The sequence below is a fragment of the Streptomyces sp. NPDC017448 genome, assembly GCF_044330565.1.
Lineage (GTDB): Bacteria > Actinomycetota > Actinomycetes > Streptomycetales > Streptomycetaceae > Streptomyces.
This window is the reverse complement of sequence record NZ_JBIRLM010000010.1, coordinates 220,600-275,150: the sequence shown is the minus strand read 5'-3', so window position 1 is coordinate 275,150 and position 54,551 is coordinate 220,600. Positions and strand designations below refer to the sequence as shown.

Sequence of the window (54,551 nt, the reverse complement as noted above, 5' to 3'; positions counted from 1 at the left end):
TGTCATCCCTGGCCCTGCGCACCGAGGGACGGAGGTGACACGGTGAGCGAAGTGGCCCTGCTCCTCCTCGCCCTCGCGCTGACACTGGCCTGTGCGGTGTTCGTCGCGGCGGAGTTCTCGCTGACGACCATCGAGCGCGGCGAGCTCGAACGGGCCGCGCAGGCCGGAGAGCGCGGCGCCGAGAGCGCGCTCAGGGCCGCCAAGCGGCTCACGTTCCAGCTCTCCGGCGCGCAGCTCGGCATCACGGTGACCTCTCTGGTCATCGGCATGCTGGCCGAGCCGTCCCTCGCGGTGCTGCTGCGCGGTCCGCTGGAGGCCGTCGGGCTTCCGGCGGGCGCCGTGTCCACGGTCGCCACCCTCCTCGGGGTGGCCGTCTCCACCGTGGTCCTCATGGTCATCGGCGAGCTGGTCCCGAAGAACTGGGCGATCTCCAGTCCGCTGGCGGTCGCCAAGGTCGTCTCGACCCCGCAGCGGGCGTTCACGGCGGCTTTCGCCCCGCTCATCCGGCACCTCAACAACACCGCGAACCGCGCGGTGCGGCGGCTGGGCCTGGAACCCGCCGAGGAGCTGGCCTCCGCCCGTACGCCGCAGGAGCTGATCGCGCTCGCTCAGCACTCCGCCCGTGAGGGCGCCATCGAGCAGGACTCGGCCGAGCTGTTCGTCCGTACGCTGCACCTGGCGGAGCTGTCCGCGGAGAACGTGATGACGCCGCGCGTCGACGTCCGGGCGCTGGACGCGCACGCCACGGCCGCCGACGCCGCCAACCTCACGCTGGCCACCGGTCTCTCCCGCTTCCCGGTCTACCGCGACAGCCTGGACGAGGTCATCGGTACGGTCCACATCCGCGACGTCCTGGCCCTGGAGGAGTCCGAGCGGCCCCGGACCCCGGTCACGGCGCTGGCCACCGAGCCGCTGCTGGTGCCCGACTCGTTGCCCGTGGACCGGTTGCTTGCGCAGCTGCGCAAGCACCGGACGATGGCGGTGGTGATCGACGAGTACGGCGGTACGGCGGGCGTCGCCACCGTCGAGGACATCGTCGAGGAGGTGGTGGGCGAGGTCCGCGACGAGCACGACCCCCACGAGCGCCCCGACCTCGCACCGGCCGAGCCGCTCGGCGACGGGCGCCAGGTCTGGGAGGCGGAGGGCAGCATCCGGCTGGACCAGCTCGACCGGATCGGCTTCCGCGCGCCGGAAGGCCCGTACGAGACCCTCGCCGGCCTGCTCGCCACCCGGCTGGCCCGCATCCCGGTCCGCGCCGACCGGGTCGAGGCCGACGGCTGGCGGTTCGACGTGCTCGACATCGAGCACCACCGGGCCGACCGGGTCCGGATCACCGCGCCCGCCCCGGCGCTCGCCCTCGTGGAGGAGGACGCCCGATGACCGCCGTTCAGCTCGCCATAGGCGCGCTCACGCTTCTCACCAACGCGTTCTTCGTGGGCGCGGAGTTCGCGCTCATCTCCGTGCGCCGCAGCCAGATCGAGCCGCAGGCCAGGCAGGGCAGCCGGCGGGCCAGGAGCGCCCTGTGGGGCCTGGAGCACCTGTCGGCCGCCATGGCCACCGCCCAGCTGGGGATCACCATCTCGTCGCTGGTGCTGGGCGCCGTCGCGGAACCGGCCATCGCCCACCTGCTGGAGCCGCCGTTCGACGCGGTCGGCGTGCCCGACGCCCTGGTCCACCCGATCGCCTTCGTGATCGCGCTGACCCTGGCGACCTATCTGCACATGCTCATCGGCGAGATGATCCCGAAGAACATCGCGCTGGCCGCTCCGGTCGCCACCGCGCTGGCGCTCGGCCCGTCCCTGGTGGGCCTGACGCGGGCGCTGCGGCCGGTCATCTTCGGCGTCAACGCCTTCGCCAACACGCTGCTGCGGCTGCTCAAGGTGGAACCGAAGGACGAGGTCGCCTCGGTGTTCACCGACGACGAGCTCGTGCGGCTGGTGAAGGACTCCAGCGACGCGGGGCTGCTGGCCCCGGCCGACGGGGAGCGTCTGCGGGACGCTCTGGAGCTCGGGACCCGGCCGGTCGGCGAGGTGATGGTCCCGTTGAACCGGACCGTCACCGTCGATCTGGGCATCACCCCGCGGGAGCTGGAGCGGGCCGCGGTCTCCTCCGGCTTCTCCCGGCTGCCCGTCATCGGCCCCGACGACGGTCTGCTGGGCTACTTCCACATCAAGGACGCCCTCGGTGTCGCGGAGCGCACCGAGGCGCTGCCCAAGAGCGCGCTGCACCCCGTCATCCGGGTCGAGATCGACACCCCGCTCGACGACGCCCTCACGGCGATGCGGGCCGCCGGTACGCATCTCGCCGCGGTCGCCGGGGACAAGGGCACGGTCATCGGCTTCGTGACCATGGAGGACGTGCTGGACGAGCTGGTGGGGGCCGCCGCGGTCTGACCGGCCCCCCGGCGGTGCACGCCGGCGGCCGAAGCGGAACGGGAGGCGGCCGTCGCACGACGGCCGCCTCCCGCGCTTTCCCGCCGGGGGCTCTGCCGCCCGCTCCCGAGCGCGTAAGCTCGGCGAATGGCCAAGTACTTCGACGTGCACCCCGCGAATCCCCAGCCCCGCACCATCAGCACGGTGGTCGACAGCATCCGGTCCGGCGCGCTCGTGGCGTACCCGACGGACTCGTGCTACGCCTTGGGCTGCCAGTTGGGCAACCGTGACGCCATCGGCCGGATCAAGTCGATCCGGAACCTCGACGACCGCCACCACTTCACGCTGGTGTGCCACGACTTCGCGCAGCTGGCGCAGTTCGTCCGCGTGGACAACGACGTGTTCCGGGCGGTCAAGGCGGCGACGCCCGGCAGTTACACCTTCATCCTCCCGGCGACGAAGGAGGTGCCGCGCCAGTTGCTGCACCCGAAGAAGAAGACGGTCGGCGTGCGCATCCCCGACCACGTGGTGACCCAGGCGCTGGTGTCCGAGCTCGGCGAGCCGTTGCTGTCCAGCACCTTGCTGCTGCCGGACGAGGAGGAGCCGATGACCCAGGGCTGGGAGATCAAGGAGCGGCTCGACCACGAGGTGGACGCCGTCCTCGACTCGGGCGACTGCGGTACCGAGCCCACCACGGTCATCGACTTCTCCGGCGACGAGCCCGAGATCGTACGGCGCGGGGCCGGGGACACGTCCCGCTTCGAGTAGCCCGCCCGGCGCGCCGCGCCGCTCGTCGGGTCCGCCCCGGCGCGTGCGACGGGGGAGACTGGGGGCGTGACGGGTGAGCGACTGCGGTTCGACGGCTGGATCGCCGGTGTGGGCACCTCCTCGGGGGTCCGGCTGGTGGTGGGGCACTGGCCGCGTTCCCCGTTCGGGGCGTTCAGCGACGTGATGGTCGAGCATCCCGGGGGCCGGCGCGTCCTGCTGGCCCCGTCCCGACGGATCGCGGACTTCGTCGCCGCCACCTATCGCTTCGACCGCGTCGAGGTGGTCCCCGTGGCGGTCGCCGTCACCGGGGAGAGCTGGCTGGTCGAGGCGGGCCCCCTGCGTCTGCGGCTGCGGGCCGGCCGGCGGTCCGCCCTCGGTCTGCTGCTGTCCGCCGTACCGGCCCCGCTCGCCCGCAGCCCGCTCTGGGCCGCGCTGTGCGACGGGCCGGCCCGGTTGCTGATGCCGGGTGTACGCACCCTGGGTCGCGCGGGTCCGGGGCGGCGGGAGTGGTACGGGGCGCGGGGGCTGCGGCGGATCGTGGCGGCCGACGCCGCGCTGGACGGCGTGAGCCTGGGGCGGCTCGGCCCGCTCGATCCGCCGGTCGCCTTCGGTTTCGGTTCCGCTCCGCGGCGCCCCTCCCTGGTGCGCGTCACCACAACGGTGGAACTCGTCGCCTCCGGGCGGTGAGGGCCGCCGCGGCCCCTCCGGGAAGGGGTCGGAGCCTTTCACGGGCCCCCTCGGGGCCGCTCGCGGAGGGGGCCGGCCGGGGATGCGGGGGCGCGGGGTGCGGAGCAGGGTGGAGCCATGGCAACTCCCCCGATCGTCATCCACCGGCCGACCCCGTCGGGCGGCCGTCGGGTGACCGCGCACTACGAAGGCCGGGACGAGATACTCGGGCTGGCCCACAGCGACCACGACGTGATCGTGTTCCTGAGCGGGGCCGGCCTCGAAGAAGCGGGCCGGCTGCTCGACAACCCGGTCTGGGTGGAATGGCGGGGCGGGCGGGCCCACCACTACGAAGCGGCCTGACCTGCCGCCCGCCCTGCCGGGCAGCGGCCTCCCTTCCCGCCCCGCCCCCGGTCACACCTCCTGCGACCGCCCCGGGTCCCCGGCTCCCCCGCGCAGGCCGTCGAGGATGGCCGAAACCGTCTCCTCGGGCGTCTGCCCCGAGGTGTCCAGCCAGAGCCCGATGCGAGGCGTTCCCCTCCGCAGATACGCGTCGAACGCCTCGACCGTCCACTCCCCGTACCCCGTCTTGCCCCGGCCGGCCTCCCGCGTGCGCACGGCTTCGGGCGAGGGCGCGAGTACGACGACGTGCAGGGGCCGGGCGCGGACCCTCTCGACGTAGCGCGGCAGGTCGTCGCCGAGCACGATGTCCTGGACGACGGCCGTCCAGCCGTCGTCCGCGTAGGCGTCGGCCACCTGGGCCGAGAGCCGTTGGCGCAGGTCGAGCTGGCTGCGCGCCTCCTCCGCCTCGTCGGGCGTCATCTCCGCCCGGCCGGAGACGATCATGCGGCGGAAGGCGTCGCCGCGCACGTGGACCGCTCGCGGCAGGCTCTCCGCCAGGAGTTGGGCCACCGTGGACTTCCCCGCGGCCATCACTCCGGTGATCAGGACGACACAGGGACCGAGGTCGGCGTCCATCGGGATCTCCTCCTCCGTCTTCTTCTCCGACCGCGCGGTCGGCGTCACGCCGTGCCCGCCGGGGCGGAATCCGGGCTTCCGAACAACTCGCGGAGCTCGTCGGGGTCGGTCTCGCGCAGGGCGTCGTCCAGCAGGATCCACCGGGTGATGCCCACGGCCTCCAGGAACGGCAGGTCGTGGGCGGCGATGAGGAGCGCGCCCTCGTAGGACTCCAGGGCGCTCGTCAGCTGCCGCACGCTGGCCACGTCGAGGTTGTTCGTCGGTTCGTCCAGCAGGAGCAGCTGCGGGGCGGGGGCGGCGAGCATGGTGGCCGCGAGCGCGGCCCGGAAGCGTTCGCCGCCCGACAGGGTGCCGGCCGGCTGCTCGGCGCGGGCCCCCTTGAAGAGGAACCGGGCGAGCTGGGAGCGGATCTGGTTGTCGGTGGTGCCCGGGGCGGTGCGGGCGACGTTGTCGGCGACGCTCAGGGTGTCGTCGAGGATGTCCAGTCGCTGCGGCAGGAACTTCAGCGGTACCGCCGCCGTGGCCTCCCCGGCGGTCGGCGCGAGCTCCCCGGTGATGGCGCGCAGCAGGGTCGTCTTGCCGGCCCCGTTGCGGCCGACCAGGGCGATGCGTTCGGGGCCCTGCACCTGGAGGCTGCCTCCGCTCAGTCGGCCGTAGGGGAGGCTGAGGTCCCGTACGGTCAGGACGGTGCGGCCCGCGGGTACGGCGGTGCCGGGCAGGCTCACTCTGATCTCGGCGTCCCGGCGGACGGCCTCGGCGGCCTCCTCCCTCCGCTCGCGCGCCTCGTCGAGGCGGTCCTCGTGCAGTCCGCGCAGCCGGTCCCCGGACTCCTGGGCGGAGCGCTTGCGCTCCCCGGCGACGATGCGCGGGGCCTTGCGCTGGGAGTCCAGCTTCCTGTCGTGGCGCTGGCGGCGGGCCACCTTGATCCGGGCCTCCTCCAGTTCCCGCTGCTGACGGCGTACGTCGGCGTCGGCGGCCCGCAGCGTCCGCCCGGCCGCCTCCTGCTGGGTGGCGAGGGCTTCCTGGTACGCCGACCAGCCGCCCCCGTACCAACTCACGGAGCCGGCCCGCAGTTCGGCGATGCGGTCGACCCGCTCCAACAGGTCCCGGTCGTGGCTGACGACGACCAGGATGCCGGTGCGCCAGGAATCGACCGCGTCGTACAGCCGGCGGCGGGCGAACAGGTCGAGGTTGTTGGTGGGTTCGTCGAGGAGGAGCACGTCGGGGCGTTCCAGGAGCAGCGCTGCCAGGCGCAGCAGGACCGTCTCCCCGCCGGACAGCCGGCCGACGGTGCGGTCCAGGTCGACGGCGCCGAGGCCGAGGGCGCCGAGGGTGGCCAGGGCGCGTTCCTCGACGTCCCAGTCGTCGCCGACCGTCTCGAAGTGCTCCTCGCGGACGTCCCCGGCCTCGATGGCGCGCAGGGCTGCCCGCCGCTCGGCGATGCCGAGGGCCGCGTCCACCCGCAGGGAGGTGTCCAGGGTGATGTTCTGCGGCAGGTGGGCGAGGTTTCCGCCGACGGTGACGGACCCCGCCGAGGGGCGCAGGAGTCCGGCGAACAGGCGGAGCAGGGTGGACTTCCCGGCCCCGTTGGCCCCGGCCAGACCGGTGCGGCCGCGGGGGACGGTGAGGGAGAGTCCGTCGAAGAGGGTGGTGCCGTCCGGCCACTGGTAGGTGACGTTGGAGGCGGTGAGGGAGGCGCCGGGCGCGGTGGGACGGCTCATGGGGATTCTCGCAGTCGGAAGCGGAGGAACTGGGGGCTTCGTATGCGAACAGCACGCGGCGACCCGGCCGAGGAGGGCCGGAGGCGGTGGGGAGAACAGTCCTGCGGAGGAGGGACGGCTCAGCACCGAGGTCGCATCCACGCGGAAGTCACGGACGGCGGGCATGCCGACAACGTCGTGACCGTGTACGGGCCAGGGCCGTACCGCGCGATGATCGCGGACCTCAGATGCGCAACGTCCACCTCTATCGGAGACAACAGGACGGAGCCAGCCTAACCGACGGTCTTCGCGGGCGTCGAGGGAATTGCCTACGCGGTGTTCCGCGCGGTCGGGGCCGGCTCGGCGGAAGCGGCGGGACCGTCCTCGTCGGCCGGGGGGTTCGCGGGGCCGCGCCGGCCGGGCAGGAGGACGCCGGGCGGCGCGACGGGTGTCCTCCGGATCGCGAGGGTGCCGAGGAGAACGGTGAGGCCGGCGAGGACGAACCCGTAGGGCGGGGTCGCCCCCATGGGGTGGGTCTCGTAGACCAGGGCCGCCGAGAGGACGGTCAGGACGGCGGAGAGGCGGCCGTACTGCTCGGTCGCGGCGACCACGGCCATCCCCCACAGCAGGTACCAGGGCTGGACCATGGGCGACAGGGCGACCAGGAGCAACAGCGAGAGGCCCAGGGCGTGGGCCGCCGTGATGCCGCCCCGCATCGCGCGCCGGGCCAGCACGAGGATCAGGCCGATCGCGACCGCCAGCCCCAGCGTCTGGACGACGGACTTGACCGGGTCCGCGTCGACGTCCAGGAGCAGATGGGCCAGCTCACCGAGTCCGAGGCCGAGGTCGCTGGTGACGGAGAGGGCGGTGTGGATGTTGGCGGCGACTCCCTGGGTGTGGAGCCAGCCGAACCCGGTGCCGCTGATCAGCGTCGCCCCTCCGGCGACGGCGCAGGCGACCAGGCCGGGCCCGAGGAGCCCCTTGGCCCAGCGGCGCCACCGGGGACCGGTCGCGGCGGCGTGCACGAGGACTCCGATGAACAGGAGCGACACGGCCGCGGGCGACTTCACCATCACGGCGAGGCCGACCAGGGCGCTGCCGGTGATCCACCTGCCGCGCAGGGCGAGCACGAAACCGGCGAGCATCAGGCCGATCATCAACCCGTCGTTGTGGACGCCGCCGACCACGTGCATCAGCAGCAGCGGGTTGAGCGCGCCGAGCCACAGGGCCCTGCTCTCGCTGCGGCCGTGCTCGCGTGCCAGGCGGCGCAGGGACCAGACGATCAGGGCGAGGGAGAGGAGGGCGACGAGCCGCAGGGCGAGGACGGCGGGGACGATCGTGCCGCCGGTCGTCCGGGCGACGGCGGCGGACAGCAGCAGGAAGAGCGGGCCGTAGGGGGCCGGGGTGTCGCGCCAGTGGTTGCCGACGCTCGCGGCGGCGTCCCCGCCGATCCCCCCCGGGTCCAGGGCGGAGGGGCCCACCGTGTACACATCGTGCCCTTCGACGACCATCGAGCCCTGGGCGATGTAGCTGTACACGTCGGCGCTGTAGAGCGGGGGCGCGAGAAGGAACGGGGCGGTCCACCAGGCGAGGGTGACCAGGGTGTCCCGGGTGGTGGAGGCGCTCTTGCCGTACTGCCACCAGGCCACGACGAGCACCGTCAGCCCGACGTAGGCGAGGGCCGCACCGGCCGCCTTCACGGCGGATCCATGGTCGACCCACAGACCCCAGGGGTCGTGCACCGGCAGCTTCCCGGCGAACCAGCCGCCGCCGACGACCGCCAGCGATCCTGCCGCACCCAGCCGACGGTGCCCGACCGCGCTCAAAGCCCACATGACCGGTCAACCTATCGGACGGCCGGCTCCCACCCGCAGTCGCTCCCCCGGCTCCCGGGCCGGTCCGGACCGGCCCGCGTCAGCGCACGTCTCCGCGCCAGTCCCACTGATGGCTGCCCGGCGACCGGGGCCCGTACTCGGCGCGTCCGCCGGGGCCGTAGGCGCCGATCTCGGTGACCAGCCCGACGCCGTCGCGCAGATCGGCGTCGTCCCACCCCGTGACGTCGAGCAGCAGCCCGTCGAGCGGGCCGCCGACCAGTTCGCGGTAGTCGTGTCCCGGTCTCGGACCGGGGCGGGGATCGTCGTGGTCGGTGCCGTACACCCGCCGCTGCCTCATCAGCTCGTCCATGCGGGCAGCATCCCACCGGCCACTGACAACGGCTCGGTACGGGGGTCCATCCGGCCGGTGGCCGCCCCCCGGAGGGGGCGCGTCCGCCCGCGGTCTGTGGCACGCTCCCCCGATGACCTCTCCTCCGCGCCTGATCCCCCTGCTGGAGCAGTACGACTTCGCCTGCGAACGGCTCCTCGCCCGCCTTGCCGGACCTGTCATGGACAGCGGCAACGGCGTCGACATCGGTGTCACCCCGCTCGGCGACGAGGAGTACCTCTGGGAACCCGTGCCCGACTGCTGGTCCGTCCGCCGGCGCGGCGACGGCCCCGGGGCGCGGGCGACCGTGCTGGCGGGGGCCGGCGAGTGGGGGCGGGACTCGGCGGGTTCGCCGCATCCGTTCCCGCCGCCGTTCACCACGCTCGCGTGGCGGCTGAGCCACCTCTGCGAGATGCTCACCCTCCGGGCCGATCACACTCGGGGCAGCAGGTCGCTGACGCGTGACGGCTACCGTACGCCGGGGGACGCCGCCGGCGCGGTGGCCGCCTTCGAGTCCGCTTCCGCCGCCTGGCGCGAAGCTCTCCTGACCGTTGACGAAAGCGCTCTGGACACCGTCGGGTACAGCACGTATCCGAACGGCAGCGACGCCGAGGACCCGTTCGTCGAGGTCGTCTGGTGGGTCAACCAGGAGGTGTTGCACCACGGTGCGGAGATCGCCCTGCTCCGCGATCTGTACCGCGCCCGGCCGTCCTGAACGGTCGGGCGCCGCGTTCGGCCGACGGGGCGTTCCCACCGTCGTCACGGTCGCCGGTCGAGGGTGCCAACTATATGATTCAGGGACATAACGCACTGCGGAGCGGCACATGAACCGGCGTCGGACCCCCCGCTCGGCCAGTTCCGAAGATCTGCTCAACACCTTGCAGGACCTCACCGCCCGGGCCCGGCGCGAAGTGGAGTTCCACCAGGCCAGGGTGGAGCTGGCCCAAGCGCTCCAGCGCGACATGCTCCCGGCGGTGCTGCCCGCCCTCCCCGGTCTCCGGTCGGCGGCGGGCTACGTCCCCGCCCGCCACGGCCTGGACATCGGCGGCGACTGGTACGACGGCTTCCCCCTCGCGGACGGGGCCCTCGGCTTCGCCGTCGGCGACGTGCAGGGGCACGACGTCGAGGCGGCGGCCTTCATGGGGCAGGTGCGCATCGCGATGCGGGCCATCGCGGGCACCGCGTCCGACCCCGGCGAGATCCTGGGCCGGACGAACGACCTGCTGCTGTCCGTGGACTCGGGACTCTTCGCGACCTGCACCTTCCTGCGGCTCGACCCGGTGACCCGGGAGCTGCACAGCGCGCGGGCCGGCCATGTGGCGTGCGTGTGGGCCACCGCGGAGGGCAGGTCCGGCGTCACCGAGGACCCCGGCGGTCTGCCGCTGGGCATCGACCCCGGCGAGAGCTATCCCGTCACCCGGCGCACCCTCGACTCCGACGGGGCGATCGTGCTGCTCACCGACGGGGTGGTCGAGGGCCCCTCGCTGCTGATCGAGGACGGCCTCGAACGGGTACGGCGCCTGGTCGCCGCACACGTCGGGGCCGACGCGGCCCAGCTGGCCGAGCTGGTGCTGGGCGCGGCGGAGGAGACGGGTCACGAGGACGACGCCGCCGTACTGGTGCTGCGGCACGGGGCCGCCCGCGGCGGCCCCCGGTGACGACGGGGCCGTACCGCGCGTGTCACCGGCCGACTCCCGCCGCGGCCGGTGTCTGATGAGTGAGTGATCCTCAGCAGGGATACCAGACGTCGGGCCGTGTACGTGGCGCAGGTCCTGGGGGTGGCCGGCGTCTATTTCCTGGCCGGGCGGGTCGGGTTGATGCGCCAGGTCGTCCTGGACGGGGCGGTGGTCACGCCGCTGTGGCCCCCCACCGGGATCGCCCTGGCGGCACTGCTGTGCCTGGGTGTCCGGGTCTGGCCCGGCATCGCGCTGGGCGCCTTCCTCACCGTCTCCGGGATCGGCGACGCGTTCACCCTCAGCCGTCCGGCCATCGTGTTCGGCAACACGGTCGCCCCGCTGGCCTCGTACGCACTGCTGCGGAAAGTGGGCTTCCGTATCGAGCTGGCCCGGCTGCGGGACGGGGTCTGCCTGGTGTTCCTCGGCGCGTTCGCGGGGATGCTGCTCAGCTCCACCATCGGAAGCCTCACGCTGCTGTTCGACGGAAAGGTGCCGCCGGGCCGGTTCTGGCTGGTCTGGTCGTCCTGGTGGGCGGGGGACGCGATGGGGGTCCTGGTGGTCGCCCCCGCGCTGCTGGTCCTGCGAAGGGTCCGGTGGCCGCGTCCGAGTGAACGGTGGCTGGAGGCGTCGGTCCTCGCAGCCGTCATGGTCGTGACGTCGTTGATCGCCACACGCAGCACGCTGTCGATGATCTACCTGGTGTTCCCGGTGATCATCTGGGCGGCTCTGCGCTTCCAGCTGCCCGGCAGCGCTCCGTGCGCCCTGGTCGTCTCGGTGCTGGCCACCGTCGCCGGGACGGACGCCCTGGGGCCGTTCGCGGGACACAGCCTGATGGAGATCATGGTCAATCTCTCGCTGCTCAACGGGTGCGTCGCCCTCACCGCGCTGCTGCTCGGCGCCATCGTGGCGGAGCACAAGAACATGCGCCGCGAGACGGAGTACGCCGTCGAGGAGCTGGAGGCCCTGGTGGAGCAGCTCGCACCGCTGTCGGGGCCGGCCTCGGCGCGGCACAAGGACCGGCAGCGCCGCCACGGTCCGCCGGACGGCGGCGCCCGCCCGGAACGGCGATGACACGCACGGACGCCACCGGATCCCGCAGGGGCCGGTGGCGTCGGCGGTCAGTACGGAAGGGGGCGGCCGGAGGGAGTGCGCAGGTCGAGCGGCGGCGGCCCCGAGGGGGGCGGGGGACGACGGACGACGACTCGGATGCGGCCCAATGCCACCACCTCCTCCTGGTAATCCGGTATGTGCCCAGTCGGCGCGGGTTCACACCTGGCCTCCTGTCCGGTCGGCCCGCCGAAGCCCGGCGCGGATGCGGGCGGCGTCCTGGGCGGTGACCCTTGATGGTGGGGGGAGCAGCATCGACGAGGAGGACGCATGTCCGCACTGGACAAAATCAAGAAGATGCTCAAGGGCCACGAGGACCAGGCCGGCAAGGGGATCGACAAGGCCGGCGACATGGTCGACGACCGTACGCAGGGCAAGCACCGGAAGCACGTCGACACCGCGCAGGAGAAGCTCAAGCAGCAGTTCGGAACGGAGCGCGACCAGGACGGGCCGCCGCGCGGCTGAACCGCCCGTCCCGCGCACGGGTCCGGGCCACGGTGGGGGCGGGCCGTGGCCCGGACCCGTGCGCGGGAGCGCCCCCACCCGGTGTCGCGGAGCCCCTTCGCGAGGGCCTGCGGTGGAGAGGCCGGGGCCGGGGGCCCCGGGGAAAGGAGGAAAGATTTCCGGGGTTGCCGGCGGGATTCTTGTTATCGTCCCGCTCGGCCGCCGTCTCCCACGTGTGGGAAGTGACAGCACCGGACCCCGGAAGAGTGAGCACAGCATGGGCAAGGATCACCCGACGGTCTTGATCGCGGCGGCACGAAGCGGCGACCAGCGGGCCAAGGACCAGCTCGTCTCGGCGTACCTGCCGCTGCTCTACAACGTCGTCGGACGCGCGCTGGACGGACACGCGGACGTGGACGACGTGGTGCAGGAGACGGTGGTGCGCATGCTGCGGGGCCTGCCCGGCCTGCGCGCCCCGGAGAGTTTCCGTTCCTGGCTGGTGGCGATAGCCATGAACGAGATACGTACGCACTGGCGCGAGAAGCAGTCGGGGACGATAGCCGCGGACCGGCTGGACGCCGCGTACGACCTGCCCGACCCCCGGGCGGACTTCGTCGAGGCGACGATCCTGGAGCTCGGCCTGACCGGCCAGCGGAGGCAGGTGGCGGAGGCGACGCGGTGGCTGGACGAGGACGACCGCGCCCTGTTGTCCCTGTGGTGGCTGGAGACCGCCGGGCATCTGTCCCGGGCCGAGGTCGCCGCCGCGCTCGACCTCACCCCCCAGCACACCGCCGTACGGGTTCAGCGCATGAAGGCGCAGTTGGAGGCGGCTCGGGTCGTGGTGAGCGCGCTGACCGCCGAACCCTCCTGTGTGCTGCTGGACGACATCGCCGCCGGCTGGGACGGGCGCCCCTCCGCCCTGTGGCGCAAACGGCTGGCCCGCCACGCAGGCGAGTGCACGGTGTGCTCGGGACTCCGCTCGGGGCTGGTGCCCGCCGAGGGGCTGCTCGTGGGGCTCGCGCTGGTCCCGGTGGCCGCCGCGGCCGGGGCGGGGGCCGCTCCCGAACTGCTGGCCACCGCGGCGCACCTCCGGGCGCCCGCGCCGGGCGCGGACGGTTCCGGGGCAGGAACGGGACGGGCCGGGCGCAGACGGGTGCAGGCGCGGCGACGCCGCCGCAACTCGGCCGTGGCCGCTGTGGTGGCGGTCGCGGCGCTGGGCACGGGCGGCGCGGCGGTGCACCTCTACACCGACGGTGACGAGCGGGACGCGACGACCGTCACGGCGGACGCGCCGGCTCCCCCTTCCGAGGCGACGGCCTTCGCCTCCCCTCCGGCGGGCCCGTCCCCCTCGGCCTCCGTGTCGGCGTCGGCGTCGGCGTCGGCGTCGCCCAGCGCGTCGGCGTCGCCGAGCCCTTCACATACGCCCGGGGCGAAGCCGAGCAAGAGCACTCCGCCACCGCCCGCCCCCCGGTCCGCCGCCCCTGCCCCGAAGCCGCCCGCGCCCCGGCCTGCACCGCCCGCCCCGGCCGGTACGGCCGAGCAGGTCGCCGAGCTGGTCAACGCGGAGCGCGCCGAGGAGGGCTGCGGTCCGGTCTCCGTCAACGGTCTGCTCAACACCGCAGCAGAGCGGCACTCCGCCGACATGGCGGCCCAGGACTACTTCTCGCACACCTCGCAGGACGGCAGGGAGCCGGGCGACCGGATCGCGGCCGCCGGTTACCGGTGGTCCACCTACGGCGAGAACATCGCCAAGGGCCAGCGCACCCCGGCCGATGTGATGCGGGCGTGGATGGACAGCCCGGGGCACCGGGCCAACATCCTGAACTGCTCGTTCAAGGAGATCGGCGTGGGGAGACAGGACTCCGGGGGCGGCCCCGTGTGGACCCAGGTGTTCGGCGCACGCTGAGCCGGCCCTGTGCCCCTGACGCGCGGGCGAAGCGACAAGCAGCTCTCTGCAGGGGGCTGGGGGGGCGCTCGTCGGCGTTTTGATCTCCTGGGGCAGCAGGAGCCGTGGGCGGCGGGGCGGGTCCGGCCGTGACGCGGATCCGGGCCGCGTTCGGTGCCCCTGCCCGGCGCGAGGCGTACCCGAGGCCCTCGATCAGCCCCACGCCGCCCTCCAGGCCGCCGAAGTCCGGGTCCGCGCCTACGGTGCGGTCATGACCGCTGAACTGGAGTGCGCGGTCCTGGACTGTCGCGATCCGAGGGAACTGGCCTGCTTCTCCTCCTTGTCGCTCGGCGGGGAGGTCGGCCGTGCCGACCGGCGGTGGGCGTGCGACGCGGACTGGTCCACCCTGCACACGCCGGGCGGACTCGTCCTCGCGTTCCCGCGGGTGGCGGACCACCGGCCGCCGCCCTGACCCGGCCGTGATCCGCCACCACAGTTCCACCTGGACTTCGGCGTCACCGATCAGGAACGGGCGCACGACGAGGCCCTGGCGGCCGGGGCCTCCCCGCTCGACGCCGGGGAGGAGAGCCCCGGCCGGCGCGTCTACGCCGACCCCGCCGGGCGCCCCTTCCGCCTGGTGCGGCGCTGACCGCTCCGGCTCCGCTTCCCGGGACCGGGGCTCCCCGGCCCGGCCGCTGATCGGCCGCGCCGGGCCCGCCGGAGTCCGCCCAGCCCTTCCGCCCCTCCGGATCCGGGCCCCGCCCGAGGCCGGTCCGAGCCCTGGAAGCCGGCCCCCGGGTCAGCGCAGCACCAGCGCCAGCGCCGTGCCGAGGCAGGCCGCCGCGCCCACCGCACCGGCGGAGACGGCGACGCAGCGGGCCCGGAGCCGGGCGTAACGCCCGGTGTACTCCTCGCGGAGTTCGTCCGCGCGGTCACGGATGCGGGAGAGTGTTTCCCGGGCAGCGGTGACGCGTTCGACGATGAACACCCGTTCGACGTCTTCGCGCTGCGCGGTGGTCAGCCAGGGCAGTTGTTCGGTGAGCCGGCGTGCCTGGCGCCGGGCCTGCTCGACCTCGGCGCTCCACAGCAGGAACCCCTCCAGTTGGACCAGGCCCCGTGCGCTCTCCTTGTCGGGTTTCACCCGTCCTCCTCTCCGTCGCCTCCTCCGTACGGGACCGATCTCACGTGTGCTGGTCCCCCGGAGCGACGACCGCGGACTTGTCGGGACGGTTGGTGGCGTCGGCCAGGGCACGGACCGTGGGGTGGTGCAGGTCGAACGCCGGGGACTCGGAACGGATCCGCGGCAGGGTGACGAAGTTGTGCCGCGGCGGCGGGCAGGAGGTCGCCCACTCCAGCGAGCGGCCGAAACCCCACGGGTCGTCGACCTCGATCTTCTTGCCGTACTTGGCGGTCTTCCAGACGTTGTAGAAGAACGGCAGCATCGACAGGCCGAGCAGGAACGAGGAGATCGTCGAGGTCGTGTTCAGCGCGGTGAAGCCGTCCGCGTCGAGGTAGTCCGCGTAACGGCGCGGCATGCCCTCGGCGCCGAGCCAGTGCTGCACCAGGAACGTGCCGTGGAAGCCCACGAACAGCGTCCAGAACGTCATTTTCCCGAGCCGCTCGTCCAGCATCTTCCCGGTGAACTTCGGCCACCAGAAGTGGAAGCCGGCGAACATCGCGAACACCACCGTCCCGAACACGACGTAGTGGAAGTGGGCGACGACGAAGTACGAGTCGGAGACGTGGAAGTCCAAGGGCGGTGAGGCGAGGATGATCCCGGTCAGACCGCCGAACAGGAAGGTGACCAGGAATCCGACGGCCCACAGCATCGGTGTCTCCAGCGAGATCGACCCTTTCCACATCGTGCCGATCCAGTTGAAGAACTTCACACCGGTCGGTACCGCGATGAGGAAGGTCATGAACGAGAAGAACGGCAACAGCACGCCGCCCGTGACGAACATGTGGTGCGCCCACACCGTCGCGGAGAGACCGGCGATGGCGATGGTGGCCGCGACCAGGCCGATGTAGCCGAAGACCGGTTTACGGCTGAATACCGGGAAGATCTCGGTGACGATACCGAAGAACGGCAGGGCGATGATGTAGACCTCGGGATGGCCGAAGAACCAGAAGAGGTGCTGCCACAGCAGGGGGCCGCCGTTGGCCGCGTCGAAGATGTGCGCGCCGAATTTGCGGTCGGCCTCCAGCGCCAGCAGGGCCGCGGCGAGGACCGGGAAGGCCAGCAGGACCAGGACACCGGTCAGCAGGACGTTCCAGGTGAAGATCGGCATGCGGAACATCGTCATGCCGGGGGCGCGCATGCAGATGATCGTGGTGATGAAGTTGACCGAGCCGAGGATCGTGCCGAAGCCGGAGAAGGCCAGACCCATGATCCACATGTCGGCCCCGACGCCCGGGGTGCGGACGGCGTCGTTGAGGGGCGCGTAGGCGAACCAGCCGAAGTCGGCCGCACCCTGCGGGGTGAGAAAGCCGGCCACCGCGATGAGCGAGCCGAAGAGGTACAGCCAGTACGCGAACATGTTCAGCCGCGGGAACGCCACGTCGGGCGCGCCGATCTGCAGCGGCATGATCCAGTTGGCGAACCCGGCGAACAGCGGCGTCGCGAACATCAGCAGCATGACTGTGCCGTGCATCGTGAACGCCTGGTTGAACTGCTCGTTGGACAGCAGCTGGATTCCCGGCCGGGCCAGTTCGGCGCGCATCGCCAACGCCAGGAGCCCTCCCACGCAGAAGAACCCGAAGGAGGTGACGAGGTAGAGCGTGCCGATCGTCTTGTGGTCCGTCGTGGTCATCCACTTGACGATCACGTTGCCGGGTTCCCCGCTCCGTACCGGCAGTTCGTCCTCTTCGGCGGTATCGGTCTCCACCGATTGCGAGATGCCCCTCGTCGTCACTACGACGCTCCTTCGATCGACGGCCCGTATGGACTCGGCGACCAGAATGGACCCGCGACGACAGGTGCGGTGGGACATCCTTCCCCGTTCGGCGGAGGCGGCCGACAAGGACACCCGAACGGCCTACAGCGACCGGGGCCGTCCTCCCCGGTACGTCCGTCGGCGCGGCGGCCGAAAACGCACGTCAACGTCCCGGAGCCGTTCGGGTATTCCTTCATGGAGAACGGAATAGCCCCGGATGCGGCGGAGTTGGCGAAGGGGCAGAACCGCATCTCCCCTGGTTCATTCCCCATTCGACGAGCTTCGAAAGGCCGGACCCATGAAGATCGGCATCATCGGCGCGGGCAACATCGGCGGCAACCTGACACGGCGGCTGACCGCGCTCGGGCACGAGGTCGCGGTCGCCAACTCCCGCGGCCCCCACACGCTCACCGCCCTCGCCGAGGAGACGGGGGCGACGCCCGTGGCCGCGTCCGACGCCGCGAAGGGCGCCCGGGTGGTGGTGGTCACCGTGCCGCTCAAGGCCGTACCGGACCTGCCGGAGGGGTTCCTCGACGACGCGGCGGAGGGCGTCGCGGTCATCGACACGGGCAACTACTACCCGCAGCGTGACGGGCGCATCGCCGAGATCGAGGACGGGCTGCCCGAGAGCCGGTGGACGGAGCGGCAGATCGGCCACCCCGTGATCAAGGCGTTCAACGGCACGTACGCCCAGGACATCCTGGACCGGGGCCGCCCGCAGGGCACTCCGGGCCGGCAGGCGCTCCCGGTGGCCGGTGACGACCCCGCGGCCAAGCGCACCGTGCGCGACCTCATCGACGAGCTGGGCTTCGACACCGTCGACAGCGGCGGCCTGGACGATTCGTGGCGCCAGCAGCCCGGTACGCCGGTGTACGGCAACCGGGGCGACGTCGACGCCATCGTGAAGGCGCTGGCCGAGGCGCCGCCGGAGCGCACGGCGGAGTGGCGCGCCTGACCTCGGGCGGCACACAGGGGGGCGGCCGGGCGAGGGCTCCGGTCGGGCGGGAGACGGGGATGTCCGCCCGGCCGGTCCGCCGGCCGCCCACGGGCTGGCCGGCAGCGTGCTCACGGGGCGGAGCCAGCCGGGCCTACTCGCGAGTAAGGTGTGGGCTCCGAGTCGCCGTCCCCCAGGCCGTACGGCCTCGGGAAGTGGTCCGTCGACGGCCGTGGAAGAGGAGCCGCCCCATGCCCCGCACCCTGTCCGTAGCCGACAGCATCCTCATCGACGCCGCCCCGGCGCGGGTCTACCAGCAGCTCAGCGACCCCACGGCGATGGGGCGCTGGAGTCCGGAGAACCGGGGCGCGACCGTACGGGGCGATCGGCGCGAGGCCTACGTCGGCATGGTCTTCGAGGGGCGGAACAGGCGGGGCGCCGCGCGCTGGACGACGCGCTGCACGGTGACGGCGGCCGATCCCGGCGAGCGCTTCGCCTTCCGGGTGCACGCGATAGGGCTGCGGCGCCCGCTGGTCCCGGGGCCGATCGCCACGTGGGAGTACCGCTTCGAGGCGGTGGGCGGCGCGACGCGGGTCACCGAGACCTGGACCGACGACCGCCGCTGGCCGGACTTCCTCGCCGCCGCCTTCGACCGGGTGGCGACGGGCGGAAAGACCTTCGCGCAGTTCCAGGGCGGCAACATCCGCACGACGCTGAGGCGGCTCAAGGCGGCGCTGGAGGCGGATGCGGACTGACGGGCGGGCGACCCGGTCGGGGCGCCCCGGCGGGTCAGGGCCGAAGGGGCGCGGCCCCGGTCACGATCCGCCGGGCGCGCTGGGGGCGGTCCAGTGCGCAGGGCGGCTCAGGGACGGAGGGAGCACGGTCTTCGCGTCGCCCTTCGCGGCGTTCACCTGGGTCTGGGTGAGGAAGAGGCTTCCGGCCAGGTCGGCGCCCGAGAGGTCCGCGTCGCGGAAGTCCGCACCGATGAGGTCGGCCAGGCGGAGATCGGCGCCGGTGAGATCGGCGGCGATCAGATAGGCACCACGGAGATCGGCTCCCCGCAGGTCCGCCCCGCGCAACCGGGCCCCGATGAGGTCGGCGCCGGGGCGGTGGCGCTTCTTGGAGCGCGGCGCGGCGGCCCGGACGAGTTCGCTGGTGCGCTGGAGCAGCCCGGCGACCTGGTCCCGGTGGCCGGCGACGTCCAAACCGGCGAAGTCGACGGCGGGTCGCGCGGTGTGCCGCTCGGTCGCTTCCAGGGCCCGGCGGAGTTCGGCGCGCAGAGGCCGCGCCTCGGGCCGTGCGAGGGCTTCGGTGAGGTACCAGAGCAGTTCGTGGAGCTGCCGCATGACCGGGAACACCTGGAACATCTGCGCGGCGAGGTCGGGGGACGATCGCCAGTCGCGGCCCCCGTAGGTCTCCTGGGAGACCTTCTGGCCGGCGCCGAAGCAGTCGTACACCGTGCAGCCGGGGAAGCCCTTCGGGCGCAACCGTGTGTGGATGCCGCAACGGAAGTCGTCCCGCAGATGGGTGCAGGGGCGCCCGGCCGCCTTGTCGACGGCGAAGTCCGACGAGGCCGTCAGCGTGAGGGCCACACAGCAGAGAGCGAAGCAGTTCGCGCAGTCCCCGCGGAGGGCTTCCCGTCCGGTGTCGGCCATAGGGTTCGGTACGTCGTCGGGCACGGGTGGCGGATCCTCGCGTCGCTGCTGCGGAAAAGGTGGGACGGGGCGGGGTGGAGCCCGCGCAAGTCTACCGGGGGGCCGGGGGCACACTGGGCGCGTACGGATGACGAGGGGGGCGCATGGGCACCGAGGAGAACAGCGGGTTCGAGCCCGCGACCGGCGACGGGCCGCCCGTCCCCGTCGAGTCCGCGGCGGCGCGGGCCGCTTCGGTGCGGACCGCTTTCGAGGGGCTGCTGCAGATCCGTCGCCTCACCGGCTCCGGGGAGGCCGACCCTCTGGCCGTGCCCGCCCCGTGGGAACGGAACCGTCCGGTCAGGGCGGTCGCGTTGGCCTTGGAGCACGCGGGAGCGGCGCCTTCGGCCGTGGCCCCCTCGGGGCAGCGCGTGTCGGCCGGCTATCGGGTGAGCCGTGGGGAGACGCCGGGTGCGGTACGGGTCGAGTGGACCGGACCGCCGGGCAGTGGCGCCGTTCACGACGAGGAGGAGGCCCTGGCCGGCTGTGCCGCGGCCTTGCGGGAGCTGGGCTGGACGGTGCTGCTGTACCGGGGCCCCCGCAGGCGGCGCTACCTGGAGGTGGAGCCACCGGGAGAGCCCTCCGGTGGGCGCGGCCGGGCGTGAGGACGCGTTGTCAGACCCATGGGAGATGGTTGAGGGTCCGACGGCTCTGAGGAGGAGATGCTGAGATGGACCAGGTCGAACGCGCGGCGGCCCAAGCGTACGTCCGCCTGTTGGAGGCCACCCGGGCAGCGCTCGCGGACCCCGATGACGCTCCGGTCCACCTGCCCCTCCTCACCTCTCCGGTGAGGGAGGCCGACCATGCCCTGCGCAACGCGGGGCTGACGGGCAATGAGGACCGGTTGTTCGCTCTCGTCCGGGAGCTGCGGCCGAGCCTTTCCGGCAGCAGCTAGTCGTATCGACCCGCAGGGTTGTTCACGCGGCTGACCGGTGGGGGCCGCGGACGATGTCGGTCAGCTAGCTCTTGCCGGCGCACGCCTCCGCTTCCGCCAGGTACCGCGCCACCGGCCCCAGCGTCAGCATCCCGCTCGCCCCGCCCGCGTGTTCGGTGCGGGCGGGGTGCAGGGCCGTTGCCGCGCGGGCGGCGACCGGGCGCTCGCCGAGGCGGGCGGCGGCGTGGGCGGTCAGACACCAGAGCGCCTCCTGCATGTGGTCAAGGGGCGGTACGGGCGCCGTGGTCAGGGCGGTGCGGGCCTCCTCGGTCCGGTTTCGGGCGAGTAGCACCAAGGGGCGCGTCCAGGGGCGGTACGGGCCCCAGTCGAGGGCGGGATCGGTGGGCGGGGGACGGTCGTGCAGGAGACGGAGGCCCAGAAGGGCGAGGGCGAACAGGCCCAGGTGCAGCCCCGGCATGCCTCCTGCCTCCGCGAGGGCGTTCTCGGCGGCGCGGTAGTGCGCCGCGGCCGTGGCGGCGGTCGGCCCGCCCGGTTCGGTACTGCGGGCGGCCGAAGCCCGGGCCCGGAACCAGCCGGTGAGGACGGGGACGAGAGATGCCTCGGTGCTGACGGCGAGCTGCTCGGCGGCCTCGGCGTGGGCGGTCGCGGCGTCGAGGTCGCCGAGAGCGGAAGCGGATTGCAGGCGGACGAGGCGGCCGAGCACGACGAAGTCCGGCAGTTCGTGCCGAGTGGCCAGGTCCAGGATCTCGGAGCCGATCACGTCCCGTTCCGCCGCGAGGCCGGGCCGGGCGAAGGACTGGAGGAAGACGCCGTTGAGGGCGAACGCCAGCAGGGCGGGATCGCCCAGCTCCCGGGCCAGCGCCTCGGCTTCGCGCGCCGCCCGTTCGGCGCGTCCCCGTTCGGTGGCGGACAGATCGGCGCTGCGGCTCTCGACCGCGACGGTGGCCAGCAGTCGGGCACGCGCTCCGGCGGGGCCGTCCGTGCCGAGTGCGGTGAGCGTACGCTCGGCCGCCGCGACGACGGCGCGGGACTGCTCGGGGTCGTCGGCCCGGCTCCAGAGGGCGGGCACGTCGTAGGCGCCGATGACCCGGGCGGTCAGGGCGATGTCTCCGGTGCGCTCCGCCGCCCGGACGGCGGCGAGGCGGTCGCGCCGCGAGTGGACGAGGGCGTCACCACCCGCCAAGGCCAGGGTGCGGGCCAGTCCCACGGTGGTGCGCGGGCCGAGTCGTGCGCCGGAGGTCCAGACGGTACGTGGGGGCTGGAGCGTGGTGGCTCCGCGGAGAATGTCCGTCTCCAGGCGCCGGAGGTCGGCGCCCGGGTCGAGCCCGAGCTGGTCCGCGAGCATCGTGCGGGCGCGGCGCAGGGTGGCCAGTGCGTCCGTCTGACGGCCCGCCCGGTGCAGTGCGCGGGCCAGTAGTCCCCAGCCCGTCTCCCGCCAGGGGTGTTCGGTGACGTGGGCGCCGAGTTCGGCGACCAGCTCGGCTCCGGAACCGGAGTCGAGGAGGAGGCGGGCCCGCAGTTCCACCGCCTCCAGCCTCAGTTCCTCCAGCCGGGTCCGTTCGCGCTGGGCCCACGCGGAGCCGGTCACGTCGGCGTAGGCGGGGCCGCGCCAGGCCGCGAGGGCGGCGTCGAGGTCGGTCAGCGCATCAGGGGTACGCCGGGCACGGGCCAGGGCGTCCTCGAAGCGGTGGACGTCCACGGTGTCGCGCGGCAGGCGCAGCGCGTAGCCGGGTCCTTCGGTGACGAGGAGGCGCGGCGGGGTGCGGGGCGGCCGGCCGGGTTCGATGGCTCGGCGCAGGGCGGCGACGAACGTACGCAACGCCCCCACGGCGCGCACCGGCGGCTCGGCCCACAGGTCGTCCACGAGGGTGTCGGTGGTGACCAGCCGCCCCTCGGCGGCGACAAGCCGGGCGAGCACCTCGCGGTGGCGGGGTCCTCCCAGGTCGACGGGGGCGCCGTCGTCGTGAAGGGCCCGCACGGCCCCGAGTACGTCGATTCGCATGCCCTCCATCTTCCGTTCCGCGGGCCGCTCGCGCCGACGCGTACTGATCGGCTGCTGATCGCCGTCGCCCACGCTGAACCCGTCAGTCACCGGACCCAAGGCTTTCGCCGGTCCACCGACCCCAGGAAAGGGCTCTTCATGACTCTCACCATCCCCGGTTTCGACCACGTCCGTCTGCCCGGGGCCGACGGAGTGGAGCTGGCCGCCGCCGTCGGCGGCAGCGGCAGCCCGGTCGTGCTGCTGCACGGCTTCCCCCAGACCCACCTGATGTGGCGGCACGTCGCCGAGCGGCTCGCCGGCGAGCACACGGTGATCTGTCCCGACCTGCGCGGCTACGGCGCCAGCGAAAAGCCGGCTGCCGCCGGCCCCGACGTGTACTCCAAGCGCACCATGGCCGCCGATGCCGTCGCCCTGGCGGCGGCGCTCGGCCATGAACGCTTCGCGCTGGTCGGCCACGACAGGGGCGCCCTGGTCGCCTTCCGGGCGGGGCTGGACCACCCCGAGACCCTCACGCACCTGGGCATACTCGACGTCGTGCCGACCCTGGACATGTGGAACGTCCTGCACGGTGTCCCGGCAGCGGTCGGCTACCACCTGTTCCTCATGGCGCAGCCGCCGGGACTGCCGGAGACGATGATCGGCAACAGCGCCGACGCCTTCTTCGGCTCCTTCCTCGACGCCTGGGCCAGGAACCCGGCCGCCATACCGGAACCGGTCCGGGCCGCGTACCTGCGGGCGAGCGCCGCGGCCGTGCCGTCGATCGTCGCGGACTACCGTGCCTCGGCGGGCATCGATGTCACACACGACCAGGCGGACCAGGACGCCGGCTCCCAGTTGGCCATGCCCGTGACGGTCGTCCAGCAGGACTGGGGCGCGCGTCTGGGCTACGACGCCGCCGCGCTCTGGCACGCGTGGGCGCCGGACCTGGACCACCGGCTGACCGGCGCGGGGCACTTCATGGCCGAGGAGGCGCCCGACGAGATCACGGAGGCGATCCGCGAGCTGCTGCTCCGCTGAGCCCGCCGGCCGGGCCACGGGAGGCGGGCGGGCCTGACGGTCCCGGCCTCGGCGCCCGAGCGATCCGGCGACCGCTGCCCGGTCCGCCTCCCTGCGGCCGCTGCCCGGGGAACACCGAGCGACGCTCACCAGAGCGCGGCAGCACCTCACGGATGTACAACCGTCCTCTTCCGCTCCGCGGGCGGGGCGGGCCGGGGCGGGGGGGGCGGCACCGTTGCGGGGCGGACCGATCGACACCGAGCTGCGCACGGCCGTGGAGGAGCGGTGGGTGACGACACGGACCGGATGAACGTGTGAAGGGGGGCGGCCGGTGAGCGCAGGGGGAAGGGGCCGTTCCCGCCCCGCGCGGTCAGGCCATTTCGACGTAGCGGTGGACCCGGTCGAAACGCCGGGCCGCCACGTCCCGGCGGCGGATCACCCAGTGGGCCACGCCGGAGTCCAGTTCCGTGACGTCATCGCCGCACCTCCAGGTGGCCAGAAGAGCCCAGTCGTCGGGGCGCTCTCCGTGGGCCGTACCGCCTTGCTCGGAGGGGCCTGTCTCCTCCGAGCCACGGGCGTAGTGAACGGGGTCGTTCTGGGGCGAGACCGGGTGGCCGCCGATCTGCAAGGCCCAGGGCGGGCGGTAGCCGCCCACGTGTGCCCAGGCGTCGCTGATTTCGTCGGCGAGTTCGAAATGCTCGTCCTCGGGAAAGTCGCCCCATCGGTCGAGGGCGAAGCTCTCCGGCATCTGCCCGCTCGACCGGTGCCAGACCGTGCGCAGTTCACGCGGCCGGTACGGCTCGCGTCCGCTGTGTGCGAGAGGGCGCCGTCCACCACCGGCTCCACCGGACAACCGCCCGGGGCCGGTCCGGCCTGCCGGAGCCGGCTCACCGCGGCCCCACGCCCTCGCGGTGGCCTAGGGGAACGAGACCGACTGGGCGATGGGGGGCCAGGTGCTCGCCGACAACGGTTTCCCGTCATGGCCTACGACGTGCCTCTGGCGGTGCGTACGAGCGGGGCGCCCACCCGTTCTCCGTGTCCGTGCGTGGCGAGGACAGCGAAGAGACCAGCACCCCGTGGCAGCGTCCGGCGGCGGGCTCGAAGGGGTTGCGCCCGCTGGAGCCCGCGGCACGGGTGCCGCTGTACGGCAGGCTCACCGACCGCTTCGGCGCGGACGGGGTCCTTAAAGCCTCGTCAGCAGGGGGAAGCAGACAGTAAGATCCAACCCCAGGCGTGTAGCAGTCCGCCTCTGCTCAACTCCATTTCATCTCGTTTCGCGCCATTCCGCCCTCTCTGCGCGCGTATTGCCGTGCGTACACGGCGGGCCACATGAAGGGGCCACCCCAGTTGAAGACCAGTACCCGGCTGAGACCGGTGTCCGCAGCCGTCGTCCTCGCCACGGCGGGGGGTTTCCTCGCCGCCTCGCCCGCGTCGGCCGCCACTCCGTGCAAGACCAACCACTTCACCCGCAGTTTCTATCCGAACACCACCTTCTCCGGTGCCCCGAAGAAGACCGACTGCGACAAGGTGCTGGACCAGAACTGGGGCGTCGGGGCCCCGGCCTCCGGCATCCCGACGAACAACTTCGGTGTTCGCTACAGCCTGGTGCGCGACTTCGGCAACGGCGGCCCCTTCAGCTTCACCGCCGCCGCCCGTGACGGCGTCCGCATATACCTCGACGGCGTACGCAAGATCAACTTGTGGAAGAACGTCTCCACCACCCAGAAGAAGACCGTCAACGTCACGATCCCCAGCGGCAAGCACACGCTACGCATCGACTACGTGAACTGGACCGGCGCCGCCAACGTCTCCTTCGCGTACGCGCCCCGCACCTCGGCGGCCGTCGACAAGACCAAGCCCCGCACCCCCGCCGATATCACGGCGACGTACGACACGACCACCGGCAAGTCCACCGTTCGCTGGTCCTCGAACGTGGACATGGACCTCGCCGGATACCGCGTCTACCGCCGCCTCAAGGGCACGGCCGCCTACACCGAGATCGCCCGGACCACGGCCACTTCGTACGTGGACACCCCGCACGCCACCGGCCAGGTCTTCTACTACGAGGCCCGCGCCTATGACAAGGCGGCCAACGAGTCCACCGGCACCGCCGACCTCCCCGTCGTCACCGCCGACAAAACCGCTCCGGCACGCGTCGTCCCCACCGTCACCATGGGGACCGATCAGACACGCGAGAGCTACCTCCTGACCTGGAAAGCCGTCCCGGACGCCGCCCGGTATCGCGTGCTGCGCCTGATCCTGCACTCCAGCACCCCCAGGGTCTGGACCGAGGTCGCACGGACCACCGACACCACCCACACCGACTACGTGCCGGCACTGGGCGCGAACATCGCCTACCGCGTCGAGGCGTACGACACCGCAGGTAACGCGGCCCCCGCCTCCACCGTCGACGAGGTGTACCCGAACGCCTCCTGGCACCCCCGGCTCAACGACATCACCCTCTCCTACCAGGGCAGCGACACCGCACTCCTGCAGTGGACCCAGCCACTGGACACCTTCGCCATCCGCTGGTCCGAGTACCGCCTGCACCGCACCCTGAGCACCGCCGGGTCGTCCGGCGAAGCGGCCGGTCCGGAACACTGCCTCTCCCTCAGCTACCGGCAGGAAGCCGGGCGCCTCAGCTTCCGCTGCACGGCCACCGTTACGCCGGGAGCGACGAACACCTTCGCCGTGGAGCCGTATCACGACGCCACGATGCGCGCTCTGCCCAGCGACCTCATATCCGTCACGGTCCCGGCCGCGCCCGCCCCCGCCACTGGTTTCCGGGCCCTCCTCGACGGCAACCTCGTCAACCTCAGTTGGAACCCCGCCGCTCCCGGAGCCGTGGATCACTACGAGATACACGACGGCTTCTGGTACCCGGCAACCACACCCGACACCAAAGACCGGTTCTACTCCCTCAACAGGATCAAGGTCCCCGGCGACGCGAGTTCGCTCAGATGGCCCTACCTTGCCTCCTCGAACCAGTGGTACGTCATCGTTGCCGTCGCCGCAGACGGTACGAAGAAGACTCTGGAGCAGTCGCCGCGCATCCCTTCCCCCGCACCCCCGGCAAACTGACGCCATAGAGGCCCGCCCAGATGGGCCCTCGTGATCCCGCCCGGTGCGGCAGAGCTGCCGACGGGCCGCCAGGCCCCTGCGGGGAAGGATCACCGGGGCGACAGGGAAGAGGGCTTCGAGAGCCCATCGCGCCGCAGGTCAGCCGCACGCGTGAGCGCCTCCGACAAGGAGTTGAGGGGATATCGAGCGGGGAGGAACTGGACAACCGGTCGGCCGGGGCTGCAGCAGCACACGGGGACACCGACGGATTGGTCGGCCCGGCACGCCCCGAGGGGCAGACTGCCCCCGACCAGGTCGCGGAGCGCACGCGGGAGCAGCTCGTCCTCGACCGGCTGGTCGCCGCCGCCCCGTGGCGACCGGGCGGGCCCCGGGAGAAGCCGACCGAGCCGACCAAGCTCACGCCCGCCCCGCCCCCAGAGGGTTCAGGAACCTGCACGCGGAGACCGGCTCTCCGGTCGGCGCACCGAAACCGTCCCGCCCCGGCCCAGGCCGGCCGCCCGGCTCGAAGGACCAGCGACCGGCCACTCAGCCACGACGGGGAAGAATGGGACTCTCACACGGCTTCCCCGAAACCGACGTCGACGTGGCCCGGGGCCCGCCCCGGGAACCCGGGTCCTGGACCGCTCAGGTCGCCGTTGCCGCGACTCCGCCGAACGCCTGTGGTCAAACGTCACGCTCAGTCCAGGTTCAACTCGGCGAGGAACGCTTCGGGGGTCACCGCATAGCCCATGGGGTTGATGACGGTGACGGGGCGGCCGTCGAAGAGCACGGTGGGTGTGCCCGTGACACCACTGGCCTCGAAGGCCGCCGAGACACGGCGGGCCCAGGGGAGGTAGAAGCCCTCGGTCACCTTGCGGTCGAAGTCGGGACCGCGCAGCCCGTCCACCTCCTCGGCCAGACGCAGCAGGACGCCGGTGTCGGCGAAGGCATCATCGTCCTCGGCGGGTTGAGAGGCGAACAGGGAGCGGATATAGCGCAGGGCGGTCGCCGCGCCCGCGTCGGACGCCGCTCCCACGGCGCTCAGCGCGCACAGCGACCCGGTGCCGCCGGCTCCGCCGTCGATGAACGTGGCGAACTGGTGCTCGAGGGTGACGTGACCCTCCTCGGCCAGCTTCTCCATGACCGGGCCGAGACCTCGCTCCATGCGTTTGCAGAAGGGGCACCGTAGATCGGCATAGACCCGCAGGGTGTGGCCGGGCTGTGCCCCGGCGCCCTTGCCGTAGACGAGGGTGGTGCCGCCGGGGCCGGCAGTGTTGGCCGGTGCAGAGGTGCTCGATGACGTCATGGTCGCCTTTCGGACGGCTGTGCGGACGCGCTTCCCTGACGAAGGCGGCGGCGCGCACCCCTTCTCGGTGAACTGCCCACGACCGACAGGTTCGCGTGATGCTCCCGGACGGGAATCGGCACCGATCGTGTCAGGAAGGCTCCCGGCACAGGAGCCCTGACGAGGCCGTACGCCCGCGAGCCACTCCCCCGGGTGACAGCGTGCGGCCCTCTGCTGAAATCCCGGCGGCAACGAGGTTCACCGGGCCGGTGGGGACACCGGACTCCGAGAACGCGGGCCGGTCCGCTGACGAGGACGGGGCTGCCCAGCCGGAGGTCGGACAGCCCCGCAGCAAGGTCTTCCACCGCCTTCTACCAGGAGGTACGTCTGCCAGGGCTCAGCGGCCGGAGAAGGGGAGGCGGGCCGGCGCCGTGGCGGGGCCCGGCGAGGCGGAACGGGAGTCTCCCGCCGGAAGCGGGTCAGCCGCGCAGGCGATGTCCCGGGCCGGAAGCCTGCCGGTGGTCAGATAGTGCGTGGCGACATCGTCGGCGCATGCGCTGATACCGAGCGAGTACACCCCGTGGCCCTGCCCCTCGTCCACCGTGACGAGCCGGGAGCCCTTCATCGCCCGACGCATGCCGAGTGCGGTGGCCAGAGGGGTCTGCGCATCCCATTCGTTCTGGACGATGAGTGCGGGCGCCTTGTTGTCGATCGTGGTGGCCGCTTCGATCGGGCGGTCCCAGTAGGCGCAGGGGAAGATGTTCGAGACGGAGTCGCCGTACAGGGGGTAGCGGACGCTGTCGCGCCGGGCGTCGGCTCGGTAGACGGCGGAGGCGGTGGGCCAGCGGGTGTCACCGCACACGATCGCGAGGTAACTCGCCAGCTCGTTGTCGGTCGGTACGAAGGTCGGAAAGGTCGGGACGGGCTTGCCCGCGGCGGCGTCCCGAAGCAGCCCCAGGGTTCTGGCGGCGACGGACGGGTGGGTGATCTCCCAGCGGATGTACTCGCGGACCTCGGCGCCGTCGAACCTGGTACCGCCGAGATCGAGCGGCTCCCGGTCGGCGCGCGCCACGATGTCCCAGAACAGCCTCTCGACCTCGGCGGGCGTGTCACCGAGTCCGTACCGTGCCGCATGACGAGCGGTCCAGTCCGTCCAGCGGTCGAACGCGGTCTCGGCCTGTTCCGCCCAGGCCTGCCCCATGCTCCTCCAGACCCGCTTGGGGTCGACCGCGCTGTCCAGGACGAACCGGTCGACCCGGCGGGGGTACAGCTGGGTGTACACAGAACCGAGATAGGTCCCGTACGAGAGCCCGAAGTAGGAGATTCTCCGTTCCCCGAGGGCCGCGCGGATGAGGTCCATGTCGCGGGCGGTGTTGCGGGTGGTGATGTGCCGGAGCGTTTCCTTGCTGCGGTTACGGCACCGGTCCGCGATGTCGCGCGCCCAGGCGACGTCCTTGGCGAACGTCGCGTCCTTGTAGGGCCGGTACGTCAGCCGTTCGTCGGCGGTGGTCGTGCCACAGGCGAGCGGAGTGCTGGCGCCGACCCCGCGCGGATCGAAACCGATCAGGTCGTACCGGTCCTTCACGGACTGCGGCAGAAAACCGCTGAGTGCCAGGGGATAGAAGAGCCCGGAACTGCTGGGGCCGCCCGGGTTGAAGAGGAGGACTCCGCGGCGTTCGGCCGGGTCGGCGGCTTTGATCCGCGACAGCGCCACAGCGATCTCCTTGCCGCCCGGCTTGCGGTGGTCGAGAGGCGCCTTGAGGGTCGCGCACTCGACGGTGGCGGGGGTGTCGCCGCCACACCCCTGCCAGGTCAAGGAGGAGGTGGCCGGGGCGGCCGCCGACGAACCGGGACCGGCCGCAGTCGCGGCCACGGCGGTGGTCGGGGTGCTGAGAAGCGTGGGGGCGAGTAACGCGGCGATACCCAGGGCGATCTTGGAGGTCGCTCTTCGTCTCAGGAGCAAGGGAGTGCCTTCGTTCGCTGGGATGGTGAAGGGCGCCCAACGGTCCGGAGGGACGGACCGCAGGGCCGGCGGACAGGCTAACGGGCCTACGGAACAGCCGAGTTCGGACCGCTCTCCCAGACGTCCTTCACGGCGGGCCCGCCGGCGCCGCTCCTCGGTGCGGCGCTCGGCGGGGACGTAGCGGTCACGGTCGCCTCCGTCGTGGTGACGGCGATGGGCGTCGCTTTCGAGAGGTCGCAGCTGTTCGCGTTCTCGACGCTTCCCGACGCCTTCGCGGCGGCATCGTCGGACGCGGCCGCGACGTCGAAGGCCGGCGCGTACACCGGGGTCCGGACGGCGACCGAGGCGACCGGCACGGCGACGGTCCCTCTGTCCGCTCCGCGGCCCTCGCCCCGGGCGGTTACGTCACCAACACCGCCGACGACCCCGTCGCCCGGCCCGACTCGGCGCCGACCGTCCCCCTCCTCGGCTTCACCGTCGTGCCGGCGGCCGTGATGGCCCTCGCCCTGAGCCACCGGCGCCGCTACACCCTGGACCGGCGCGACGGCTGACGCCCCGCCGCGGGCGCTTCACTGAAACGGCGCACCGGGGAAGCGGCGGGATCGCGGGGTGGGCCGGGCTCTGAGAGCGTGGGAGAGCACGCTGTCCATGAGGGACCTTCGACGTCTGTTCGTCGGCCGCGGCGTGCCAGGCAGGAAGGCCGGACCGTGAAGACTTTTGTGATGAAGGAGATCGGCAGCGTCGGCTTCATGGAGAAGCCGGAGCCGCAGCCGGGGCCGGGCGACGCGGTCGTGCGGACGACCAGGGCCCTGATCTGCACCTCGGACTCCCACACCGTCCAGGGCGGCATCGGCCCCCGGGAGAATCTCACGCTGGGCCACGAGGCGGTGGGGGTCGTGCACGCCGTCGGCGCCGAGGTGAAGGACTTCCGGCCCGGTGACCGGGTGCTGGTCGGCGCCATCACTCCCGACTGGGGCGACCCGGCCTCGCAGAACGGGTATCCGTCGCAGTCCGGCGGCCCGCTCGGCGGCTTCAAGTTCGCCAATTCCAAGGACGGCGTCTTCGCGGAGTACTTCCACGTCAATGACGCCGACGCCAACCTCGCGAAGATCCCCGACGGCATCTCCGACGAGGCGGCGGTCTACTGCGCCGACATGCTGTCGACCGGGTTCATGGGCGCCGAGAAGGGCAGCATCCCGATCGGCGGGACCGTGGCCGTGCTGGCGCAGGGGCCCGTGGGTCTGATGGCGACGGTGGGGGCCCGGCTGTGCGGGGCCGGACTGGTCATCGCGGTCGAGTCGGTCCCCGAGCGGAAGGCTCTCGCGCGCACCTACGGCGCCGACGAGATCGTGGACTTCACCAGCGAGGACGTCGTCGAGCGGATCGGCGAACTGACCGGGGGCCAGGGTGTCGACACCGCCATCGAGGCGCTCGGCGCCGACGCGACGTTCCAGACGGCGGTCAAGATCACCAAGCCCGGCGGCACGATCTCCAACATCGGCTACTTCGGCGACGGTGAGTTCGTCCGCATCCCCCGCGTCGAGTGGGGCGTGGGCATGGCCGACCAGACGATCGCCACGGGCCTGTGCCCCGGCGGCAGACTGCGCATGGAGCGCCTGCTGAGGATCCTGGAGGCCAAGCGCGTGGACCCGTCCCACATGACGACCCACGAGTTCCGCTTCGACGACATGGAGCGCGCCTTCGAGGTGGCGGACAAGAAGCTCGAGAACGTCGTCAAGGTCATGATCACCTTCTAGGCGCGGTCCCCGGGTGGAAGTGAGACGGCATGCACGATCCTGATCCCCCCTTCCGGCCTGTCCGACGGCACGCGGACTATCTCCCGCTGGAGGACTTCGGTCTCATCGGCGACGGTTCGACGGCCGCGCTGGTGGGCCTGGACGGTTCCATTCCCTGGATGTGTCTGCCCCGCTTCGACTCCGAGCCGCTGTTCTGCGGCCTGCTGGACCCCGCGCGCGGAGGAAGCTTCGCGCTGGCCCCGGAGGGGCTGACCGAGGCGCGGCAGCGGTACGAACCCGACACCGGCGTGCTGATCACCGAGCTGCGCGGTCCCACCGGCGTGGTCCGCGTCACCGACGCCCTCGTCCTGCGCCCGGGCACCGATCTCACCGACGACGCCCCCGCGCACCGGGGCGAACTCGTGCGCTCCGCCTTGGTCCTGGAGGGCGACGTCCGGCTGCGGATGGATCTGGAGCCCCGCGGCGGAGGGCAGGTGCGCCCGTTGTTCAGCGGGCTGGAACTGCGCCCGTCCCGGCGGCCCGACCTGCGGCTCCATCTGCGTTCCAACCGGCCGCTCGCCCATCTGAAGACCACCTATGACCTGCGGCAGGGGGAACGGCTCGATCTCGCGCTGTCCTGGGGCCGCTTCCATCGCCACCACCGGTTCGACACCGACGCGATGCTCCGGGCCACCACCGACGCCTGGCGCGGCTGGATGCGGCACTTCAGCTACGACGGTCCCGAGGAACCCCTCGTACGGCGTTCCGCGATCACGCTGAAGCTGTGCGACGACTGGGTCAACGGCTCGATGCTCGCGGCCCCCACCTCCTCGCTGCCCGCGCCGATCGGGGGGATCCGCAACTGGGACTACCGCTACGCCTGGATCCGGGACGCGGCCTACGGCGTCTTCGCCCTGCGCCGGATCGGGTTCGACGGCGAGGCCGGCGCCTTCCTCGGCTGGGTCCTGGACGCGTTCGAGTACAGCCGCAGCCCCCGGATCATGTACTCCCTGGACGGCAGCCCCGTACCGGACGAGATCGAGGACGGCGAACTGGCGGGCTACCGGCGTTCCGCCCCGGTGCGGTGGGGCAACGGCGCGGCCGACCAGCGCCAGCACGACGTCTACGGCGAGATCCTGGACTGCGCCGACCAGTGGCTGCGCTCCGGCGGCGAGATCCAGCCGGCGCTGTGGGCCAGTCTGGCCGGGCTGGCCGACAGCGCGTCGCAGGCATGGTCCCAGCCCGACCAGGGCATCTGGGAGGTCCGCAGCAAGGGCCGGGTGTTCACGTACTCGGCCGGAATGTGCCAGGTCGCCCTGGACCGGGCCGCGTCCATCGGCCGCCGGTTCAGCCTTCCCGGGGGTGTCGAGGGGTGGCAGTCCTCGGCCGACCGGCTGAGCCGGCTGATCCTGGAGGAGGCCTGGGACGAGAAGGCGCAGACCCTGAGCGCGCACCTCGACGGCGGCGGGGTCCTGGACGCCAGCCTGCTCGCGCTCCCGTTGCGGCGGGTCGTGCCGACCGATCACCCACGGATGGCGGCCACCACCGCGGCCATCGCCGGGCGTTTGTCGGCCGGTGACGGTCTGCTCCACCGCTATCTGCACGAGGAGTCGCCCGACGGCCTGGCCGGCGATGAGGGCGCCTTCCTCCTGTGCAGTTTCTGGCTGGTCGACAACCTCATCGGGCAGGGGCGCGTCGAGGCGGCGGAGGAGCTGTACGCCTCGCTGTGCGCCCGTGCGAGCCCGCTGGGGCTGCTGTCGGAACAGATCCATCCCTCCACCGGAGAGTTCATGGGCAACTTCCCCCAGGCCTTCAGTCACATCGGAGTCATCGCGAGTGGTGTGAACCTCGCCCGAGCGAGAGCGGACCTCAGCACATGATCAACCGGCTTGTCGTCCTCGGCGGGACGGGCGACCTCACCGCCCGCTACCTCCTGCCCGCCCTGGCCGCTCTGCGGGCGGCGGGACACCTCGGCGACCGCTTCCAACTGACCGGCGCCAGCCGTGAGGACTGGACCAGCGAGCGGTACCGGCAGTGGGTGACCACCCAGCTCGACCGCCATGGCGGAGACGCTCCGGCCGATGCCGCGAAGGCCGTAGCGGACGCCGTCCGCTACCGGCGGACCGATGTCACCGACCCCGCCGACGTCGCCTCGGCCATCGCCGGGGAGGGGCCCGTGGCCGTCTACCTCGCGCTCCCGCCGGTGCTCTTCCCCGTCGTGGTCACCGCACTGCACGAGGCGGGCCTGCCGGCGGGAAGCCGGGTCGTGCTGGAGAAGCCGTTCGGCGAAGACCTCGCCGGGGCGCAGGAGCTGAACCGTCTCCTCGCCGGTCTCGTGCCGGAGCAGGCCGTGTTCCGGGTCGATCACTTCCTGGCCATGACGACCGTGCAGAACGTGCTCGGCAGCCGGCTCGCCAACCGCGTCCTCGAAGCCACCTGGAACAGCAGCCACATCGCCCAGGTGGACATCGTGTGGGACGAGACGCTCGCGCTGGAGGGCAGGGCCGGTTATTACGACTCCGTCGGCGCGCTGAAGGACATGGTGCAGAACCATCTGCTGCAACTGCTCTGCCTGGTGGCCATGGAGCCGCCGATCACCCTCGGCGAGCGGGACCTGCGCGACCGGAAGGTCGATGTGCTCCGGTCCGTACGGCCCCTGACCGAGGAGGACGTCGTACGCCGCACCCGCCGCGCCCGCTACCTGCCCGGCCGGATCGGTGACCGGGACGTGCCCGCCTACGCCGACGAGGAGGGCGTGGACCCGGCACGCGGTACGGAGACCTACGCCGAGGTGGAACTGGAGCTGGACAGCTGGCGCTGGGCGGGGACCACCTTCCGGCTGCGCAGCGGCAAGGCGCTGGGCGCCGACCGCAAGGAGGTCGCCGTACACTTCCGGTCCGTTCCGCACCTGCCCATCGGCCAGGGCGGTGAGGCCCTGCCCAACGTGCTCCGTTTCGGACTCGAACCGGAGGGGCTGGCCCTGGACCTGACCAGTATCGGAGCCCGTGCCCACACCCTCTCTCCGCTCTCGCTGACCGCGCGCATGGAACCGCCCGAGCTGCCCGCGTACGGCCGACTCCTCCTGGACGTACTGACCGGGGATCCCGCCATGGCCATCCGCGGGGACGAGGCCGAGGAGGCCTGGCGGGTTCTGACACCCGTACTGACCGCGTGGGACAACGGCCTCGTTCCGCTGGAGGAGTACCCGGCGGGCTCGGACGGGCCGCCCGCGCGCTGATCGAGTGGAGGAAGTACCGGGATGTCTCACAACGCCCCCTCCCGTCCCCCGTGCATCGTGGTCGCCGGTGTCTCCGGGACCGGCAAGACGACCGTGGCCCTCCTGCTGGCGGAGCGGCTGGGCGTCCCCTTCGCCGAGGCGGACGACCTCCACACGCCGGCCAGCATCGCCAAGATGTCGGCCGGCGTCCCGCTCGACGACTCGGACCGGAGCCCGTGGCTGGAGTCCATCGGTTCCTGGCTGCACGAGCGCGAAGCGGCCGGCACCGGCGGTGTGATCGCCTGCTCCGCGCTGAAGAGGAAGTACCGGGATGCGCTGCGGGTGGACTGTCCGAGCGTCTACTTCCTGCACCTGACCGCCGACCCCGGCCTCCTGGCACGGCGCCTCAGCCGCCGCACCCGGCACTTCATGCCGGAATCGCTCCTCGACTCGCAACTGGCCGCGCTCGAACCCGTCGCACCGGACGAGCCCGGAGCCACGCTGGACGCGGCGCCGCCCCCGGGCGACATCGCCGACACCGCCCTGGGGCTGCTGCCCGGGCAGGCCGGCGAACACCGCGGCTGACCGGCGTCGGCGTACACGACCGGCGCATCGCTGACCCGGCGGCCCCCTCCACCACCTGGTGGAGGGGGCCCGCCCCTCTGTACCGGCCGACCGGGGTACGCGTCGCCCGGCCGGGGGTTCACTTGCCGTCGTCGCGGAACACGACGACCGGGCAGGACGCGTGCTGCGCACATGCCTGGGCCACCGATCCCAGCAGCAGCCCCGAGAAGCCTCCGAGACCACGGCTTCCGACGACCAGCAGGGACGCGCCGCGGGACGCGTCGATCAGCACGCCGGCGGGGGATCCGTAACGGGCCTCCGCACGCACCTCGACCGGCGGCTGCGGTCCCACGGTCTCCTCGACGGCGACCGCGAGGTCCCGGCGCGCCTGGTCCTCCAGGGCGGCTTCGTCGCCGCGGGTCGGGGGCATCCAGCCGAGCGCACCGTGGAACTGCGGAAAATCCCAGGCGGTCACCGCCTCCACCACGCCGTCGGTCGCCTTCGCATACCGCACGGCCCAGCGAAGGGCCTGCTTGGACGAGTCCGAACCGTCCACCCCGACCACGATGCGGCCCGTCTCCTCGCGCTGGTCAGCCATGGTCTCTCTCCTCTGCTCGACGACGGAGGGATACTCCACAGGCCCGTGTCCGCCACCACCGGCTCGGTCTCCAGCCTTACGCCTCCCGCACCGCTCGCGCAGTCCGGGAGGTCCGGATGGGGGGGCCGAAGGCGCCGGACAGGGGCGGCGGCTCCGTCCACCAGCCGGCCTTCACCGCGTGGCAGACCGTGCGGCAGTCGGCGTCGGCGGCCTCCGCGGCCGGCTTCTCCATGGGGCTGCTCCAGACCTTCTTGGCCGGCCTCGCCGGCTCACGGGTCTCGGCGGGCACGTTCGGGGCGTACTTCTTGAGCCTCGCCCGCGAGGACCGGGCGAATGTGTCGCACACGGGACCTGGCCATCGCGAGGCGCCGGTCGAACGCGCCCCCGGCGAAGGGGGCCGCCGAACACCTCCTCGTAGGTGGTCACTTCCGTGTGGTCGTCGCGCCGGGTGCGGTAGACGAGGGCCGGGACCTGGAGACGCCCGGCGGCCTGGAGTCAGCCGAATTCCTCCGCGTCCGCGCGGGGCCCGGCGGACAGGACCTTGTGGAAGTACGCGGAGGGGCTCACGGTGTTCCGGCTCCTTCGGACACGGTGGGCAGGGTGTTCGTCCACTGGCCGAGGACGAGATGGGCGAGCTGCTGGGCGGCTTCCCCGCCGGGGCGGGCTCCGTCCACCAGGCCATGAAGGGGATCCGGGCCGCTGTCGAGGGAGGGGGTGGAGGGCCTCGCTGCCGCCCGGCTGCTCGATGCCGTCGAACCGGAGAAGGACCTTGGCCGGCAGGGCGGTGACTTTGAACAGGACCCGCAGACCGGGGGCGCCTTCGCGGAACTGTCTGCGGACTTCGACGGCGGACTGGACACCTGCTTCCCGGCTCGCGGCGACGTCCTCGGCGAGCAGCGGAACGGGGACGGACACGCTGGGCCGGGCCCAGAACGGGAGATGGGCGCCGGTGCCGAGAAGGGTCAGGGCGTGCAGCAGGCGTGCGTGACGGTGTCGAGTGCGCAGGTACTCCCCCGCGGTGTTCTTGCCGCTCTCGGACATCCCGCCGAGCGCCAGAACACGCGCCTCGGGCGGGCACGGGGCCGGCGCCCACGGGACGTGTGGGCACCAGTCCGACGAGCAGCACGACCGGCCGGACAAGTCCTGGCCGGAGCGTGTGCCGGCCGGGCAGGACCGGCGCAGCACCGGTTCGTCCTACCCGGCCTCTGCCCCCGGGGTGCGAGCACCCCGCGCCGGGGCGTTCGCGGAGGGCCGGGCGAGACCGAGCTCCCGCTCGCCGGGGCCGAGCGGGGCGAAGAACCGGGCGACCTGCTCGTCGTCGACCTCGGCGAGGGTGCCGGGCTTCCACTGCGGATCGTTGTCCTTGTCGATGATCCGGGCGCGCACCCCCTCCACGAAGTCGGGCTGCTCGAAGGCCCGGCTGGAGACACGGAACTCCTGATCGAGTACGGCTTCCAGGCTGTCGAGCCGGGCTGCCCGGCGGACAGCGGCGAGGGTGACCTTGAGCGCGAGCGGGGACTTGGTCAGGAGCTCGTCGGCGGCCTCCCGCGCTGCGGGGACTCCGCTCGCCCGCAGCCGGTGGAGGATTTCCTCCACGCTCTCCGCCGCGTAGCAGTCGTCGATCCAGTCGCGCTGTGCGTCGAGGTCTCCGGTGGGCGGCTGCGTGGCGAACCGTTCGACGACTCCCGCGACGGACTCGCCGGGGAGGGCCGGATCGCCCAGCGCCTCGGCCAGGGCCGGCAGGAGGCGGGCCGGGACGTGGTGGTCGGCCAGACCGCAGAGGAGGGCGTCGGCCGCCCCGATCGAGCGGCCCGTGAGCGCCAGATGGGCACCCAACTCGCCCGGGGCCGCGGCCAGCAGGCGGGTGCCTCCGACATCGGGCACGAAGCCGATGGCCGTCTCGGGCATGGCGACACGTGAGCGTTCGGTGACGACCCGGACGTCGGCATGGGCCGACACCCCCACGCCGCCGCCCATCACGATGCCGTCCATCAGGGCGACGTAGGGCTTGGGGAATCGGGCGATGCGGGCGTTGAGACGGTACTCGTCCCGCCAGAACTCCAGCGACGCCCGCCCCGAGGCCCGGGCGTCGTCGTGCAGGGCCCGGATGTCGCCGCCGGCGCACAGGCCCCGGTCGCCCGCCCCGGACAGCAGCACGGAGGTGATCGCCTCATCCTGCTCGGCGCGGTCCAGGGCCTCGTGGAGGATCCGCACCATGGTGTGGCTGAGCGCGTTGAGGGCGCGGGGGCGGTTGAGGGTCAGGTGCAGGCATGCGCCCCGCGTCTCCAGCAGGACGGGCCGGTCGTCGTTCATGCGTGCGCTCCGCTCACTGGGTCGTGGACATGCTGATGGACCGCGGGGTTCCCCGCCATGATCGCTGATGGTCCCCGCCGCCCTTCCGCGGCCCCCGGTACGACAGGAAACGCGGGGGACGGGTGGGAACGCGACCGTACGGATCTCCTGGGGGCGGGGGCCGAAGGCGGGCGGATCGGCCGGGTGAGCCCTGTGGCACTCCGGTGGTCGCGGCTCGACAATTGAGGCCGACGGGGTGCACCGACGCACGGCCCGACCGGACGATCTCCGGAGCAGGAATGACCGACGACGAACGGCGGCAGGACGCCGAAGCCGCTCCGCTCCGCCCGCTCGGCCGGAAGAACAACGGAGAGATCCGGCCGCCGGAACGCCTCGCCATGAACCGGACCGGCAGTTTCGACTGGGACCTGGACACCGGGGTCGTTGACGTGGACGAGGCCGGGCTCATGGTGTTCGGCGTGGCCCCCGCGGCGTTCGACTCCCGGCCGGGCATCCTGCTGGAACGTCTGGAACCGGCGGAGCGGGCCAGGCTCGACGTCACGGTCGACGAGGCCATCACCGGCGGTGGCAACTCCTACAGCGTCCATTTCACCGTGCCGCTCGACGACGGGACCACGCAGTGGACGCATGTCCAGGCCCGCATTCTGCGGTCGAAGGACGGAAAGGCCCACCGGATCGTGGGGATCGTCCGGGACGCGACGGCGGAGGCCACCCATTCGGCCTTCGTCCTCAATCTGGAAAAGCGGCGGCAGCGCCAGACCGATATCGTTGAACGCACAACGAGCGCTATGTCCCGTGCGGTGACCGTGGACGACGTGACGGCCGCCCTCACCGGCCCCGGGGGGCTGGCCCGGCTCGGGGCGGACGGTCTCGCCCTGGGGCTCGTGGAGAACTCCACGCTGAACATCGTCGCGTTGAGCGGCGAGTCGCTGGAGGCCCTCGACGGCCTCGGTTCCGGTGATCTCGACCGCGACCTCCCGCTCACGGACACCATCCGAAGCGGACGCCCCCGGTTCATCACCTCGCCGGCCGCGCTCGCCCGTCGCTACCCGGAGTTGGAGCCCCGCCTCGGCGGGCTCGGGTTCCGGGCGGCGGCGTACCTCCCGCTGGTGGCGCAGGCCCGGTCGCTCGGCGGCCTGGCCCTCTTCTACCGCGAGCGCACGGTCTTCAACGCGGACGAACGCATCCTGTGTCTGGGGCTTGCCGCCATCGTGGCGCAGTCCCTGCAACGGGCGATGCTCTTCGACGAGGAGCGCGAGTTCGCCACCCAGCTCCAGTCCGCGATGCTCCCCTCCCGGATACAGGAGGTCGAGGGCGGTGAGATCGCGGTCCGGTACCACGCCGCCTGGAGCGGCCGTCAGGTCGGCGGCGACTGGTACGACGTGATCACCCTGCCCAAGAACCGGTACGGGCTGGTCGTGGGGGACGTCCAGGGGCACGACACCCACGCGGCCGCGATCATGGGCCAGTTGCGTATCGCCCTGCGCGCGTACGCCTCCGAGGGGCACCCGCCGGCCTCCGTGCTGGCCCGGGCCTCCCGCTTCCTCTCCGAACTGGACACCGACCGCTTCGCCACCTGCACGTACGCCCAGGTCGACCTGGCGTCCGGGGCGGTGCGGGTGGTACGGGCCGGGCACTTCGGTCCGATGATCCGGCACGTCGACGGGCGGGTCGGCAGCCCGCAGGTGCGGGGCGGGCTGCCGCTGGGCATCTCCACGGACCTCCTGGACGAGGAGTACCCGGAGACGCGGCTCGATCTGGTGCCCGGCGAGACGTTCGTGCTGTACACGGACGGGCTGGTGGAGGAGCCCGGGGCCGACCTCGACACCGGGATCGACGCGCTGCGCCATGAGGTGAGCGCCGGGCCCGCCGGGGCCGAGGCCCTGGCCGACCACCTGTCGGAACGGCTGTGGGAGCGCTGGGGCGCCGGGGACGACGTGGCCCTGCTGGTCCTGCGCCGGAGCCCGGATGTGGGGACATCGCAGGCGCCCCGGCTCCACCAGTACATCCACCAGGCGGACCCGGAAGGGCTCTCGGACGCCCGCGCGATCGTGCGCCAGGCCCTCGCCGACTGGGGCATGGACGAGTTCGCCGACGACGCCGAACTGGTCACGGGCGAGTTGCTGGTGAATGTGCTCCTGCACACCGAGGGCGGGGCCGTCCTGACCCTGGAAGTGCTTCCCGAGCCGGTGCGCCGGATCCGGCTGGCGGTCCAGGACCGGTCCAGCGCCTGGCCCCGTCGGCGTACGCCGGGCGAGACGTCCACCTCCGGCCGAGGGCTGCTCCTGCTCGACGCCGTCGCCACCCGCTGGGGGATCGAACCGCGGGGCGAGGGCAAGGCCGTCTGGTGCGAGATCGGCCCCGCTCCCCCGCCGGCCACCGCGCCGCCGGCCACGGTCACGGGCCCGGAGCGATGACGGGGTCGCGGGGTGGCGGGGAGCCGGGAGAAAGGTGCGGGGCGGCACGGCTGCGCCGCCCCGCACCCCCCTCGACTCAGCCGATCCGCTGAACGGAAGCGTCAGTTCTGGGCGGTACGGCGCTTGCGGACGGCCCACAGGATGCCGCCACCGGCCAGCAGCACCGCGACAGCGGCGCCACCGATGATCGGCGTCGACGAGGACGAGCCCGTCTCGGCCAGGTCCGGCGAGCTCGGGCTCGGCGCGGGCACGGCGGGCGCGGACTCCGAAGGCTGCTCACTGGGGGTGGCGCTCGGCTCGGGCGTCCCGGTGGACTGCGACGGGGCCGGCTCGCTCGGAGTCGGCTCGCTCGGAGTCGGCTGGGGCGGGGTGGGGCTGGGCTCCTCCTCGCACACCTCCGCCGTCTTCGTCCTGTCGATGGAGTGCTTGCCGTCGCCGTCGGCGTCCTTGACGACCAGTCGGACGGTCAGCGGCTGGTCGTGCTCGGGCAGCGTCAGCTTCTTGTGGAACTCACGGCCGAACGTCTCGGTGGGGAGCAGGTCCTTCCCGTCCACCGTGACGGTCACCGTGTTGGGGACGCCGTCCGTGTAGTCGATGAGGTCGACGGTCACCTCGGAGCAGGTCACGTCCCAGGTGGGGGTGTGAGCCGCGGCCGGACCGGCGGAGATGACGCCTCCGGTCAGACCGACGACCGCGGCGGCCACGAACGCTCCCGCGCCACGCCACGATCTCCTGGGTATGGTCATGGATTTTTCCTCCAGCTGTTTCTCATCGCCCCGATGGCGGTGAGGCGCACAGTACTGCCCTCGCCCCGCGGCGACTCACCCGCCCCATGAACAATCCGGCGTACCAACTCGGTTCGCTTCCCCGCCACTTCCCGCCCTGCGGGCGGCCGCTCCGCCCCGTCCCCTCCGGCAGTGGCCGAAAGTGCATGGTTCGCACAGGCGCCGCCCGTCATCGTGCGCGGACGTCCGCCCGCGAGGACGGCCATCGGGCGTGCCGTCACAGGGCCTTGTGCATGATGTGAAGCCCCACATAGCCCTGGGCCGGATGGTGGAAGCCCTCCGGCAGCGTTCCGATCACCTCGAACCCGAGCGACCGGTACAGCTTGACCGCATAGGTGTTGGTCTCGACCACCGCGTTGAACTGCATGGCCCGGTATCCTTCGGCGCGCGCCCAGTCGATGGAGTACGCGCACAGCGCGCGTCCCACGCCCCGGCCGGAGCAGGCGGGATCGACCAGGTAGGTGGCGCTGGCGATGTGGGAGCCGTTGCCCATGTGGTTGCGGTTCATCTTCGCCGTACCGAGCACCGTCCCGGCCTCGTCGACGGCGACGACCACGCGGCTCGGCGCCGGGACGAACCACCACCCCTCGGCTTCCTCCTGTCCGAGATCGAGCGGGTAGGTGAGTGTCTCGCCGGCGGAGACGATCGAGTGGAAGAAGGGCCAGATGGCGGGCCAGTCCTTCGCGGTGGCTTCTCTGATCAACATCCTGCCAGGATGGCCCATACGGTCGGTCGGCGCGAAAAGTTATCCCTCGCCCCGGCCGCGCCATCCCAGCCTGGTGAGGAGCCTCTTCGCCCTCGGACCACCGGGAACGGCGGAACGCGACGCCCTGACGCAGACCGGCGGTGTCGACTCGTCGACGGACGGCCGGGCCACTTCCGCAGATCGGCTCCCGGGAGCGGAGCGTGCCGCCACCGCCCCCCGCCTCCCGGCGCTCTCCTCGCTTTCCGCGCCCTTTCCGCTCCCGGCGACGGCCTCGGCAGCCGAAGCCCTGCGAGTCCCGGCGTCGCTCCCCGGCGTCGGGGCCGGCCGGTGCTCGCGCGCCCGGTCCAGTTCAAGCGCCAGGTTGACCCGCCGCCAGAGGATCTCGTCAGGGTCGTCGGCCGGCATCAGCTCCGCCAGGGCCTCCCTCGCCGCCATCGAGACCGGGCGTCCGAAGACCGGCGCCGGACGGACCCGTGCGAGATGAGCACGTTCATAGGGGTCGTCCACCACTTCCGCCAGTTGCACCGGGTCCAGCGCGGAAGCGTGGGCCGCCGCCCGCTCCCAGGGATCCCGCGAGCGGTTCACCAGCCGGTCGATCCGCTGCGAGCGCCAGTTGCGCGCCCGCAGGTCGGTACCCGCCTCCAGGGCGGCGCGCACCTCCCCGGCCATCCGCCCACCGAGCAACTGGGGCTCCCGGGCCGCGAACGCGACGAGTTCGTCCGCCAGATAGAGCCACACCACCGCGCGGTACCGGTTCAGATAGAACGTCACCGGGGAGACGCAACCTGCCCGGGCCAGCCGGGTGAACCTGGCCGGGGCGATACCCATCAGGGCCGCGCCCTCCGCCGTGCCGACGGTGCGGACCCTCTCCGTCAAGCTGCCGGGAAAACCCGGCAACCCCCGTAGACGCTCGATCTCCTCCTCGTGCACGCGTGGCCGTCCACCGTCCGGACCGGTGACGACGGCGATCAGCCCGAGGTGCACCGCGATCTCGAACTCCGCGCGCCGGAGGCCGAGTTCACGAACGGCTCGCCCGGCCGCGACCGTCGCCGTCCGGGCGGCGCCCCCGCCCCGTCCGCCGGTGCCCTCCGTACGCGTCACCGCCGCGGGGGCGTCCGCCCCCACCCGCGTGTCCTCGGCCCGCACGGCTCGTGCGTTCCGGCCGCCGACGTCCGCCCGCAGCGCTCCGCTGACTGTCATGGCTGTCTCCCCCGCCATCTCGACTACTCTCCGTGATCACGGTAGCCCAGAAGAGCCATCGCCCGTCAGTCCTGTGGACAACTCTGCGGGGAGCGGAGAAGAAGCAGGTCAGAAGGGTCCGAGATCGTCGGGGCCGCCCTGGCGGACGGAGACTCCGAGGTGTTCTCCGACCCGGTTGACGAGCAGGGTCATCTCGTAGGCGACCTGGCCGACGTCGGCTTCGGCCGCGGTCAGCACACAGAGGCAACTGCCGTCGCCGGCGGCCGTCACGAAGAGCAGCGCTTCGTCGAACTCCACCATCGTCTGGCGGGCCCGGCCCGCCCGGAAGTGGCGCCCCGATCCGCGCGCCAGACTCTGGAGACCGGAGGCGACCGCCGCCAGGTGTTCCGCGTCCTCGCGGGCCAGTCCGGTACTGGCCCCGGTGACCAGCCCGTCGTTCGAGAGGACCAAGGCGTGCCGTATGAACTGCACCCTTTTCGTGAGATCGTCGAGAAGCCAGTCGAGTCCCCGGTCAAGCGGCATGTGCTCGTCCTCCCCGTGCCTTCGTTCCCCGTGCCCCCGTTACGCCCGCCAGCCTCGCGCACCCGCCCCGTAGGAGCAAGCGCCCCTCCCGTCTCGGGGCGCCGCTTCGCGCCATCCGCGCAAGGGGCTCAGGATGGGGCCCATGGCACACCACATGACTGAAGACGCATGGCGGGCCTTCCTCTCGGAAGGCACGCGCACGGCGAAGGTTTCGACGGTGCGGGCCGACGGCAGTCCGCACGTCGCACCCGTCTGGTTCCTCCTCGACGGCGACTCGGTGGTCTTCAACACCGGCAAGGAGACCGTGAAAGGACGCAACCTCGCACGCGACGGACGGGTCGCCCTGTGCGTGGACGACGACCGGCCGCCGTACGCGTTCGCGGTGGTGAACGGACGCGCCGAGCTGAGCGAGGACCCGGACGAGCTCCTGCGGTGGGCGACGCTGATCGCCCGCCGCTACGTGGCGGCGGACGACGCCGAGGAGTTCGGACGCCGCAACGGCGTGCCGGGCGAACTGGTCGTGCGGGTACGGATCGACAAGGTGACCGCGATGGCCGACATGGCCGACTGACAGGGGCCCGGCTCCGGAGCGTCAGCCGAGGGAAGCGAGCAGCCGGGCGGTGTGCACCCGGCCGGCGTACTCGACCGCGCGGATCAGGACTTCTTTTCCGGAGGCCCGGTCCCGCGCGTCGCACAGCACGACCGGCGTGCCCCGGTCGAGGCCCAGCGCCCGCGCCACGTCGCACTCCGTACGGCCGGGGGCCTCGGGGAAGCGGTTGACGGCGACCACGAACGGCACCCGTGCGCGCTCGACCTGGTCGACGGCGGTGAAGCAGTCCTCCAGCCGCCGGGCGTCGGCGAGCACGACCGCCGCCAGCGCGCCCGCGCACAGCTCGTCCCACAGGAACCGGAAGCGGTCCTGGCCCGGCATGCCGAACAGGTACAGCGAGAGCCCCGCGTGGACGGTGATACGGCCGAAATCCATCGCTACGGTCGTCGTGGTCCCCCGTGTCCTCCCCCCGGCGCCGCTCCCCTCCCTCCCGCCCCCGTCCGCCGCCTCCTCCGAGCGCAGCGGGCGGATCTCGCTCACCGAGCCGACCAGGGTCGTCTTGCCCACGCCGCTGCCGCCCGCCACGACGAGCTTCACGTTGAGCGCGATGTCCTCCCCGAGCACGGTCCTGCCGATGTCCCCGAAGGCACGGTGGGCGGTGCGACGTTCCAGGCCGCTGTCGGCGCGCTCGGAGGGCATGCGTTCCCTCTCTCTCCTCAGGAATCGCTTCGGGACGACAGCATGGCGACCCGTCCGCTTCGTTCGCGCGGGTTGATCGTTGTTGACCGATGCGGCTTCGCCGCAGTCTCTCCTTGCCGCATCCTGCCCTCATCGCGCTTCTCTTGGACGGGCTCGGGGGTCCGGTGACACGCCCCGCCCGGCTGCGCGACCATGTCCTCATGGCCGACGACCACACCCATGTCCTGGATTTCTTCACCCCCCGGGCGGCCGGCTGGGACAGCCGGTTCCCCGACGACGGTCCCGCCTACGCCGCCGCGGCCGGCCTGCTCGGGCTGCGTCCCGGGGACGCCGTGCTCGACGCGGGCTGCGGCACGGGGCGCGCGCTGCCCGCGCTGCGGGCGGTGGTCGGGCCGCAGGGCACGGTGCTGGGCGCCGACCTCACCCCGGCCATGCTCGCGGAAGCCGTACGGGCGGGGCGGGGCGGCAGCGGGGCGCTCCTCCGGGCCGACGTCGCGCGGCTCCCGCTGCGCGACGGAGCTCTGGACGCGGTGTTCGGAGCCGGACTCCTCTCCCATCTGGCCCGGCCCGAGGCCGATGTGGCGGAACTCGCCCGCGTCGTACGGCCGGGCGGGACGCTCGCCCTGTTCCACCCGATCGGCCGGGCCGCCCTCGCCGCGCGCCAGGGCCGCACCACCACCGACGACGATCTGCGGGCCGAGCCGCGACTGCGGGTTCTCCTGGCCGGTGCGGGGTGGCGGCTGGAGTCCTACACCGACGAGGACGACCGTTTCCTCGCCCTCGCCGTCAAACAGGGCTGAAGGTCTCGCGAGGACACGAGGACGGGGACGGCACCCCGGCCCGCGGCGGCCGCGTCACCCGGCCGGCGTCCGGGGCTGCCGACGGCCGGGAACGGGGCAGCCCCGGACACCCGGTACGGGGAACGTACCGAGCTTCGCGATCTCGTACCCGTCCGGGTACCCCTTGATCTCGGGGTTCTGCCGCGCGTAGTGGGGCCGGCGGCGGGGCGGCATGAGCCGGACGGCACGGGCCCGCAGCCGGAGCGCGCCCCTGGTCGCTCCGCGCGCCACCGGCCCCGGGCGGGGGTAGCGGAACGCCGTGAGCAACGAGTCGTCCAGCAGGGCGCGGGCGGCGCCGCGCACCAGGGGGGCCAGCGGCGCCGGGTACCAGGAGCCCATCAGCGCCAAGGTGGCGTCGGAGACCCGGCGGGCCCCTTCGTCCCAGCCGAAGTGTTCGTCCTCGTAGGCGTCGAGGGTGCGCTCGAACTCCTCGTAGCTCTCCGGCACGTCCTTGATCCCCATCCGGGCGCCGAGAGTGCGGTAGTAGGCGGCGAAGGCGCGCCGTTCGTGGCAGCAGAGGCGCCGCCAGCCGAAATCGTCCAGCCAGCGCTTCGGGGTGACGACGAACGTGCACAGGACGTAGCGCATGTCGTCGTTGCCGATGTCGTAGCTGCGGTGCATCTGGTTGATCCGGCGGATGGCCGTGCGGCCTTCGGCGGCGTCGAAGCCGTGCTCCGCCACCGCGTCGAGGAGCAGGGCGGTGTCGTCGTAGCGCTTCTGGGAACGGTCCGTCAGCTCCGCCGTCTCGTCCAGGAGTCGGCCGATGCTGGGCACGGCGTAGGTACGGTACAGGGCCAGTTCGAGGGCGCGGGTGACGTCCCAGGGGAACTCGTGGGCGACGGTCAGCCGGTAGATCTCGTGGTAGTCCCGCTCCGGGTCCAGTGCCTGGATCTCTTTCAGCCGGTCGTACCGCTTCACCATGCTGTCCCCTCGTTCGGCCGGAAATTCAACCCTACGCACAGAGCCCGCGCGCGCCCAGACGCGCGGCCAGACCCACCCGGACGAGTGGCCCGGCCCCCGGATCACCGACGGTCGCCAGGGCCTCGACGAGGAGGTTACCGAGTAGTTAGGGTGCGCCCACGGGCCACGACGGCCAGACCGGAAGAGGGGCGGGTGCGCGATGAGCGAGGGGGAGGGCGCCGCGCCCGGTGCGGACGACGCGGCCGCCGAGGCCGCGGTCGACGACGACGCCCTGCTGGTGCTGACCGCGATGCTGCTGACGCCCGCGCGGTTCCCCGGCGTGCTCGGGGACGACTACCCGGCCGCGTGCGCCGCGCTCGCGCTCGCACCGTACGAGGAGGGCTACGGCCTGGTGCTCGGGCAGGACGGCCAAGGGGCCCGGTGGACCGTGGTCGTGGAGGACGCCTCCCAGGTGGCCGCCGCCATCGCCGCGTGGGACTGCGGCCTGGAGCACGACCTCTCCCCCGACGAGCGCTCCGTGGTGTGCGCGCTGCCGGGGTGGCCGATGGAGCTCGCCGTCTCGGCTCCGGGCGTCCCCGAACCGCATGATCCGGAGACGGACGCGGAGGGCCCCGCACCGCTGGCCCCGCCCGACCCGGAGGCGTGGGGCCCGCCGCAGCGACGGCTCGGGGCGGACGAGATCGCCGCGCAGTGGCCGGTGTGGCGCGGGCAGCTCGACGACGCGCAGGTGGTGCGGCCGGACGCCGGTCCGGAGGGCGACGCCGGAAGAGAGCCGGCGGACGACGCCTCTGCCGCCGTACGCCATCCCGGCGTACGCAGGGCGCTGTCGGAGGCGGCCGCCTACACGACGGCTCCGCCGCCGCCCGGCCGGATCCGCTCCTCGTACGCCTCGGCCGAGGCCCGCACCCTGCGCGTCGACGGGCCGGGGTGGTCGATGGTGGCGCGGACCGACGACATCGCCCTGTTCCTGCTGGACGAGGAGCCGGGGACCGTCATTCCGGTGGGCCGGGGAGCAGCCCTTCCCGGCCTGCTCATGGCGCTGGACGGGCTGGCCGTCCGTCCAGCGTGACGCCCGCGCCGTCGGCGGTCAGCGGCCGATCCGCTTGCGGTTGATCCGGCGGAGCCGGCTCCGCTGGGACGGGTCCAGCAGCAGATAGCCCGCCGCGGGAACCCCGACCACGATCAGCAGCGCCCACCAGAATCCGAGCAGGGGCCACAGGATCGCTGCCGCGAGAACGCCCCCGATGGCGGCCTTCGCACCGTTCGACATGGTCCACGCCTCCTCCGCGGCCGGCGCCGCTCCTGCCCGGTGAACGCGCCCGGGCGCGCTCGCGTTCCCCATCAGCGCCACTTTCCAGGAGAGAGTGACGCATGCCACACGACCATGCGGCCCCCGGGCGCGCGAAAAGAGATACCCTCGGCGACTCCGCCCACTAGTCAAATTTGAGGAATCTGACATCGCTGTGCACAGACACCCTGCGGCAACACCCTCCGGGATCGCCCGACTGTCCCGCTGCTCCGCGGTCTTCATCCCCGCGGACCCGGCTCGCACCGGCTGCGTCGCGTTCTGGGACCTGGACGGTGGCGCCCCTCCCGAGGGTCCGGGGGCGTTGTCGGAGCTGACCGTGGTCGGGGACGATCTGCGACCCCGTACGGTTCCCGCGCTCCGGCTCCCCGTACGGGACGCCCTGCCGGTGCTGACCCGGGCGCGCGCCGTCGCCCACGCCTCCCCCGCCACCGCGTTCTGGGGCGCCGCCGCCCTCCTGGGCCTCCAGTTCGTCGCCCGCGGGCTGCTGCTGCCGGGGCTGAGCAGCACCGATCACGACGCCTGGCGGATCGGACCGTTGGGCCCCGACGACCTCGAACGTCTGCGGGAACTGGCGGCGTCGATGCCGCCGACCGCGCACGCGACGCCCCTCCCGGGCGACGACGAGCCGTCGCTGCCCGAGCCGGAACACCTGCTGCGGGCGTTCCTCGACGCGGTGGCCGACACCATGCCCCGTACGCCGGCCGCCGGCTTCGCCGTCGGCGGCCCCGCCTTCACCGCGCAGGAGCCGTGCCGTCTGCCCGAGGGGCGGGACTGGGCCGCCGATGTGGCGGCCGGTCACGACGCCGGTGTGCGGCTCTCGTTGCGTATCGAGGTCTCGGGGGTGGCGCTCGGGCGCGGCGAGGCGGGGGCGGCCGACCCCGCGGACAGCGCGGGTTCCCGTGCCGTCCCGGGAGCGGACGGGCGGGATTCCGGTGCGGAGGCGGTCGCGCCGTCGTTCCGGGCGGTGCTCCAGATCCACAGCGTCAGCGACCCCTCCCTCGTCGCCGACGCGGCCGAGGTGTGGGCGGGGGCCTCGCGGACGGCCGCGATGTTCGGGCCCCGCGCCCGGATGGACGCTCTCCTCACCCTGCGGCGCGCCGCCCGCGCGTGGCCCCCGCTGGCGCCGCTGCTCTCCGCCGCGGTGCCGGACTCGGTGGAACCGGCCGACGAGGAGATCGCCGAACTCCTCGGGTCCGCCTCCCGCGCCCTGGCCGCCGTCGGGGTGCAGGTCCACTGGCCCAAGGAGCTGGCCCGCAAGCTCACCGCGCGCGCCGTGATCGGCCCGGACGACCCGGACGCCGAGGGACGGGACCTCGCGGACGGGGCGGGCGCCGGGCGGCGGGGAGGAAGGTCCGCGGAGATGCCGTCGTTCCTCTCCGCGGACGCCCTGCTCTCGTTCGACTGGCGGTTCGCCCTGGGCGACCGGCGGCTGACCCGCGAGGAGGTGGAACGACTCGCCGAGTCCAGCAGGCCCATCGTGCGCCTGCGCGACCAGTGGGTGCTCGTCGACCCGCAGGAGGTACGCCGGGCGCGGGAGGCCCAAGGCCGCAAGGTCACCCCGATCGACGCTCTGGGCGCGGTGCTGACCGGTTCCACGGAGATGGACGGCCGCCGTGTCGAGGTGGCGGCGACCGGATGGCTCCAGCGGTTGCGCGACCGGCTGGCCGATCCGGAGTCCGCCGCCCAGCAGAGCGTCGGGCAGCCCGAAGCGCTCTCCGCGACCCTGCGCGACTACCAGCTGCGCGGACTGAACTGGCTGAACACCATGACCTCTCTCGGCCTGGGGGGCTGCCTCGCCGACGACATGGGGCTCGGTAAGACGATCACCCTCATCGCGCTGCATCTGCACCGGCAGACCGACCGCGAGGCGGCGGGGCCGACGCTGGTGGTGTGCCCGACGTCGCTGATGGGCAACTGGCAGCGGGAGATCGAGAAGTTCGCGCCGGGCGTCCCCGTCCGCCGCTTCCACGGCGCCTCCCGCTCCCTGGAAGGGCTGGCGGAGGGCGAGTTCGTCCTGACGACGTACGGCACGATGCGCCTCGACGCGCCGCGGCTCGCCGCCACACCCTGGGGCATGGTCGTCGTCGACGAGGCGCAGCACGTCAAGAACCCGCACTCGGCGACGGCCAAGCAGCTGCGCACGATCGGGGCGCGGGCCCGGGTCGCGCTCACCGGCACCCCCGTCGAGAACAACCTGACCGAGCTGTGGGCGATCCTGGACTGGACGACGCCCGGCCTCCTCGGCCGCCTGGGCACGTTCCGTACGCGCTACGCCGCGGCGGTGGAGGGCGGCGACGACCCGGCCGCCGCCGAGCGGCTCGCCGCACTGGTCCGGCCCTTCCTGCTGCGGCGGCGGAAGTCCGACCCGGGGATCGCGCCCGAGCTGCCGCCGAAGACCGAGACCGACCGGGCCGTGTCGCTGACGCCGGAGCAGACCGGTCTGTACGAGGCGGTGGTCCGCGAGACCCTGGCGGAGATCGCCGCCGCGGACGGCTTCGAGCGGCGGGGGCTCGTGATGAAGCTGCTGACGGCGCTGAAGCAGATCTGCAACCACCCGGCGCAGTACCTCAAGGAGGAGCGGCCGAGGATCGCGGACCGGTCGGGGAAGGTCGAACTGCTGGACGAACTCCTGGACACGATCCTCGCCGAGCGGGGTTCGGTGCTGGTCTTCACCCAGTACGTGCAGATGGCCAGGCTGCTGGAGGAGCACCTGGCCGCACGCGGCGTGGGAACCCAGTTCCTGCACGGCGGTACGCCGGTGGCCCGGCGCGAGGAGATGGTGGCCCGGTTCCAGGCGGGCGAGGCTCCGGTGTTCCTGCTGTCCCTCAAGGCGGCGGGGACCGGGCTCAACCTCACCCGGGCCGGCCACGTCGTGCACTTCGACCGCTGGTGGAATCCGGCGGTCGAGGCCCAGGCGACGGACCGTGCCTACCGGATCGGCCAGACGCAGCCGGTGCAGGTGCACCGGCTGATCGCCGAGGGCACGATCGAGGACCGGATCGCCGAGATGCTCGCCCGCAAGCAGGGCCTCGCGGACGCGGTGCTCGGCTCCGGCGAGGCGGCACTGACCGAACTGACCGATGCGGAACTGGCCGACCTGGTCGAGCTGCGAGGGGGCGCGCGATGAGCGACGGTTACGAGGACGACCGCCTGTACGGGGCGGGGTACGGAACCGGGTACGGGCGGGGCGGGGCGGACGCCCCGGACGGGGACGAGGAGGCTGCCGCGCGCGAGGGCCGTCGCGGGGTGGAGCGTACGTTCGCGGCGCTTCCGCCGGCGCCGGGCAGGGGTTTCGCCTCCTCCTGGTGGGGCAGGGCCTGGCTCCAGGCCCTGGAGGACACCGCGCTGGACGGCCAGCAGCTCAAGCAGGGCCGCCTGCTGGCCCGGAAGGGCGGGGTCGGGGCGGTCTCCGTACGGCCGGGGCGGATCACGGCGATGGTGCGGGACCGCGACGGCACGGCCCACCGCAGCGACGTCCTGCTCCAGCAGCTCGACGAGGGCGAGTGGGACCGGTTCCTGAACATGGCCGTGGAGCGGGCCGGGCACATCGCGGCGCTGCTGGACCGGGAGATGCCGCCCCACCTGGTGGAGGACGCGGCGGGCGCCGGGGTCGAACTGCTGCCCGGCATCGGGGACCTGGAGCCGGAGTGCACCTGCGGGGCCTGGGACCACTGCCCGCATTCCGGTGCTCTCTGCTATCAGGTGGCGCGCCTGCTGGACGAGGACCCGTTCGTCCTGCTGCTGATGCGGGGGCGTGACGAGCGGCGGCTGCTGGACGAGTTGCAGGTCCGCAGCGCCGCCCGTGCGGCCCGGGCGGACGACGGCGGGGAGCGGGAGTCCGCCGACGACGCGCGGCGGGAGGCGCGCGGAGTACCGGCCGGGGAAGCGTTCGCGGCGGCCGGGATCCTGCCGCCTCTGCCCCCGCCCCCGCCCGTCCCCGACGAGCCGGGACGCGGACCGTCGCTGGACACGGAGACCCGTCCGCCGGCCGGGATCGACCCGGCGGCCCTGGAGGTACTGGCGGCCGACAGCGCGGTGCGCGCCCGCCGGATGCTGCTGGACGCCCTGGCGCCGGGCCACGAGGAGCAGCCGGTCCCGCCGGAGCCGGCCCCGGCGCAGGACGCGGTGCGGCTGGCCGCGGACGCCCGGCCGGAACCGCGGATCGGGGCCCTGCTGGCCATCGGCTCCGGCCGGTCGGCGGCGGAGCTGGACACGGCGGTGCGCGCCTGGCGGTTCGGCGGGGCCGCGGCGCTCGCCGTACTGGACGAGGAGTGGACACCGGGCCAGGAGGACCTGGAGCGGGCCCGCGTCCGGCTCGGCGAGGCGTGGGAGGCGGGCGAGCGGCCGCCGCTGCGGGCGAGCGGGCGGGCCCGCTGGACCGTGGCGGGGGCCGGCCTCCAGCTCCGGCTCGACCGCGACGGGCGCTGGTGGCCGTACCGCAAGGAGGGCGGGCGCTGGATTCCGGCCGGACCGGCGGACGACGATCCGGCCGGAGCGCTGGCGGGGGCCGAGGGCGGGACGGCCGACGCGGCGGTCTGACCCGTTCGGGGTGGGGTCGGGCACGCATCGGGGTCGGGGCCCGGCGGTCCGGCGGAGCCGGCGACTCCCCTCCGGCGGCGCTTCGGCCGCGCGGGCGCCCGTGATACGCGTCAGGGGGCGGGGGCCGTGCGCGGGAGGCGCCCTGACGCGCGGCCGGGCGGGAACCGTGCGCGGCAGACCGGGGTACGCGTCCGGGTGGTGGCCGCGGGGAACCGGAGGCCCCGTACGGGCCGTCATCCGCCTCGACGGGTGATCTTCCCGCCGGGGCCCCGGCGGCCCCCTCCGTACGCCCCCCGCGGTCTCAGGCCCGCCCCCGGACTCAGGAGTGCTGTTGCATCGCAGAAGGATCCTCCAGAGCGTCGCCGCGACGGCAGCGGCGGCCTCCCTGCCGGCCTCCGCGCGGGCCGTGGCGGCGCCGGAGGGCGCCACCGACTACGCGACGGCGCTGTGGGCCCCGGCCGCCCCCGCCAACTACACCGTGCCGTCCCCTCCTTCCGAGCGGCGGGTGGACCGTGTGGTCATCCACGTCGCCCAGCAGTTGTTCACGCCGACCGCGGGCATTTTCCGCGACCCCGCCAAGCGGGTCTCCGCCCACTACGTGGTGCGTTCCGGCGACGGCCATGTCGCCCAGTGCGTACGGGAGAAGGACATCGCCTGGCACGCGGGCGACTGGGACTGGAACACCCGGAGCATCGGCATCGAGCACGAGGGGTGGGTGGACCGCCCGGAGTTCTTCACCGACATCATGTACCTGCGGTCCGCCGAACTCACCGCCGACATCTGCGCGCGTCACGGCATCCCCCGGGACCGCGCGCATATCGTCGGTCACCACGAGGTGCCGGGCAGCGACCACACCGACCCGGGCGTCCTCTGGGACTGGGACCGCTATCTCCGGCTCGTGGCCGGTGCCGGGTGAGGCCGAAGGGCCTCCCAGCGCCACGTACTCGCCGGATAGCCGCCTCCCCGGACGCATGAGATTCTGGAGGCCGTGAAGGATCGAGGCGTGCGACAGAGGGCCGGAGGTACGGACATGGCAAGCGCGTTCACCGTGGGCGACCATGTGCGCTGGAACTCCGAGGCCGGTCACGTCGAAGGCGTCGTCGTCAAGAAGCACACGCGCGACGTGGAGTTCAAGGGGCGTACCCGGCACTGCTCCGAGGACGACCCGCAGTACGAGGTCAAGAGCGACAAGACCGGCCACATCGCCATGCACAAGGGCGGCGCGCTGACGAAGGCGTAGCGGCCGATGTCCACCCGGGTCCACACCATCGGCCATTCCACGCGTTCGTTCGAGGACGTTCTGGAGATGCTGCGCGCACACGACGTCACCTGCCTGGTGGACGTCCGCTCCTTTCCCTCGTCGAGGAAGCACCCGCAGTGGAACCGGGCGGCCGTCGTGGAGAATCTGCCGCCCGGCATCTCCTACCGTTGGATTCCCGGGCTCGGCGGACGGCGCTACACCCCCAAGAACGTCCCGAGCGAGAACGGCGCGTGGCGGGTGAAAGCCTTCCGTGATTACGCCGATCACATGGCGGGCGAAGAATTCGCGGAGGGTCTGCGGGAACTGATCCGCCTCGCGGAACGCGAGTCCACCGCGATCATGTGCAGTGAAGCGGTGCCGTGGCGGTGCCACCGCCGGCTGATCACCGACGCGCTCCTGACCGCCGGAGTGGAGGTCGTGCACATCATGTCCAGGACGGCCGCGAAGCCGGCCGTCCTCAACGAGAACGCGCGTCTCCGCGACGGCCACCTGATATACCCGGCCCCCGGCCCGGAGAAACCGCTGTGACCGTACTCCCCGCGCCGCCGGTGGGGCACGGGGGCGGTCGGAGGCGCATGGTTCGTCTCCGCCGCGTCGTACGAGGCTCGCCGGGGGCCTACCCGTCCCGATGCCGGGCACACGGGTTGCACCGCTCGGAAGGAGCAACTCCCATGCTGGGTATAGCCGCTGCTGTTCTGTTCTTCATCGCGTTCCTCATCAACGCGGCCGACCTCTCGACCAATGACGTGTTCGCGTCGGGCAACGTGATGCTGCTCGGCCTCATGCTCCTCGCCCTGCACGTGGCGGGGGTGGGGGCC

At 72.8% G+C, this 54,551-nt stretch carries 52 protein-coding genes and 1 pseudogene (1 of these 53 running past the window's edge); 31 read left to right on the top strand and 22 right to left on the bottom strand.

Annotated elements, in window-relative coordinates:
* Positions 1-42 precede the first annotated feature (42 nt).
* The 5 genes from ACH4K1_RS19250 (at position 43) to ACH4K1_RS19230 (ending at position 4,169) form a co-directional block, all read left to right on the top strand.
* The gene (locus ACH4K1_RS19250; protein ID WP_398090483.1) at positions 43-1,380 is read left to right on the top strand and encodes a hemolysin family protein; all 1,338 of its coding nucleotides are present in this window, start codon (positions 43-45) and stop codon (positions 1,378-1,380) included.
* Positions 1,377-2,393, top strand: coding sequence for a hemolysin family protein (locus tag ACH4K1_RS19245; RefSeq protein ID WP_398090482.1), 1,017 nt, complete (start codon positions 1,377-1,379; stop codon positions 2,391-2,393). Before ACH4K1_RS19250 ends, ACH4K1_RS19245 begins: the two co-directional genes overlap by 4 nt.
* A gap of 126 nt (positions 2,394-2,519) precedes the next feature.
* On the top strand, positions 2,520-3,140 hold the full coding sequence (locus ACH4K1_RS19240; protein ID WP_398090481.1) for an L-threonylcarbamoyladenylate synthase: 621 nt from the start codon (positions 2,520-2,522) through the stop codon (positions 3,138-3,140).
* A gap of 66 nt (positions 3,141-3,206) precedes the next feature.
* Positions 3,207-3,827, top strand: coding sequence for a hypothetical protein (locus ACH4K1_RS19235; RefSeq protein WP_398090480.1), 621 nt, complete (start codon positions 3,207-3,209; stop codon positions 3,825-3,827).
* 117 nt (positions 3,828-3,944) lie between these two features.
* A complete protein-coding gene (locus tag ACH4K1_RS19230) occupies positions 3,945-4,169 on the top strand; it encodes a hypothetical protein (RefSeq protein WP_228994840.1) in 225 nt (74 codons plus the stop codon).
* Between the two features lie 51 nt (positions 4,170-4,220).
* Here the strand turns inward: ACH4K1_RS19230 and ACH4K1_RS19225 are convergent, their stop codons facing one another.
* From ACH4K1_RS19225 to ACH4K1_RS19210, 4 genes are all read right to left on the bottom strand, one after another.
* Positions 4,221-4,784, bottom strand: coding sequence for an AAA family ATPase (locus ACH4K1_RS19225; protein ID WP_398090504.1), 564 nt, complete (start codon positions 4,782-4,784; stop codon positions 4,221-4,223).
* A 44-nt stretch (positions 4,785-4,828) separates the two neighbouring features.
* Positions 4,829-6,505, bottom strand: coding sequence for an ABC-F family ATP-binding cassette domain-containing protein (locus ACH4K1_RS19220; RefSeq protein ID WP_398090479.1), 1,677 nt, complete (start codon positions 6,503-6,505; stop codon positions 4,829-4,831).
* A gap of 308 nt (positions 6,506-6,813) precedes the next feature.
* Positions 6,814-8,319, bottom strand: coding sequence for a polyprenol phosphomannose-dependent alpha 1,6 mannosyltransferase MptB (gene mptB, locus ACH4K1_RS19215; RefSeq protein WP_398090478.1), 1,506 nt, complete (start codon positions 8,317-8,319; stop codon positions 6,814-6,816).
* A 79-nt stretch (positions 8,320-8,398) separates the two neighbouring features.
* The gene (locus ACH4K1_RS19210; protein WP_228994843.1) at positions 8,399-8,668 is read right to left on the bottom strand and encodes a hypothetical protein; all 270 of its coding nucleotides are present in this window, start codon (positions 8,666-8,668) and stop codon (positions 8,399-8,401) included.
* Between the two features lie 112 nt (positions 8,669-8,780).
* Between ACH4K1_RS19210 and ACH4K1_RS19205 the strand changes: the two genes are divergently transcribed.
* The 6 genes and pseudogenes from ACH4K1_RS19205 (at position 8,781) to ACH4K1_RS19180 (ending at position 14,447) form a co-directional block, all read left to right on the top strand.
* The gene (locus tag ACH4K1_RS19205; RefSeq protein WP_398090477.1) at positions 8,781-9,401 is read left to right on the top strand and encodes a DinB family protein; all 621 of its coding nucleotides are present in this window, start codon (positions 8,781-8,783) and stop codon (positions 9,399-9,401) included.
* 109 nt (positions 9,402-9,510) lie between these two features.
* Positions 9,511-10,344, top strand: coding sequence for a PP2C family protein-serine/threonine phosphatase (locus ACH4K1_RS19200; RefSeq protein ID WP_398090476.1), 834 nt, complete (start codon positions 9,511-9,513; stop codon positions 10,342-10,344).
* Between the two features lie 63 nt (positions 10,345-10,407).
* On the top strand, positions 10,408-11,433 hold the full coding sequence (locus ACH4K1_RS19195) for an MASE1 domain-containing protein (protein WP_398090475.1): 1,026 nt from the start codon (positions 10,408-10,410) through the stop codon (positions 11,431-11,433).
* Between the two features lie 306 nt (positions 11,434-11,739).
* Positions 11,740-11,934 carry an antitoxin gene (locus tag ACH4K1_RS19190; RefSeq protein WP_398090474.1) on the top strand — a complete coding sequence of 65 codons (195 nt, stop codon included), beginning with the start codon at positions 11,740-11,742 and terminating at the stop codon, positions 11,932-11,934.
* A 256-nt stretch (positions 11,935-12,190) separates the two neighbouring features.
* Positions 12,191-13,819: a sigma-70 family RNA polymerase sigma factor gene (locus ACH4K1_RS19185; RefSeq protein ID WP_398090473.1), complete on the top strand. Its 1,629-nt coding sequence runs from the start codon at positions 12,191-12,193 to the stop codon at positions 13,817-13,819.
* A gap of 250 nt (positions 13,820-14,069) precedes the next feature.
* Positions 14,070-14,447 (top strand): annotated as a pseudogene (locus ACH4K1_RS19180) (VOC family protein).
* Positions 14,448-14,597: 150 nt separating this feature from the next.
* Here ACH4K1_RS19180 and ACH4K1_RS19175 read toward each other — a convergent pair.
* Both ACH4K1_RS19175 and ctaD read right to left on the bottom strand, forming a co-directional pair.
* Positions 14,598-14,939 (bottom strand): hypothetical protein, encoded by a 342-nt coding sequence (locus tag ACH4K1_RS19175; RefSeq protein ID WP_398090472.1) that lies wholly within the window; start codon positions 14,937-14,939, stop codon positions 14,598-14,600.
* A 40-nt stretch (positions 14,940-14,979) separates the two neighbouring features.
* Complete coding sequence (ctaD, locus tag ACH4K1_RS19170) at positions 14,980-16,710, bottom strand: cytochrome c oxidase subunit I (RefSeq protein WP_398090471.1); 1,731 nt, start codon at positions 16,708-16,710, stop codon at positions 14,980-14,982.
* Positions 16,711-17,029: 319 nt separating this feature from the next.
* On the opposite strand from ctaD, the gene ACH4K1_RS19165 reads away from it, so the two are divergent.
* Both ACH4K1_RS19165 and ACH4K1_RS19160 read left to right on the top strand, forming a co-directional pair.
* Entirely contained in the window at positions 17,030-17,686 is a 657-nt protein-coding gene (locus ACH4K1_RS19165) for an NADPH-dependent F420 reductase (protein ID WP_398090470.1), read from the top strand.
* A 230-nt stretch (positions 17,687-17,916) separates the two neighbouring features.
* Positions 17,917-18,420 (top strand): SRPBCC family protein, encoded by a 504-nt coding sequence (locus tag ACH4K1_RS19160; RefSeq protein WP_398090469.1) that lies wholly within the window; start codon positions 17,917-17,919, stop codon positions 18,418-18,420.
* A gap of 60 nt (positions 18,421-18,480) precedes the next feature.
* Here the strand turns inward: ACH4K1_RS19160 and ACH4K1_RS19155 are convergent, their stop codons facing one another.
* Positions 18,481-19,320 (bottom strand): pentapeptide repeat-containing protein, encoded by an 840-nt coding sequence (locus ACH4K1_RS19155; RefSeq protein WP_398090503.1) that lies wholly within the window; start codon positions 19,318-19,320, stop codon positions 18,481-18,483.
* A 143-nt stretch (positions 19,321-19,463) separates the two neighbouring features.
* Here ACH4K1_RS19155 and ACH4K1_RS19150 point away from each other — a divergent pair, with 143 nt between their 5' ends.
* Positions 19,464-19,961, top strand: a complete 498-nt coding sequence (locus ACH4K1_RS19150; protein WP_398090468.1) for a hypothetical protein — start codon at positions 19,464-19,466, stop codon at positions 19,959-19,961.
* A gap of 65 nt (positions 19,962-20,026) precedes the next feature.
* Positions 20,027-20,251 carry a hypothetical protein gene (locus tag ACH4K1_RS19145; RefSeq protein WP_398090467.1) on the top strand — a complete coding sequence of 75 codons (225 nt, stop codon included), beginning with the start codon at positions 20,027-20,029 and terminating at the stop codon, positions 20,249-20,251.
* 64 nt (positions 20,252-20,315) lie between these two features.
* Here the strand turns inward: ACH4K1_RS19145 and ACH4K1_RS19140 are convergent, their stop codons facing one another.
* Positions 20,316-22,253: a BTAD domain-containing putative transcriptional regulator gene (locus ACH4K1_RS19140; RefSeq protein WP_398090466.1), complete on the bottom strand. Its 1,938-nt coding sequence runs from the start codon at positions 22,251-22,253 to the stop codon at positions 20,316-20,318.
* 138 nt (positions 22,254-22,391) lie between these two features.
* Between ACH4K1_RS19140 and ACH4K1_RS19135 the strand changes: the two genes are divergently transcribed.
* Positions 22,392-23,270, top strand: a complete 879-nt coding sequence (locus tag ACH4K1_RS19135; RefSeq protein WP_398090465.1) for an alpha/beta fold hydrolase — start codon at positions 22,392-22,394, stop codon at positions 23,268-23,270.
* A gap of 349 nt (positions 23,271-23,619) precedes the next feature.
* Here ACH4K1_RS19135 and ACH4K1_RS19130 read toward each other — a convergent pair whose 3' ends face one another.
* Positions 23,620-23,997, bottom strand: coding sequence for a DUF1963 domain-containing protein (locus ACH4K1_RS19130; protein WP_398090464.1), 378 nt, complete (start codon positions 23,995-23,997; stop codon positions 23,620-23,622).
* Positions 23,998-24,596: 599 nt separating this feature from the next.
* Here ACH4K1_RS19130 and ACH4K1_RS19125 point away from each other — a divergent pair.
* Complete coding sequence (locus ACH4K1_RS19125) at positions 24,597-26,330, top strand: fibronectin type III domain-containing protein (RefSeq protein ID WP_398090463.1); 1,734 nt, start codon at positions 24,597-24,599, stop codon at positions 26,328-26,330.
* Between the two features lie 676 nt (positions 26,331-27,006).
* Here the strand turns inward: ACH4K1_RS19125 and ACH4K1_RS19120 are convergent.
* From ACH4K1_RS19120 to ACH4K1_RS19110, 3 genes are all read right to left on the bottom strand, one after another.
* Positions 27,007-27,615 (bottom strand): DsbA family protein, encoded by a 609-nt coding sequence (locus tag ACH4K1_RS19120; RefSeq protein WP_398090462.1) that lies wholly within the window; start codon positions 27,613-27,615, stop codon positions 27,007-27,009.
* A gap of 376 nt (positions 27,616-27,991) precedes the next feature.
* On the bottom strand, positions 27,992-29,557 hold the full coding sequence (locus ACH4K1_RS19115) for an alpha/beta hydrolase (RefSeq protein ID WP_398090461.1): 1,566 nt from the start codon (positions 29,555-29,557) through the stop codon (positions 27,992-27,994).
* A gap of 86 nt (positions 29,558-29,643) precedes the next feature.
* Entirely contained in the window at positions 29,644-29,913 is a 270-nt protein-coding gene (locus tag ACH4K1_RS19110) for a hypothetical protein (protein ID WP_398090460.1), read from the bottom strand.
* Between the two features lie 351 nt (positions 29,914-30,264).
* Between ACH4K1_RS19110 and ACH4K1_RS19105 the strand changes: the two genes are divergently transcribed.
* Genes ACH4K1_RS19105 through ACH4K1_RS19090 form a run of 4 tightly spaced genes read left to right on the top strand, consistent with a single transcriptional unit; the run spans position 30,265 to position 35,095 of the window.
* Positions 30,265-31,314, top strand: coding sequence for an NAD(P)-dependent alcohol dehydrogenase (locus ACH4K1_RS19105; RefSeq protein ID WP_398090459.1), 1,050 nt, complete (start codon positions 30,265-30,267; stop codon positions 31,312-31,314).
* A gap of 29 nt (positions 31,315-31,343) precedes the next feature.
* The gene (locus ACH4K1_RS19100; RefSeq protein WP_398090458.1) at positions 31,344-33,173 is read left to right on the top strand and encodes a glycoside hydrolase family 15 protein; all 1,830 of its coding nucleotides are present in this window, start codon (positions 31,344-31,346) and stop codon (positions 33,171-33,173) included.
* Positions 33,170-34,531 carry a glucose-6-phosphate dehydrogenase gene (locus tag ACH4K1_RS19095; protein WP_398090457.1) on the top strand — a complete coding sequence of 454 codons (1,362 nt, stop codon included), beginning with the start codon at positions 33,170-33,172 and terminating at the stop codon, positions 34,529-34,531. Before ACH4K1_RS19100 ends, ACH4K1_RS19095 begins: the two co-directional genes overlap by 4 nt.
* A gap of 21 nt (positions 34,532-34,552) precedes the next feature.
* Positions 34,553-35,095, top strand: a complete 543-nt coding sequence (locus tag ACH4K1_RS19090) for a gluconokinase (RefSeq protein WP_398090456.1) — start codon at positions 34,553-34,555, stop codon at positions 35,093-35,095.
* A gap of 118 nt (positions 35,096-35,213) precedes the next feature.
* On the opposite strand, the gene ACH4K1_RS19085 is transcribed toward ACH4K1_RS19090, so the two are convergent.
* From ACH4K1_RS19085 to ACH4K1_RS19075, 3 genes are all read right to left on the bottom strand, one after another.
* The gene (locus ACH4K1_RS19085) at positions 35,214-35,672 is read right to left on the bottom strand and encodes a universal stress protein (protein WP_398090455.1); all 459 of its coding nucleotides are present in this window, start codon (positions 35,670-35,672) and stop codon (positions 35,214-35,216) included.
* Between the two features lie 76 nt (positions 35,673-35,748).
* A complete protein-coding gene (locus ACH4K1_RS19080; protein WP_398090454.1) occupies positions 35,749-36,018 on the bottom strand; it encodes a hypothetical protein in 270 nt (89 codons plus the stop codon).
* An 848-nt stretch (positions 36,019-36,866) separates the two neighbouring features.
* The gene (locus tag ACH4K1_RS19075) at positions 36,867-37,985 is read right to left on the bottom strand and encodes an enoyl-CoA hydratase/isomerase family protein (protein ID WP_398090453.1); all 1,119 of its coding nucleotides are present in this window, start codon (positions 37,983-37,985) and stop codon (positions 36,867-36,869) included.
* 278 nt (positions 37,986-38,263) lie between these two features.
* Here ACH4K1_RS19075 and ACH4K1_RS19070 point away from each other — a divergent pair, with 278 nt between their 5' ends.
* Positions 38,264-40,402 carry a SpoIIE family protein phosphatase gene (locus tag ACH4K1_RS19070; protein WP_398090452.1) on the top strand — a complete coding sequence of 713 codons (2,139 nt, stop codon included), beginning with the start codon at positions 38,264-38,266 and terminating at the stop codon, positions 40,400-40,402.
* Between the two features lie 101 nt (positions 40,403-40,503).
* Here the strand turns inward: ACH4K1_RS19070 and ACH4K1_RS19065 are convergent, their stop codons facing one another.
* The 4 genes from ACH4K1_RS19065 to ACH4K1_RS19050 all read right to left on the bottom strand — a co-directional run bounded on the left by ACH4K1_RS19065 (position 40,504) and on the right by ACH4K1_RS19050 (position 43,615).
* Entirely contained in the window at positions 40,504-41,148 is a 645-nt protein-coding gene (locus ACH4K1_RS19065; protein ID WP_398090451.1) for an LAETG motif-containing sortase-dependent surface protein, read from the bottom strand.
* Between the two features lie 256 nt (positions 41,149-41,404).
* Positions 41,405-41,893, bottom strand: coding sequence for a GNAT family N-acetyltransferase (locus tag ACH4K1_RS19060; protein ID WP_398090450.1), 489 nt, complete (start codon positions 41,891-41,893; stop codon positions 41,405-41,407).
* A 39-nt stretch (positions 41,894-41,932) separates the two neighbouring features.
* Positions 41,933-43,093 (bottom strand): DUF6397 family protein, encoded by a 1,161-nt coding sequence (locus tag ACH4K1_RS19055; protein WP_398090449.1) that lies wholly within the window; start codon positions 43,091-43,093, stop codon positions 41,933-41,935.
* Positions 43,094-43,201: 108 nt separating this feature from the next.
* The gene (locus tag ACH4K1_RS19050; protein ID WP_228994862.1) at positions 43,202-43,615 is read right to left on the bottom strand and encodes a roadblock/LC7 domain-containing protein; all 414 of its coding nucleotides are present in this window, start codon (positions 43,613-43,615) and stop codon (positions 43,202-43,204) included.
* Positions 43,616-43,757: 142 nt separating this feature from the next.
* On the opposite strand from ACH4K1_RS19050, the gene ACH4K1_RS19045 reads away from it, so the two are divergent.
* Positions 43,758-44,186, top strand: a complete 429-nt coding sequence (locus tag ACH4K1_RS19045) for a PPOX class F420-dependent oxidoreductase (protein ID WP_398090448.1) — start codon at positions 43,758-43,760, stop codon at positions 44,184-44,186.
* A gap of 21 nt (positions 44,187-44,207) precedes the next feature.
* On the opposite strand, the gene ACH4K1_RS19040 is transcribed toward ACH4K1_RS19045, so the two are convergent.
* Positions 44,208-44,864, bottom strand: a complete 657-nt coding sequence (locus ACH4K1_RS19040) for a GTP-binding protein (RefSeq protein WP_398090447.1) — start codon at positions 44,862-44,864, stop codon at positions 44,208-44,210.
* 200 nt (positions 44,865-45,064) lie between these two features.
* Between ACH4K1_RS19040 and ACH4K1_RS19035 the strand changes: the two genes are divergently transcribed.
* Complete coding sequence (locus ACH4K1_RS19035) at positions 45,065-45,664, top strand: methyltransferase domain-containing protein (RefSeq protein ID WP_398090446.1); 600 nt, start codon at positions 45,065-45,067, stop codon at positions 45,662-45,664.
* A 54-nt stretch (positions 45,665-45,718) separates the two neighbouring features.
* Here the strand turns inward: ACH4K1_RS19035 and ACH4K1_RS19030 are convergent, their stop codons facing one another.
* Complete coding sequence (locus ACH4K1_RS19030) at positions 45,719-46,624, bottom strand: oxygenase MpaB family protein (protein WP_398090445.1); 906 nt, start codon at positions 46,622-46,624, stop codon at positions 45,719-45,721.
* Positions 46,625-46,823: 199 nt separating this feature from the next.
* On the opposite strand from ACH4K1_RS19030, the gene ACH4K1_RS19025 reads away from it, so the two are divergent.
* Positions 46,824-47,693, top strand: a complete 870-nt coding sequence (locus tag ACH4K1_RS19025) for a hypothetical protein (RefSeq protein ID WP_398090444.1) — start codon at positions 46,824-46,826, stop codon at positions 47,691-47,693.
* Between the two features lie 18 nt (positions 47,694-47,711).
* On the opposite strand, the gene ACH4K1_RS19020 is transcribed toward ACH4K1_RS19025, so the two are convergent.
* The gene (locus ACH4K1_RS19020; RefSeq protein WP_398090443.1) at positions 47,712-47,894 is read right to left on the bottom strand and encodes a hypothetical protein; all 183 of its coding nucleotides are present in this window, start codon (positions 47,892-47,894) and stop codon (positions 47,712-47,714) included.
* Positions 47,895-48,087: 193 nt separating this feature from the next.
* Here ACH4K1_RS19020 and ACH4K1_RS19015 point away from each other — a divergent pair, with 193 nt between their 5' ends.
* The 6 genes from ACH4K1_RS19015 to ACH4K1_RS18990 all read left to right on the top strand — a co-directional run.
* Positions 48,088-51,060, top strand: coding sequence for a DEAD/DEAH box helicase (locus ACH4K1_RS19015; RefSeq protein WP_398090442.1), 2,973 nt, complete (start codon positions 48,088-48,090; stop codon positions 51,058-51,060).
* Entirely contained in the window at positions 51,057-52,472 is a 1,416-nt protein-coding gene (locus ACH4K1_RS19010; RefSeq protein WP_398090441.1) for an SWF or SNF family helicase, read from the top strand. Before ACH4K1_RS19015 ends, ACH4K1_RS19010 begins: the two co-directional genes overlap by 4 nt.
* A gap of 331 nt (positions 52,473-52,803) precedes the next feature.
* Positions 52,804-53,388, top strand: a complete 585-nt coding sequence (locus ACH4K1_RS19005) for an N-acetylmuramoyl-L-alanine amidase (protein WP_398090440.1) — start codon at positions 52,804-52,806, stop codon at positions 53,386-53,388.
* A 114-nt stretch (positions 53,389-53,502) separates the two neighbouring features.
* Positions 53,503-53,712, top strand: coding sequence for a DUF2945 domain-containing protein (locus ACH4K1_RS19000; RefSeq protein WP_398090439.1), 210 nt, complete (start codon positions 53,503-53,505; stop codon positions 53,710-53,712).
* A gap of 6 nt (positions 53,713-53,718) precedes the next feature.
* Positions 53,719-54,261 (top strand): DUF488 family protein, encoded by a 543-nt coding sequence (locus ACH4K1_RS18995; protein WP_398090438.1) that lies wholly within the window; start codon positions 53,719-53,721, stop codon positions 54,259-54,261.
* Positions 54,262-54,404: 143 nt separating this feature from the next.
* A protein-coding gene (locus ACH4K1_RS18990) for a hypothetical protein (RefSeq protein ID WP_398090437.1) crosses the window boundary here: on the top strand, positions 54,405-54,551 show its 5' portion. The gene runs 33 nt beyond the window's last position; the window shows 147 of its 180 coding nt (coding positions 1-147); the start codon lies at positions 54,405-54,407; its stop codon lies beyond the right edge, outside the window.

Excerpts from the sequence above, each read along its gene's own strand:
- ACH4K1_RS19245 (WP_398090482.1), top strand. The coding sequence starts at position 1,377 with ATGACCGCCGTTCAGCTCGCCATAGGCGCGCTCACGCTTCTCACCAAC.
- ACH4K1_RS19240 (WP_398090481.1), top strand. The coding sequence starts at position 2,520 with ATGGCCAAGTACTTCGACGTGCACCCCGCGAATCCCCAGCCCCGCACC.
- ACH4K1_RS19230 (WP_228994840.1), top strand. The coding sequence starts at position 3,945 with ATGGCAACTCCCCCGATCGTCATCCACCGGCCGACCCCGTCGGGCGGC.
- ACH4K1_RS19225 (WP_398090504.1), bottom strand. The coding sequence starts at position 4,784 with ATGGACGCCGACCTCGGTCCCTGTGTCGTCCTGATCACCGGAGTGATG.
- ACH4K1_RS19220 (WP_398090479.1), bottom strand. The coding sequence starts at position 6,505 with ATGAGCCGTCCCACCGCGCCCGGCGCCTCCCTCACCGCCTCCAACGTC.
- mptB (WP_398090478.1), bottom strand. The coding sequence starts at position 8,319 with ATGTGGGCTTTGAGCGCGGTCGGGCACCGTCGGCTGGGTGCGGCAGGA.
- ACH4K1_RS19210 (WP_228994843.1), bottom strand. The coding sequence starts at position 8,668 with ATGGACGAGCTGATGAGGCAGCGGCGGGTGTACGGCACCGACCACGAC.
- ACH4K1_RS19205 (WP_398090477.1), top strand. The coding sequence starts at position 8,781 with ATGACCTCTCCTCCGCGCCTGATCCCCCTGCTGGAGCAGTACGACTTC.
- ACH4K1_RS19200 (WP_398090476.1), top strand. The coding sequence starts at position 9,511 with ATGAACCGGCGTCGGACCCCCCGCTCGGCCAGTTCCGAAGATCTGCTC.
- ACH4K1_RS19190 (WP_398090474.1), top strand. The coding sequence starts at position 11,740 with ATGTCCGCACTGGACAAAATCAAGAAGATGCTCAAGGGCCACGAGGAC.
- ACH4K1_RS19185 (WP_398090473.1), top strand. The coding sequence starts at position 12,191 with ATGGGCAAGGATCACCCGACGGTCTTGATCGCGGCGGCACGAAGCGGC.
- ACH4K1_RS19165 (WP_398090470.1), top strand. The coding sequence starts at position 17,030 with ATGAAGATCGGCATCATCGGCGCGGGCAACATCGGCGGCAACCTGACA.
- ACH4K1_RS19160 (WP_398090469.1), top strand. The coding sequence starts at position 17,917 with ATGCCCCGCACCCTGTCCGTAGCCGACAGCATCCTCATCGACGCCGCC.
- ACH4K1_RS19155 (WP_398090503.1), bottom strand. The coding sequence starts at position 19,320 with ATGGCCGACACCGGACGGGAAGCCCTCCGCGGGGACTGCGCGAACTGC.
- ACH4K1_RS19150 (WP_398090468.1), top strand. The coding sequence starts at position 19,464 with ATGGGCACCGAGGAGAACAGCGGGTTCGAGCCCGCGACCGGCGACGGG.
- ACH4K1_RS19145 (WP_398090467.1), top strand. The coding sequence starts at position 20,027 with ATGGACCAGGTCGAACGCGCGGCGGCCCAAGCGTACGTCCGCCTGTTG.
- ACH4K1_RS19140 (WP_398090466.1), bottom strand. The coding sequence starts at position 22,253 with ATGCGAATCGACGTACTCGGGGCCGTGCGGGCCCTTCACGACGACGGC.
- ACH4K1_RS19135 (WP_398090465.1), top strand. The coding sequence starts at position 22,392 with ATGACTCTCACCATCCCCGGTTTCGACCACGTCCGTCTGCCCGGGGCC.
- ACH4K1_RS19130 (WP_398090464.1), bottom strand. The coding sequence starts at position 23,997 with ATGCCGGAGAGCTTCGCCCTCGACCGATGGGGCGACTTTCCCGAGGAC.
- ACH4K1_RS19120 (WP_398090462.1), bottom strand. The coding sequence starts at position 27,615 with ATGACGTCATCGAGCACCTCTGCACCGGCCAACACTGCCGGCCCCGGC.
- ACH4K1_RS19100 (WP_398090458.1), top strand. The coding sequence starts at position 31,344 with ATGCACGATCCTGATCCCCCCTTCCGGCCTGTCCGACGGCACGCGGAC.
- ACH4K1_RS19095 (WP_398090457.1), top strand. The coding sequence starts at position 33,170 with ATGATCAACCGGCTTGTCGTCCTCGGCGGGACGGGCGACCTCACCGCC.
- ACH4K1_RS19090 (WP_398090456.1), top strand. The coding sequence starts at position 34,553 with ATGTCTCACAACGCCCCCTCCCGTCCCCCGTGCATCGTGGTCGCCGGT.
- ACH4K1_RS19085 (WP_398090455.1), bottom strand. The coding sequence starts at position 35,672 with ATGGCTGACCAGCGCGAGGAGACGGGCCGCATCGTGGTCGGGGTGGAC.
- ACH4K1_RS19075 (WP_398090453.1), bottom strand. The coding sequence starts at position 37,985 with ATGAACGACGACCGGCCCGTCCTGCTGGAGACGCGGGGCGCATGCCTG.
- ACH4K1_RS19070 (WP_398090452.1), top strand. The coding sequence starts at position 38,264 with ATGACCGACGACGAACGGCGGCAGGACGCCGAAGCCGCTCCGCTCCGC.
- ACH4K1_RS19065 (WP_398090451.1), bottom strand. The coding sequence starts at position 41,148 with ATGACCATACCCAGGAGATCGTGGCGTGGCGCGGGAGCGTTCGTGGCC.
- ACH4K1_RS19060 (WP_398090450.1), bottom strand. The coding sequence starts at position 41,893 with ATGTTGATCAGAGAAGCCACCGCGAAGGACTGGCCCGCCATCTGGCCC.
- ACH4K1_RS19055 (WP_398090449.1), bottom strand. The coding sequence starts at position 43,093 with ATGACAGTCAGCGGAGCGCTGCGGGCGGACGTCGGCGGCCGGAACGCA.
- ACH4K1_RS19050 (WP_228994862.1), bottom strand. The coding sequence starts at position 43,615 with ATGCCGCTTGACCGGGGACTCGACTGGCTTCTCGACGATCTCACGAAA.
- ACH4K1_RS19045 (WP_398090448.1), top strand. The coding sequence starts at position 43,758 with ATGGCACACCACATGACTGAAGACGCATGGCGGGCCTTCCTCTCGGAA.
- ACH4K1_RS19040 (WP_398090447.1), bottom strand. The coding sequence starts at position 44,864 with ATGCCCTCCGAGCGCGCCGACAGCGGCCTGGAACGTCGCACCGCCCAC.
- ACH4K1_RS19035 (WP_398090446.1), top strand. The coding sequence starts at position 45,065 with ATGGCCGACGACCACACCCATGTCCTGGATTTCTTCACCCCCCGGGCG.
- ACH4K1_RS19030 (WP_398090445.1), bottom strand. The coding sequence starts at position 46,624 with ATGGTGAAGCGGTACGACCGGCTGAAAGAGATCCAGGCACTGGACCCG.
- ACH4K1_RS19025 (WP_398090444.1), top strand. The coding sequence starts at position 46,824 with ATGAGCGAGGGGGAGGGCGCCGCGCCCGGTGCGGACGACGCGGCCGCC.
- ACH4K1_RS19020 (WP_398090443.1), bottom strand. The coding sequence starts at position 47,894 with ATGTCGAACGGTGCGAAGGCCGCCATCGGGGGCGTTCTCGCGGCAGCG.
- ACH4K1_RS19010 (WP_398090441.1), top strand. The coding sequence starts at position 51,057 with ATGAGCGACGGTTACGAGGACGACCGCCTGTACGGGGCGGGGTACGGA.
- ACH4K1_RS19000 (WP_398090439.1), top strand. The coding sequence starts at position 53,503 with ATGGCAAGCGCGTTCACCGTGGGCGACCATGTGCGCTGGAACTCCGAG.
- ACH4K1_RS18995 (WP_398090438.1), top strand. The coding sequence starts at position 53,719 with ATGTCCACCCGGGTCCACACCATCGGCCATTCCACGCGTTCGTTCGAG.